A 57,671-nucleotide genomic window follows, 5' to 3' on the forward strand; every position below is an offset into this window, starting at 1 on the left:
CGAGGCGCTGAACCGCGCCGGTCTCCAGGCAGTCTGTGGTCCTATTCTGACGGTTTCGACGGCGACAGGCACTGCAGAGACCGCTGCAGCGCGGTCAGCCCGCATCCCGCTCGCGGCGGCTGAAGCCATGGAAGGCTTCGGCGCAGCGCAGGCGGCAGCGGACGTCAAGCTGCCTGTGCTTGAGCTTCGCGCAATATCTAACCGTGTCGGCCTCCGAGACAGAGAAGCCTGGGACATTCCAGGTGCCCTGAAACGTCTGGAGGCGGCCAGTTCCATACTTACGGAGGTTGTATGAGAAATGCTGAAGATTGCTTACTCCCCCTGTCCTAACGACACCTTTGTGTTTCATGCCTGGGCGCATGGACTGATTCCCGGCGCACCGGAGCTCGACATATCCTATGCCGATATTGATGTAACCAATTACTGGGCTGCGGGAGAAGATCCCCGGTCCCATGATATTCTCAAAATATCGTATGCCGCTCTGCCCTGGGTGCTGGAGGAATATGCCCTGCTTCCATGCGGAGGCGCCTTGGGACGCGGCTGTGGTCCGCTCGTGCTAACCTCGGGACGGGAAAGCGCCGCGGCAGAGCCGTCCCAGCTGAGCGGCCGCCGCGTGGCCGTACCGAGCGAACGCTCCACCGCTTATCTGCTGTTCCGCCTGTGGGCAGCCCAGCAGATTCCCGGCGGTCTGGGCGAGATCGTCGTGATGCCTTTTCACGAGATCATGCCTGCCGTTCGCGACGGCCATGTCGACGCCGGACTCGTCATCCATGAAGCCCGCTTCACCTATCCGTCCTATGGCCTGCAGCTGATGACCGATCTCGGAAGCTGGTGGGAGCAGGATACCGGTCTTCCTATCCCGCTGGGCGCCATCATTGCCCGCCGGTCGCTGGATTTGACCCGGATTACGTCCTGGATTCGCGCTTCGGTGGAGCAGGCATGGAACGACCCGTTGGCTTCCCAGGAATATGTCATGCAGCATGCTCAGGAGATGGACCCGGACGTAGCCAAGTCGCATATCCAGCTTTATGTCAATGCATATACTAAGGACCTCGGTCAAGACGGCCATGCCGCCGTAGCTGCCCTGCTCCAGCGCGCCGCCGCAGAAGGACTCGTACCTCCAGTTGCACCGGAGCTGCTGCAATTCCCCGATGGGAACTAACCCACGGCTCCACGCAGCGCGCACAAACAGCAGGCCACCTGGAAGCTCTTCTTCCAGGTGGCCTGTTGTTCGTATTACTCTGATTCTTGTGAATCCTCCGCCAGATTGATGCCCAGCTGCTTATAAATCTCTACAATGCTCTCCATGCTCATCCGTACCAGCCCGCTGGAAGACGGAGCGACAAATTCTCTGACCTCCGGAATGACCGTCTCCGCCTGAAAGCCCCATTCCGCCCGGGATTTTCGGCTAAACTCCGTGTATACGCCCTTCCCGACAAAGCAAGCGATGCTCGGCTTATACTGCATGAGCTTGTCGTACAGCAGCTTTCGCCCGGCGGCATATTCCTCCCGAGTAATATCGTCGATTCCGCGGGTAGGCCGCGCGACAATATTCGTAAAGCCATACCCCAGCTTCAAGAGCTCCCGATCCTCGGAAAAATGGTATAGCCTTGGAGTAATACCCGATTGCTGCAAAATACGCCAAAAGTGATTACGCGGGTTACCATAATGATGTCCACTTTCACCAGAGCGCAGACTAGGGTTAAAGCCAATAAAAATGACCGAGAGCCCGTAATCCAGATGGTCACTGACTTCATTCATCATCGGTTCCTCCTTCTACTGAGCACTCCCTGCCAGGGTCTTTACGACGCGAACGCAGTGTATTAAGCAGGAGCCATAAAAAGCGGCAGTGCGGAGTTCCCTCCGGCACTGCCGCTTTCTTCATTATAATACATACACACTGACCTGCGGGGCCCTGCACTGCTCACTCTCGCCAGGCTCGTGCTTTAAGGCTTAGGCGGCGTTGTCCATCGTTTTTGCGCTGTCCAGAACCTCCTGCGGCACCTCAATCTTCTCGATTTCATTGTGCTTGCTGTAGTCACTGGTCATTTTCATTTCCAGTGTAATCTTCTGGTCGCCTTCCGCCATTTCCATGACCATATCTACCGTTGATTCCATCGGCAGGTACGTCTCTTTATGGATGCCAAACACGATCTTCATGCTCTTGATATCCATCTGCTCCAGCATCGCCTGCGTCTGCGCATCGCTACCACCAGTCTGGTTCATGTAAGTCTGAGCCAGCTCCTTCAGGCTGTCGCCAGAAACATCGGCTGTCAGCACATAGTGATCGCCATCTTCACTGATCTCCGTGTCCTCGGCAATCGTCTTGAACTGCTCCAGCTGCTGCTCTGGACTCTGTGAGGTCATGGCCATGCTGTCGATAATTTGCTTGGCTTCAGCATCCGGCATTTTGTACCATTCGCCCTCCACTCCGGAGTAAACACTATCCTCCAAAATGTACTGCTTCAGCTCCTGGCTGCCCTGCTCTCCCATATCCATCGTCATTTCCTGATACATTTGCATCGGGTCCATCGTTGTATCTACCATCATCTGAATGTTAATGTTCTGCTGCTCTTCACCCAGGCTGATGTTTTGCTCAATATCAGAAGTCATCGAGAAGCTTTTCAAATTCTCGCCGGCTTCGGCGCTTTTTTGAATCAGCTCATCTACGGTCGGTGTCTCTGTCATTTCCTCTGCTGGCGCTTCGGCAGGCTCGGTCACGGTTTCTCCGTTCTCTGCAGGCTGCTCAGTGTTCGCTGGCGGCGTTGCCGTACCTGCTTCCTCAGCCTCATTGTCACTGCTGCATGCAGCCAGTCCAAATGCCAAGATCACGCTTAATAATCCTGTTGTCCATTTTTTCAAAATGATTTCCTCCTGCCTGTCGACTCCATAATTTTTCGCTACCAACCCTATTACCCAATCCTCCCTGTTCTGTAACACATCGGCAGCCATCCGGTCTGCTATGCTATAGTAGAGGCATCAACCCGAAGGAGTGTCACCCTTGAAAAATCTTCTGATCACCGGCTACCGGGCTCACGAGCTCGGCGTATACAGCAACAAGCATAAGGGCATCCCCTATATTATCAAGGCGATCGAATCACGCTTGATCCCTTTTCTGGAAGACGGACTGGAGTGGGTGCTCACTCCCGGCCAATACGGGGTCGATCTCTGGGCCATCGAGGCGGCAATCCGTCTGAAGTCCAGGTATCCCCAGTTGAAGTGCTCCATTGTAACAGCCTACAGCCATCCGGAGGAGCAGTGGAATGAGGAGAAAAAGACCTATTTTCAGGGACTGATCAGGCAAGTCGATTTCTATACCTCAGTCAGCAAAAAGGGGTATGAGGGCAGCTGGCAATTCAAAGCAAGAGACGAGCTCCTGCTGCGGAAAAGCGACGGAATCCTCTTAGTATATGACGAGGAAAACGGCGAAGCAAGCCCGCGGTTCATCAAGGAGCAGGCTATGAGGCAGCATCTGGAATCAGGCTACGGCTACGTAAATATTGGACACGAGGAAATCCAGGCGGCAGTGGAGGATGACCAGCCCTGGGAGTAACGAAATCCACTCCTTAACCCGGCACTGCTGTGCTAGCCCTCGATCTCCCTAAACTCCCTGGACCGCGAAGACCGAAACGACAGCGCGAAGACCGCAAAGGTCAGAAGCAGCAGCACCGCACAGAGCAGGAACAGGCTGCGAAAGCCAAGAGCCTGATCTCTGAAGCCGAGCGCCGCTCCACCGGCTGCGGTGCCTAGCATCATGCCCAGATTGCGGGAGAGCGCGATGAGGCTGCTGACAAGCCCCAGCTCGGACTTCCTTGCGCGGCCCAGGATGAGAGAATTATTAGGGGGAGTAATCATGCCCATGGACCCGCCCAGCAGCACAATCAAGGCAAGCACGGCAAGCACTGGATAAGAAGCGGACAAGAAGCTCATCGCTCCTGCCGCCCCAGCCATCAGCAGCAGACCGGCCGACATCAAGGGATACGTCCCCAGCTTGTCTGACAAGCTTCCAAATAAAGGAGAAAAAATAACCAGTGACAGCGGATACCCCATCATAATCATCCCTGCGGCAGCCGGTCCCAGCTCCAGTTCACTCCGAAAAAATACCGGAAGAAGAAGCTGCGCGGAGAAGGCCGCCAAATACGTGACCAGCGTCACACCGATACCGGCGGCAATGCCCGGCTCCCGGAACAGCCGCAGCTGGATAAATGGCTCCCGGTTGCCAGGCCGCGGGGTTAAGCACCTTGCCGTAAACAGCAGGAAGCCAGCAAGAGACGCGATGATCGGAGCGAGAACCTGCCAGGATACCCAGCCGTAGCTTCCTCCCAGGCTCAGTGATGTGACCAAAACCGTCAGCGAGACGGCGAACAGGGCGGCTCCGGCAAGATCTGGTTTCCCGGCGCCGGAGGGAGCATCTTTGGGAATCAGCCGGTTTGCGAGCAGCCAGGCTGTCAGCGCCAGCGCCGTTAGCAGCCAGAAGCCGGTCCGCCAGCTGAACCATTCCAGCACCAGGCCGCCAAGGCCAGGTCCCGCCAGTGAGCCCGCTGCGACAAATGTACTGATCAATCCCAGTGCCCTGCCGCGCTGATCCTTAGGAAACACACTGATTATAAGCGCCATATTCGTCGCCTGATACATAGCGGCCCCGGCTCCTTGAACAACCCGCGAAGCAATAAGCAGCGGCAAGGAAGGCGACAGTGCACAGCCCAGCGCTCCGGCAAGGAAAATGAAGTAGCCCGCATTGTGCACCTTTGTTCTTCCGATCCGGTCGCCCAGCTTTCCCATAAGGGGCAGCAGCACAGAAATAACAAGCAGGTAGACGGTGACAACCCATTGTGCAGAAGGCAGGCTTACCTGAAGGGAGTCCGCAATATCTACCAGTGCAATGTTGAACATCCCTGCAGACAAATTAGATAGCAGCGCTCCCAAACAGATCGTATATTGGGTCAGACGAAGGGAATCGCTTGACATGCCTTTCACACGGCCATCAGCTCACTGCCGGCTGCGCCGGCCTTAGCACTTCAGCACTGTGGTGGCCAGACTGCTCCCAGCAACGAATCAGCTCAGGAGTAGTAGCCGCCTTCCCGAAGTAGCCTTCAATATTTTCCACCGTCATGTCATGGGCCTTCTGGGAATACGAAGCGCATGCATCGTGGACGAGCACGATGTTGTAATCCCGCATGAAGCCGTCCCTGGCCGTCGATTCAACACACACATTCGTGCTTACTCCTGTCATGACAAGGGTCTCCACCTTCAGCGTGTGCAGCACGGAGTCAAGCCGCGTATTTACAAATGCGCTGTATCGGTGCTTGTTGACGATCACATCCTCTTTTTCCGGACAGACCTCGTAAAACTGAGCGCCCCAGCTGCCCGTACGGCATACTGCTGATGAACGGCCCGAGGAACGGGTTACCCAGGCTTCGGAATCGGTAGCCTTCTCATGAAAGGTCTGAATGAATATAATCGGAACCGCGTTTGCTCTCGCCTGCGTTAACAGCTCCTGCAAATTCGGCATCATGCTCTTGACTCCACTGAGATCACAGCCGGAAAGGGGCAGAGCCCCATCCGGATGACAGTAATCATTCTGAACATCCACCACAATGACCGCCGTGCGTGTTTCCTTGACCAGCTCTTCCAATGTTCTCATCTTTAATCTCTCCTTTAGTCATTACTCGGGTTAAGAACCCTGGCTTTTTCGCTTCATCACGGCTGCGCGTTTCTCACAAACTGCATATCAACCAGCTCGTCATACGCATAATCGCCTGTAAAGATACCGGTTTGAATCATAACCTCCATATCGTTCTTCAACGCTTCTTCGGAAATCATGCCGTCCAGACTCCATAGATGATCTTCATACGCACGGTCCATGGACGCCTGCAGCGCCTCCTCGGAAAGCGTCGGAAATTCCGCCTTAAGGATGCTCGCCGCCAGCTCTTTATCATTCTGCACGGCCTGCAGCGCCTCGATGATTGCACCGGTAAATTTCTGCACCGTTTCCGGATCCTTCTCGATCGTAGACTTCTTTACACTGAGCACCGAGTAAGCAAAATCGCCAAGATCATGGAACTTGTAAAACGGCTCGTCCCAGACCTGCTTTGACATCCCGTCGCTAATCTGCGGCTCGGCGCCATTGGCAATATCAGCCGCTCCCTGCTGCACCATCGTGACCACGGTCGAGCCGTCCGCCGGCTCCAACAGCTGTACATCCTTGGCCGGGTCAAGACCCAGCTGAACCAGCAGGTAGCGGGTCAACAGGTTCGGTGTACCTCCATGACGGCCAGCGTTAATCTTCTTTCCTTCAAGAAAAGCCTTCAGGTCCTCCGGGGAATTGCTTGCTGGTCCGGTACCACTCTTCGCCATCAGGTACACGTTAGCCCGGTTCACGACATTGACGACAGAAACGATGGGGTCAGAGTTGTTCTTGTTCGCCAGCGCATTGGACTCGGCACCGCCGATCACGCCCCACGCATCTCCGCTGACGACAGCGGTAACATGCGCGCCGCCGGACGCCTGAATGACTTCAACGTCCAGACCTCTCTTCTCAAAATACCCTTCCCGCTGAGCTACATACAGCGGCAAATACCCCGTCAAATGAAGCGGCTCGGCAATGACGATCTTCTTCAGTTCTTCCGTACCGCCAGCGGCCGATACCGTTTCTTCCTCCGTCTTCCCGCCGCAGGCTCCGAGCAGTGAAGTGAGCAATAATCCGGCCAAAAGCAAAGGCAGTCTTTTCATCGTTCTGTGCATGTTCATTCCCCTTTTCATCTATAGTGGTCTTTCATGTAACCCTTTTGTCATGGAAGCGAGAAGACTCTATGGCTCAGACCTTGGCAAGGCCCTTGGACAGCCATTTCTCCAGCAGAACCACGCCCCAGTACATTAGCATCGAGAGGAACGACAGTACGACAACGCCAACCCAAACGAGGTTAATATCGAGAATGGTCCCCGCATACATAATCATGCGTCCGATTCCCTGACTCGAAGCGATGAATTCACCTACTATAGCTCCGGCAAGTGCGAGAGCGATGTTGATGCGAAGGCTGCTGATGATCCAAGGCATCGACCACGGTACCACAACCTTCGCGAACACCTGACGCCGTTTTGCGCCGAGCGAGTACATCAGCTTTTCCATATCCGGATCGACACTTTTCACGCCGCTGTAGGCCGACAGTGCCGCGACAACTACGGTCATAGAGAATGCCAGTGCCACTTTGGAGAAAAACCCGATGCCGAGCAGGATGACCAGGACAGGCGCAAGCGCCAGCTTCGGCATGGCATTGAGAATAATTAAGTACGGCTCACTGACGCCTGCGTACGATTTCGACCACCAAAACGAGAGTCCCAGCAATGCTCCCAAGGCCGTCCCAAACATAAAACCTAGAATGGTAGAGCCCGAGGTGTAAATGACATCGCGCATCAGCGTTCCTTCTGTCAGCTGAATCCAGGTGGTCTCGGCAATGGCGCTGGGGCTGCTCCAATAGTAGGCATCCAGCAGGCCAAGGCGCGTAAACACCTCCCATATCACAAAAATCATGGCAGCCACGGCGGCTCTGCCCCATACGATCCGCCGGCTTCTTTTTCGTTCCATAGCCTCTTCATCCAAAATATAAGGCACCACCTCCGGCCTCTTGGCTCCACTGACAGACAGCTCCGGGGAGGGGATGGCATGTACAACAAAGGCTTCTTTACGTGCAGTTTCCATTCAGATCACTCCTTCACTAGATTCATAAAATGTGAAATACAGTATTTGAGAGACTAGGACGATACGGGCTCTTCATGTCCTGCGGATAACAAGTCCATCAGATGATGCTTGAGCTCCATAAAGGCCGGAGAGGTCATATCCTCGGTCTTGCGCGGACGCTCCATGGTCACTGTAATCTTGGACTTGATCCGCCCGGGTCTGGAGGAAAACACATAAATGTCATCCGATAAATAAATGGCTTCGTCTATGTCATGGGTAACGAACAGCACCGTCTTGCCGAAATCCTCCCAAATCTGCAGCAGCCAGTTCTGCATCGTCAGCCGGGTCTGGGCATCCAGCGCCCCAAAGGGCTCGTCCAGCAAAATAATATCGCGGTCATACAGCAGCGTTCTCAGTAAAGCTGCTCTTTGCTTCATCCCTCCTGAAAGCTCCTTGGGATAATGCTTGTCAAAGCCCTTCAGTCCGTACTTCTCCATCAACGGCAAGGCGCGCTGAACCGCCTCCTGATGAGGAACGCCCCTTACCTCCATGCCGAGAATAATGTTATCCAGGATAGTCCGCCATGGGAGGAGCATATCCTTCTGCAGCATGTACCCGACATAACCGGTCTTGCCTACGATATTTTCTCCGTCCGCCAGCACCCGTCCGGTGGAGGGCGGCATCAGGCCTGCAATAATATTGAACAAGGTCGATTTACCGCAGCCGCTGGGGCCGATGATGCTGACAAACCTGCCGGCTTCAATCGAAAGATTCGTCTCCCGCATCGCAGCAATCTCCTCTCCGTTGCGGCGAAACCATTTGCTGACACCATCAATCTCAATTTTGTGCTGACTCATTTTGTTTCCTCCTTTTTCTGAAATTACAGGGGTTATTTTCAAAGCGGGTATAAAAAAATCGCCAGTCCAGGCCCGAACGTGCAGCATTACTGCACAGTTCGATACTAAACTGACGATCGGCCCGCTCTCTTAACAGAGTTCCGGCTTGTCGTTCAGATAACATTCCACGTCCTTCTCTAGGAAAACGATGGTACCAGAATATTCGGTCTCAGCATCATAATCCTTCAGAATCGTGATAATATTCAATTTCAGCTGTTGTTCAAACTCCTTCTTGATCTCCTGCTTCAGCACCTGAAACAGCAGATGGTCCAGCTGGCGTGTAGACTGGGGATCATGCTCATCCAGCAGCTTTAAGACGGGAACCCGGGTGTTTCTGGAGACGATGATGATCTTGCTGCCGACAAAATCGACCTTCTGCTGCCTGACGCCCACATTAAATATTCTCTTGTTAATGGCGTTGTAAATTCTCAAAATGTCCTGCTTGAGATCGCCGGCCGTAATCATCATGTCAAGCACCCCAATGTGAGTTATAGTAACACCTAATCAAAATTTCTAGGTTGATTCGATGTTTCCTCTGACTCCTTGTGTTTAATTATAGGGGTGAAAAGCCCAAAGTCAATAGAATATGTTAAATAAACTAACAAAAATAGTTTTATGTGTTATATAAACTTACATTATGACCTGGAATTTCAGGATAGTGCTTCATCCTCACCTTCAGCCCAGATGCTTCTGCAGAAACACCACCGCTTCCCGCTTCTGATGCTCGCTGACCTCATGGCCGGAGAATGGATAGTCGCGGATTTCCTTGGGCGACTGAACCCGGTTGTAGGCGGCATAGATGGTCTCCGGCATACAAACTGTATCCTTCCAGCCTACTGACACCATCACAGGCACCTTGAGCCGGGGAGCGAGATTGAGCATATCAAAATGCGCCAGACTCGACAGAACAGCCTCCAGCCGGTCGGGATAGCGCTTGATGTATTGTGCCACCTCCGTCAAGGAGCTGGTAGAATGCAGCACCCCGTAATCCATACGGCACAGATTGGGAATATCCGCCGCAACGGCTGCGACAAGCGGGCTGAGTGCTCCGCTGATGAATGCGAGTCCCCCGCCCTGACTTCCCCCGGCTGTGGCAATACGCTTGGCGTCGACGCCCGGCAGCCCGGCCGCTACCTTGACGGCTCTCACCGCATCTATAGTAACCGCCATATAATAGGAGCGCTCTGCCTCCATAATGCCTTGTGTAATCCAGCCGCGAGCGATTCCGCTGTCCAGCGGCAGCAGGCTGCCGGTCTCTCCCGACTGCCCCCGGACGTCTACAGCCAGCACATGCCAGCCGAGCAGCAGATAGTGAGCATAGCGCTCCGGAAAGCCGCGGTCCATCGTGTAGCCGGGAAAGGTCACCACACACGGTGCATTCGTCTCGGCTTGTACCGGTGCAATATGCCATGCATGTACAGGCGTCTCATCAAAGCCTTTGTAGGTGACTTTGTTCACCTTCATTCCCGGGTAAGGTGTATCCTCCCCGGCTATTGTAACCTCCAGCGGGCGTTCCTCATGCCCGGCCAGCTGCTCATCCCAGAACTGATTAAGCCGGCTTTCGTCCATGGTCGGGATGGGACTGCAGTTTTCCAATTCAATTTTTCGAAGGCTGATCGTATTCATGATGATTTCATAAGCTCCTTTATGCTGTCGATTGGATGTGGAACAAGAAGCCGCAGCTTTCAAAGCCGCTGAGCCTTGCACATCCCCTAGCATGCTTACTTCTGCATTGGCGAATGAATCCCTTTTATCCTCTCATTTTTCTTTACGCAAAAAAGCGCCCCTGCATCCAGGGAACAGCCGGATTGTGTTACATCCAGTCTGTTACCTTGAGCAGGGGCGCCTTATTTAAGCTTACTTTACTGAAGAATGAGGATTAATGATTCATGTGACCCATATGAGCCATTTCCTTCGTGAGCATCAGGTCTTGAGCGGTTCCATGCAGCTTCCACCCAAGCAGCTCAGCGATAAAGCGAACCGGTACATGGGTACGGCCATTCTCGATAAACACCTTCGCGCCTACCTTTTGAGATTTGCCGTTCAGCTCCATAACATCCTGACCGATCCAGAATGCCAGCTTATCGTCACCGGCCATGATCCAGGTTGTCTTGGTCGCATTGTCAAACTTGATCTCCGCTCCCAGGCTTTCAGCAAGGTAGCGAACCGGGATATAGGTTCTGTTGTACTTGATCATTGGAGCCACGTCCATCTTGACCGCTTTTCCGTCTACCATCAGCATTTTGCTGCCAAGACCCAGCGTGATCTTGGATACCATAGGTGCTGCCGGCTTCTCAGGAGTCATGCCTTGCATGAACTTGTCCGGGAATTGCTTCACAATGGCGCCGCTGATGCCTTCACCCGTCATAAACATATGTGTGTAGGCTTCACGGTTCATCATGTATGCTTCTGAATAGTCTTTAGCTACATAGCTGTCGAATGCGTCCACCAGGTGGTTGATATGCATTTTGAGACCTTCCGCGGTCTGCTGCTCATTCATGAACGGATTGGCATCTGCAAAAAATTTAGCCTGCTCCATCCGGTACTTCTCCAGATCATTTACTGCTTTTTGCTTGGCTGCCGCATCGTTAGCGCCTGTAGCCTTCACATAGTCGACGAAGTAGCCGATATGAGAGTTCCAGATCGTCTTGAACGCTGCTCCAGCTTCATTGCCATAGACAGAAGCAATGGCTTTCGTCAGATCCTCGGTGTTCATGTTCAGCCATGCTGCTGCGTTATTGAAATCAGGTGCACCGTCAATGCCCTTTTGCAATGTAACAGCTGCTGCAAAGGCATGCTCGCCAAGCAGCTGCTCCAGAGCGGAGCGCAGATCCGATGCCGGACTCATGGCATCCCCCGGGAATTGCTTCGGAAATTGCTTGATGATCGCTCCGGCAATGCCGTCACCTGTCATAAACATATGCATGTAAGCTTCACGCTGATAGCTGTAAGCCTCGTCATATTTGCCTGCGGTATAGCTGTTGAAAGCATCCAGCAGGTGATTAATGTGCATTTTGAGGCCTTCTGCCGTCTGCTGCTCATTCATGTACGGATTCGCATCGGCAAAAAACTTGGCTTGCTCCATGCGGTACTTCTCCAGATTCTGGACAGCCTTCTGCATGCCGGCACTGTCCTTCGCTGCTGAAGCCTGTACATAGTCAACAAAGTAACCAATGTGCGAGTTCCAGACCTTCTTGAATGCTACGCCCGCTTCAGCGCCGTATACAGAGCTGATCGCCTGCGTCAAATCCTCCGTGTTGCCATTCAGCGCTTCTGCCGCTGCATTAAAGTCTGCCTTCCCGTCGTATCCCTTCTGCATGGCCGTCAGCGCCAGCACCGCATGCTCTCCCAAGAGACGTCCCAGTGCAGAGCGAAGATCCTCGGCGGCTCCCTTCACAGTAGGTGCTGCTGCAGCACCGGCTGCTGCGGGTACAACCAGCATGAATGCCAGCATCAAGGTCAGCATTCGGGTTAAAGTGGATTTCATCAAATTTTGCACACTCCTTTTAAGAAATGGTATGTTATGAGCAACCCTTCACGTCTTGTGAATGGCTTCTTGTCCCATGTAACGAGAGGTTTTGAGATTTGGATCACTTTTTTTCAAAAAAAAATAAAATAAAATGTAATCCTTTGGAACATTCCCTGCGAAAGCTATAATGTAGGGAGGTTTTGAGGGAAAGGAGCCTCCGGATGAATGACAATCACGATGACCGCCTGCTCATGCAGCGGATCATGGAGAAGGACAGTGCTGCCCTGGAGCAGCTGTACAGCCAGTATGAGAGAGTCATTTACGCTTTTGCCTACCGTATTGTGCAGGATGAGATGGCGGCGGAAGAAGTGATGCAGGAGCTGTTTCTGCGAATCTGGAATCATGCTGAACGGTACCAGAGCGAGCAGGGAAAGCTGACGACCTGGATGTTTGCCATCACGCGCAATATCGCAATTGATATGCTGCGCCGCAAATCAGCGCGCAACGCCGCCTCCCCGGTGGACGATGAGGTGATTCATCTCATTCCCGATGAGAGCAGCAACACAGAGCAGGTCGTAGAAAGCCGGTGGCTGGGTCTAAAGGTGTCAGAAGCCCTGGCAGAATTAAGCGAAGAACAGAAGATCGTCGTGGACTCCATCTATTATCAGGGTATGACACAGCATGAGGTTTCTGTTCAATATCAAATACCGCTTGGCACCGTCAAGAGCCGGGTCCGCCTGGCCATGAAACAGCTTCAAAGGCGATTGGGAGCGCTGAATCTGTGGGCGGAGACGGAAAGAAGGGAAGAGACTGTATGATGGACAAGCATACAACGATGGTAGAGCTCGTTGAACTGTATGTACTTGGGGGATTGTCCGCATCCGAGCAGAAGGAATTCGAGGCGCATTTGTCTGAATGCCCTGAATGTGTGAAGCAGGTGGAGGAAATGAAGAAGGTTCTGGATTACCTGCCGCTGGCGGCAATGCCTGTTCAGCCTCCGGCCGGCATGAAGGAGCGCATCCTGGGACATGTGCTGCAGGGCGAAGCCGGCACAGCAGATGCATCAGCCGTACCGAATGCGGCTGGACAAGAATCTGTCCCTGCTGCCGGGAACGGGCTGAATCAGCCTGCGGAGTCTCAGGCCACGAAGAGGTCTTCTGCGGCTGAACGGGCTTCAGCCACAGAAAGCGGCACGGCTTCGGCACCGCCAAGAGCTATTTTCATGCGAAGCAGCCGCGGCTGGCGAGCTGCCAGCGCCGGACTTGCCGCTGCCGTTATTGCATTAGGGGTGTACAGTGCCCAGCTTCGGGGTGAAGTGGAGCAGCTGGAGCTGCAGTCTGCCGAGGCCGAAGCTGCGAAGCAGGAGCTGTTGGCTGCACAGAATGAGGCAGACCGGCTGCAGGCCATGCTGAATGATGCGCTCAAGCCCTCACAGGGCTTAAAGCTGGGTGAAGCGGTGAAGCTGGACCCGGTCTCTGAGGACATTATTGCTCAGGGCCTGGCTACAATCGTCATTGACAGTCAGGGCACCCATCTGGTCGTGCAGGCTGAGAATCTGCCGGAGCTGCAATCCAATGAAGCCTTCCAGGTATGGCTCATTAAAGGCGAAGACAAGCGCAACGCCGGCACCTTCCTCGCCAGAGACGGCATTGGCGCGCTGTATTACACCTTTGAGCCGGAGGATTATGACACCGTCGCAATTACGGTGGAGCCGGACGCTTATGGGGAACAGCCGCGAGGCCGGCTTATCCTGGCGGCGCCCATCGCCGGGGCTGATATTTAGATAACAGCTGTTAACATAAGGCCACTTCATGCATGATGCAAAAGGACCGCTTTTGAAGATCATTGATCCTCAGAAACGGTCCTTTTTGTTATGGAAAGTCTCATTTCATGATTTTTTTGTATAAAACTCAAGGATATTCCTTCCCCACTGTCGAATATTTCTAGTGAATTTCGTAAGCAGCCACACAATCTTGGTTTAAGAGGGTGATGTCTTTTGTCGGAATTTAAGGGTGTCCTGCTGCAGCTGTTATTTGCTTTAATGCCTTTTGTTATGTACAACGTCTACTATCGGAATCTGGAGATCAACTACTCCCGTGCCTTCATCGCAATCACCTGCTGTATTTCTCTGTTCCTCGCGATGACCTTCCCATCCAGTGCCGTACAAGGCATTATGTTCGATATCCGATATGTCATTATGTTTTTTGGCCTGGTCTTTGGCGGCATAACAACCGGGCTTATTCTCCTGGCTGAATTTGTGGCTTACCGCCTGTATCTTGGGGGGATCGGGGCCTTCAACGCCATGATTATTATGTGTGTGACCTTTCCCATCTCCGTTCTGCTGAGCGCTGCCTATCATCAAGCAAGGCGGAAGCAGCTGGTCACGCTGCTGGCGGCTGTCCTCTTCTCGTTTCTTCCACTTATCTATCTTTACTTTAGTCACACCGACTATTTGCTGACGCACCTGTCCTTTAACATGATCGTCATGCCCGTGCAGAACTTTATTGGCATTTGGCTGCTCGTGACGCTGTTCAACAAATCGGTCAGCGATAAAGAGCTGCAGCTGCGTTATTTGCAAAATGAAAAAGTAGAAGCGGCCAACCACGTGGCCGCCTCACTCGCCCATGAGGTCCGCAATCCGCTGACGACCGTGCTGGGCTTTCTGAAATTAATTCGCTCCAATGCCTTCTCTCCGGACAAAACAGAACGCTTTATCGATATTAGCATTGAAGAAATTCACCGGACAGAGCAGATCCTGTCAGATTACTTATCCATGAGCAAGCCGCTCAGCTCTCACCGGCAAGAGCTTGACCTCATCACTCATTTAAGATCCGTTGTCGAGGTCATGACCCCGTACGCCACCATGCACAAGGTGAGCATTCAGACCGACTGTCCTGCAGAAGCCGTGATGGTCTACGGCAACTCTACCGAGATGAAGCAGCTGCTCATGAATTTCATCAAAAATGCGATTGAGGCCTGCATGGACGTCCCGCACGCCCAGGTCCTTATCTCCTTCAAGTCTCTGGGAGACCGGGTCCAGTTCGAGATTCGCGACAACGGAGTCGGCATGGATGGAGATCAGCTCAGCCGTCTTGGCTCCATCTACTATTCTACCAAAAGAACCGGAACCGGCCTTGGGCTGACCTTCTCTTATCAGGCCATCCGTTCCATGCAGGGCACAGTATCCGTGAACAGCGAGCCGCAGAACGGCACGGTGTTTACGATCTCGCTGCCTGTGGCTTGAGACTGCAGGCAGGGGTCAAGCCGTTAGGAGGTCACCTTTTTTCTAGAACGCAGGAATCGCGATCTCGGCATAGTTCTCTTCGAAGAAGGCCCGTACGTCTGGTCCTGTCATGACTTGTGCCAGCTTCTGGATCGCCTCGGAATCCTTATTGTCCTCCCGGGCCACAAGCGTAATCGCAAACTCCGAGTCTTTTCCTTCCGTGATGAGCGCATCCTTCTTCGGCGTCAGTCCCAGCGGCTTGGCGTAAGCCGGGGTCATCGTCACCAGATCCACATCATCCAGCGTGCGCGCCAGCATAAGCAGATCGACCTCCTCGAACTCGTAGCCCTTCGGATTGTCCACGACATCCCCTACCGTCGCCTGAATGCCTACCCCTTCCTTCAGCTTGATCATCCCGTGCTGCTCCAGCATGACCAGGGAGCGCCCAATGTTCGAGGGATCATTCGGCACCGCAATCACAGCTCCCTCCGGCAGCTCCTCAATGGAGTCATACCGCTTGGAGTACGCACCGTAAACAGCGTTGTAAATCGGCTGCACCGACACCAGCTCGGCATCGTTATTCTTGTTGTAGTCCTCCATGTACGGAGCATGCTGGAAGAAGTTCGCATCGACCTCTTTGTTCGCCAGCGCGTGGTTTGGCTGAATATTATCCGACAGAATGACGACCTCCAGCAGGATGCCCTCCTCCTGAAGCGCCGGCTTTACCATTTCCAGAACATCGGTCATCGGCGGAATCAGGGAAGCCACCTTCAGCGTAATTTCCTCCACAGCCTTGCCTTCCGGCTCTGACTCATTGCCGGCCTGGCCGCATCCGGCTACTGTAATCAGGGCCAGGGCAAGCAGCAGGGCTGCCCAGGGCCGGCCCGTATTCATTTTCCATAGCTTCATCGTTGTTGTCTCCTTTATATGTGTTGAGATATGCCGCGCAGGCGCAGCGGGCTGATTGAAACTCATTTCTTATCCAGCAGGCGGGAGCACACATTCCCGGCGAACTGGATGGACTGTACCAGAATGATCATGATGATGATCGTAAACACCATAATCTCGTATTCAAAGCGCTGGTAGCCATAACGGATCGCGAAGTCCCCGACGCCTCCTCCCCCAACGATGCCCATCACCGTCGAATACGAAATGAAGCTGATCATGGAAGTCGTCAGGCCGAGCACCAGTCCCGAGCGCGCCTCCACATATACAAATTTCACAATAATCTGCAGAGTAGATGCTCCCATTGAAGAGGCGGCCTCAATGACATCCCGGGGGACCTCCAGCAGCGACTGCTCGACCAGCCGTGAATAATACGCAAATGCGATGACCGACATCGGCACAGCGGCGGCAAGTGTTCCGATGGCAGTACCGACAATCAGTCGGGTGAGCGGAATCATCGCGACTACCAGCAGCAGGAACGGGAACGAGCGTATGACATTCACCAGGCTGTTGACGATGGCGAACAGCAGCGGATTCTCCAGCAGCTGTCCCCTTCGGGTCAGATACAGGAGCGTGCCTGCAGGAAGCCCGAGCAGCAAGGCAGCGGCAATGGAAATGCCGACCATCACGAACGTTTCTCCGATCGCCTTCCAGATCTGCTCCTGATACCCGGATACATACTGGAAGTAGTCCGCCAGATATTGATAGAGATTGTTCCACCATTCCATCATGGATAGCTCTCCTTTACCGGCGCCGTACGGAGAATGCGTCCATGCTCCATCACCGAAACATGGCTGCACATCCGGTCAATGACACTCCGCTCATGTGTAACCATGACGATGGTAACTCCCGAGGCATGAACCTCCTTCAACAGCTCCAGAATACTTGAAGCTGTTCGTTCATCCAGTGCCGAGGTGGGCTCGTCACACAGCAGCACCTTAGGACGCGAGATCAGGGCACGGGCAATGGCTACCCGCTGTTTCTGGCCTCCGCTCAGGCTCGCGGGGTACTGGTGCTTCTTCTCCAGCAGGCCTACATAGCGAAGCAGCTCCTCTGTGCGCTGCTGCCGCTCCGGCCTGCGCACGCCTGAAAGCTCTAAAGGCATCCCTACATTCCCTTCCACCGTCCGGTTGCCGACCAGATTAAAGTGCTGAAAGATCATGCCGATCGATCTTCTCGCCTGCCGGAGCGCTGATGCCGAGAGAACCGTCAATTCTTGACCTCCCACGAATACCTTCCCGGCATCCGGGCGCTCCAGCAGATTAATCATTCGAAGCAGCGTGGACTTGCCTGCTCCGCTGGCTCCCATAATGCCGTGAATTTCGCCCGCTGCAATTTCCAGCGTCACGCGGTCCACAGCCTGAAGGCGGCTGTCCCCCTGGGTAAAGCTTCTGCTGACCTCCTGCAAGGATATCACAGGACATCACCTCCTTTGCCATGCTGTGAAGACGCAAGAAGAAACGGCCCGCCGCCTGTCAAGGCCGCGAAAGCCGTTTCTTTGAAATGAAAAGTCAGTGCTCCTATCATACCACAGTTTCACGACTTTCGTATCATTGCAGAGGATTACAGAAAATGGTGAAATAACACGTCGTTTCTCCTCACGGGCTTCAGGATAAATACTGGCTTTGGCCGTACATGCCTCTCAAGCGTTCTGCAGCCTCCTCCAGGATCTCCTCTGTGAAGCCCTCCAGCGAGCGAATGGCGTTTACTCTCTCTCCGACCGGGGCCTCCTTATCATAGAACAGCCCCCAGCTCACAATGTGCTGCAGAGCTGCTTCTGGCTCCAGCTGTCCGAAATAAATATGAGCTTTATATAAATAGCAGTCCGCATGCTCGGGAATGAGCGACAGCACCCGGTCAAAAGCAGCCAGTGCAGCCTCCTCATCCCGATTCTTGTACAGCATCTGTCCCAGTCGGTAATAAGCTCCGGGGTGCTCGGGGTAAAATTGCAGGTACTGCTGCATATCCTGTGCAGCCGCCGGATAATCCTTCATTGCGTAATAAACCGAGCTGCGGAGACTGTACAGCTCCGCAGCAGCTCCATCCAGCTCAAGCCCCCGCGTGCAATCCGCGGCTGCCTGCTCCAGCTGCCCCGTTTCCAGGAAGCAGCCGGCGCGGAATTCGTACAGCTTCACCTGGCGGGGCTCTGCCCGAATCGCCCGGCTGTAGGCCTGAACAGCCAAATCCCACATGCCCATTTCCTTATAAATATGTCCGCTGGCGGACTGATAGGCGGGGTGCTGCTCATACTCCGGATCGAGCTCTGCCGTCTGCTGGAGGGATAGCAGCGCATCCTCATTATGCCCCTGCAAATATTGAATGTAGCTCAGCTTGTTATGAATTTCCGGGCTGTTCTCCAGCTTCACGGCTTGCTGCATGGCCTCCTCCGCGGAAGGCAGGCTGCCCATTTCAATGTAGATGTCTGCACGCTGGATGTAGTTGGCCGGATCATCCGGCTCTACCTCCAGCAGGCGGCTGTTCATGTCCAGCGCATGCTCGTGCCGGCCCAGGCGATACAGGCTGTCTGCTACCCAATAGCAGACAATGGGTGTTCTCGGCTGACGCTTCATCAGCCCCGTGAGCAGCTCCAGCGCAGCCTCTTCTCCTGCCTCTCCTTCCTCTTCCCGCAGCAGACGCAGAAGCTCGGCATAGGCCCTTAAATCATCCGGCTCCTGGTGCACGGCCAGCCGCAAATTCTCCCTCGCTTCATCGGCTCTGCCAGCGGCAGAAAGAAGCATGGCCCGCTTCAGATACAGCTCCACTTCTCCGGGATATCTGGCCAATCCTTCAGCAATCGCCTTAAGGCCCACGTCAATGTCTCCCAGCTGCAGATTAATATCGGCAAGCAGCAGGCGGAAAGAAAAGCTCTCCTTCATCTGCCGCTGAAACGTCAGGAACGCACCCCTACTATAACTCGTAGACTCATCAAACAGCGCGTAGCCCTCATCGGCCTGGGCTTCATAGCGGTCCGCCAGCTCTACCCCCTGCAGCAGCACCTGCTTTGCTTCTTCCGGCTTCCCTTCATGGCACAGGCACCGGGCCAGCATGAAGTAGTACATCGGTATACTTCGCTCTGGCCGCTGAATGCTTTGCTGAAACCAGCGGGTGGCAGCGGCAGGATCTCCGCTTTCCACATACGTCATGCCCAGCTCATAGTAGGTGGAGATGATACTCTCCGGCCCCTCTCTGCTAATGCTCTGCTTCAGATCCCGGATGGCTTCTTCATAATTTCCCAAATCCCGATTCAGCACACCGCGGGTATACCAGTTCAAATAGTTGTTGCTGTTCAGCATAATAGCTTCATCCAGGTCCGTAATGGCTTCCTCGCCCCGTCCCAGCTCCCTTAGCAGGTGCGCGCGCCGCTCATAAGCAGCGGAGGCTCCCTTCTGGTCAATAATCTGGCCCAGCAGCGTCAGCCCCTCCTGTGAGCGGCCGGCACCGTGCAGCAGATTGACGTAGGCAATCTGGTCCTGCAGCGTACTTATCTCATCTTTACCTTTATCCATGTAGGCCAGCGCCCGCTCCCGATCCCGATTCTTCAGGGCTCTTTGGGCAAGGCGCAGCCACAGCCTGTTCCTCCACCGCATATTGGAATTCACCCTTTAACCCTATGTATTTCACTGCTCCTGCACCCGGCCGTCCATTCTGCAAAAGAAAAGGAATTGCCCGGATGCAGGAGGACAATTCCTTCTATTCTTACCCAATACCTTCGTAGTCAAAGCCCATTTCTCTCAGCTCCGCTCCCCTCAGGCAATTGCGGGTATCCAGAATATAGGGCTGCTTCACAGAATAAAATATCATTTTCCAATTTAATTGTAAATATTGCTCCCAATGCGTCATCAGCACCAGCGCATGCGTCCGCTCTGCCGCCTCCTCTGCGCTCTCGCAGTAATCGACAGGGAGATCAGGATAAAGCCGGCGGAAATGGTCCATCCCCTTCGGATCATGCACCCTCACCTGGGCCCCCAGCTCCAGAAGCTGCCGGATCATGAAGAGCGCCTGCGTTTCACGTACATCATCGGTATTGGGCTTAAAAGTCAGCCCCAGAAGCCCGATGCAGCTTCCATTCAGGCTTTTCAGCTTGCGCTGGAGCTTGCGCACACAAAAATGCTTCATTTCTTCATTCGAATCCATTGCCGCTCTCACAATGCTCAGCTCAGCGCCGTATTTGCGGCTGGTGGTCCACAGCTCTTGGGTATCCTTGGGGAAGCAGCTGCCGCTCCAGCCGCTCGATACCTCTAGAAATTTCTCCCCGATTCGGGAATCCAGGCCCATGCCCCTGGCGATATGTGCAGTGTTCGCACCCAGCGCTTCAGACAATCGGGCTATCTCGTTGATGTAGCTGATTTTGACAGCGAGAAATGCATTGGATGCATATTTGATCAGCTCGGCACTTTTGGTATCCGTTTCAAAATATACCGTCTCCTGCTGCGCCCCTGCTCCTTCAAGATATGGCTTCAGTACATCCGGTATACGGATCAGCCGTTTCACATAAGGCTTATACAGCTCTCTGAGCCTTGCCAGGCCCTCGGGATGCTGTGTGCCCACGATAATGCGATCGGGAAAAAGAACATCCTCCAGCGCATAGCCCTCGCGCAGAAATTCCGGATTGCTCGCGACCGTAAAATGACGCCCTGCTTCTCCGCCGGATACCGATTCCACAATAGAGGCAACGAGAGCTGCGGTACCTACAGGCACCGTAGACTTGTTCACAATCACAGTAAAGCGCTCCAGGCTCAGGTTCTCTCCGATGGAGCGGGCGGCATCCTTTACGTAGCGGAGATCAGCCGTTCCGTCCGGCAGCGCAGGCGTCCCTACACAGATAAAGATGACGTCCGCCTCGCGCACACTTTCCAGCGACACACTGGCTGTCAGCAGCCGTCCCGCATGAAGGGAAATGACGTCATTCAGTCCCGGCTCAAATATAGGGCTGGCTCCTGCATTAATGCTGTTTACCTTTTGCTTATCAATATCAATTACGGTCGCCTGATGCCCTGCCATGGCCAGCGCCGCAGCGGTTACAGTTCCGACATAGCCGGTTCCCAAGCATACTGTTTTCATGTCACGCCCCTCCACCATATTTATTGAACCGCGAACGATAAATCTCTATGGTACGCAACAGTCCTTCCTCCAGCGTAACGACAGGCTCCCAGCCGAGCAGCGCCTTTGCTTTATCAATGACCGGGCGCCGGATCCTGGGATCATTCTCCGGCAGCGGATGGAAGGTAATGCGGCTATGGGACTGAGCCAGCCGCTTGGTGAGCTCTGCTACCTCCAGCACGCGGTACTCCTGCGGATTGCCCAGGTTGATGATCTCCCCGGTGGCTGCATCACTCTCCATCATCCGGATCAGGCCGCCGAGCAGGTCATCCACATAACAGAAGGAACGGGTCTGGCTGCCGTCCCCGTAAACCGTAATATCCTGATTCTGAATAGCTTGATTGACGAAATTGGAAATGACCCGGCCGTCATCATTGCGCAGCTCTGCGGAATACGTATTGAAGATTCGCGCCACCTTGACCTTCACCTGAAACTTGTCAAAGTATTCATAGCAGTACACTTCACCCAGCCGCTTGCCTTCGTCATAGCAGGCCCGGGGTCCCCAGGTATTCACGTTTCCCCAGTAATTCTCCGGCTGGGGATGAACCTGGGGGTCTCCGTAAGCTTCACTCGTGCTGGCATAGACCATGGACGCCTTGTTTCTGCGGGCGAGTCTCAGCATCTGGTGCGTCCCTGCCGTGTTCGCTGCTATCGTTTCCAGTGGAGCGGCCTGATAAAACCTCGGCGAAGCCGGAGAAGCCAGATGATATATCTCCTGTACGTCCTCCAGCGGCTTCAGTGTGAGGATTTCCTCACACTCCACGCCATACTCAAACCCTGTAAAGCGAGGATGCTGCTGCAAGACAGCGAATCGGCTTCGCTGCCCGGAGCTGAAGTTATCTACTCCAATGACATCATGTCCGGCAGACAGCAGCCTTTGACTCAGACAGGAGCCGAGAAATCCGGCAGCTCCAGTAATCAGCACTTTACTCAACTGCTTCCCTCCTTCCTCCACACGCTCTGCTCCTATACTGTATGGCTGCAAGTCTTGACAGGACCTCCGCTTTAGCGGGTTTGTCTGAAAAAGGTTTCTATTGATGCATCTGCCCGTGTCCAGTCTAAGCCCCTGTGCATATATCTTGAACAGAACGTCACGTCACAGAAGGGAAGTTGGCATGGTATGAGCATAGAAGTCAGTGTCATTATGATTGCACACCAGAAATTCCATCAGACTCTCCTGTCCCTGTATGCGCTGGAGAGCCAGACCTTTCCACCGGCTAGCCTGGAGGTCATTCTGGTCGATGACGCCTCCACCGATCAGACCTACCGGCTGCAGAGGCTGCGCCTTCCGTTTCACTTCAAATATGTACGCTGCGAGCAGAACGTCGGGCGGTCCAAAGCCAAAAATATTGGTGCCGCTGCCGCTGCCGGGCAGGTGCTGATCTTTATGGACGCCGAAATGCTGCTGGACCCGGATTATGTGAAGCAGCATTACCAGCTTCATCAGAGCGGAAGTCCTGGAGAGGCGGTCATCACAGGCTGCATGCAGCACTATAATGTGTTCACAGTGCTGGACAGCCGCTTCAATCCGGAGCAGCTGACACAGTTCAAGCAGCTGTACCTGAAGGCCCATACTAAGCGCAGCACAGCGAAAGCTCTCCGAAAGCGTGCGGCTCGATCCCGGGCTAAGGCTCGTCCTTTATCCCGGCAAGCCAGGTATGTCAGGCTCCTCCGGCGCTTGAAACAGACTCGCAGAGGCAAAGATTCCATAATCAGGCTGTTCTCCAAAGCGTCCATTGTGGCTGGAAGGTATCAGAAGTATGCATTTCACACCCCATTCTATCCCAAGGTTATAAAGCGTTTCGGATCGCGGTACGAAGGGTTTCATTTGCCGTATATTTTCGTCGTGACGCACAATATTTCTTTGCAAAGATCAACCTTTGATCGAGTGGGTCCGTTTAACGAGGGCTTTCAAGGATGGGGCTGTGAGGACTGGGAGTTCGGCTACCGTCTCTATCGCAGCGGTGTGCAGATTTTGGATCATCCTCTGGTGAAGGTGTATCATCAGGAGCACCCGCGAAGCCTCGGCAGCCAGACCAAGGACGGCCTGATCAATTACCGCTTTTTCTTCTCTCTCCATCCGGAGTTTGATGTGGGTGTCCAGTCGCTGTGCTGGATCGGAAAAGACATCTTTGAAGTCAATGACATGGTTCACGAATACAAGCTCATGGCTGTGAAAGAACAGTATCCGGTGCTGTCACAGGCTTGTCTTGGCCTGTTTGACCAGATTTTTCACCTGCTTATTCACGACTTGCCGATGACCGGCTTGCTGGATGCCGCAGAAATGGGAAGAGAGCCCGGATGGAGAGCCAGATTTTACGAAGAATGGAGCCTGTTCAAAGCCTCCGGAGGCTGTCCAAAGCTGGCAGCATCGCTGGAATGGCTTCTTAGCCTGTAAGCAGAAGGGAGAGTGCTATGTGTTTATATCTGTTGTAATGGCGGTTTATAACGGAGAGGCGTATCTGGAGGAAGCCGTGCATAGTGTGCTGGGGCAGACGTACCCGCACTTTGAGCTTATTGTGGTGAACGACGGCTCAAGCGACCGGACTGCGGACATCTTGAGCTCCATTCAGGACCCGCGGCTGAGGGTCATTTCGGTTGAAGTCAATCAGGGTGCTGCACGCTGTCTCAATCTGGGCATTGCGAATGCTGCCGGGGACTGGATTGCCATTCATGATGCCGATGATCTCAGCGATCGCAACCGGCTTGCAGAGCAGGCAGCCTATTTGCAGGCCCATCCCGGCTGCATCGGCGTGGGCTCTCTTATTATGGGTCGCATGGGAGATGAAGCTGTGATTACGCCGGAGATTGAATCGTACAATATCATTCGAGATCCGCAGGATATCTATGCGACCCGGCATTTCACCTGTTATTTATGCCACGGGTCTGTGACCTTCTCGAAGCAGGCGTTCTATGCGGCTGGCCAGTACAATCCGAACTACCGCATATCGTATGATTATGATCTGTGGCTGCGGATGTTTGAAATCTCACCGATAGAGAAGGTTCCGAAGGTGCTCTATCACTATCGTCTCCGCGATGATTCGCTCGGCAAGACAAACATGACGGAGACGATCAAGGAATTGATGACCATCTCCTCTCATTCTATCTCGCGTCAGCAATCCACATCCCGAAAACAGGCACCCCTCCTGACCATTATCGGCTCCAGAAAAGGATGTCTGTTCTACAAGCGACATGTTGCCGGTGCCTTCCCGAGAATCCGGTTTGTCATTGTCCATACCCCCCGGGATTACAGAAAGCTGCAGGTGCTGCGCCGCAGAGGACAGCTGCGAACCGCCGTACTGCTGAACAATCCGCTAAACCAGGAATGGTATCCCCGTCTTCAATCACGAAGCCGCCGTAGCTGTGCTATGTTCAAAATCTGGAACGATACCTACTAGCGTGAGATGCCGAAGGCTTCAGCCTCCGGCTTTCCAGCGGGACGCATTCTCCGCATAGATGATCTCCATCACCCGCCCCGCCGGAACCTGGAGGCTCCAGGCGGGATAGTCTTTTTTGAAGCGCGACATGTCTGTAATGTACCACTTATGATCCCCTTTACGGGGCTGATCCACGTAGCTGTAAGAGAGCTTCTTGCCTGTAATTTGAGTGATGAGCTCTATAGACTCCAGGATGGATACGTTGGACTCTCGGCCCCCGCCGAGATTGTATACCCGCCCGCCTCTGCGGGGGTTTTGAAAGCATTCATGGAACGCCGCGACCACGTCGCTGGCATGAATAATATCTCGAACCTGCTTGCCCTCATATCCAAAAATGGTGTACGGCACGTCCGTCACCGCGCATTTCATCAAATAATTCAAAAAGCCGTGCAGCTGGACACCCGACTGTCTGGAGCCGCTAAGCACACCTCCACGGAAGCATACGGTTCTCATATTGAAATATTGTCCGTACTCCTGTACGAGAAGATCTGCTGCCAGCTTGGAGGCACCGAATAAAGAATGCATGCAGTGATCCACAGACATGCTCTCATCAATGCCCTTGTAACAGGCATGGGCAGGCTCAAGCTCCCAGCGGCTGGCCAGCTCTACAAGAGGAAGGCTGTTCGGCCGATCTCCATATACTTTGTTGGTGGATGTAAAGATAAAAACCGCGTCTTCACAATGTGTCCGCGTCATTTCTAGCAGATTCAGGGTGCCTGTCGCATTAATATGGAAATCCGTCAACGGCTCCCGTGCCGCCCAGTCATGTGAGGGCTGAGCAGCAGTGTGGATAATGAGCTGAATGTCCTTCCCGTGCCTGGTGAAAATCTCATCCAGCTCTGCGGTATTGCGAATATCGGTGTCGTAGTGAATGTAGGAGGACCCGTGCTTCTCCTTCAGCTGCTCCACATTGTCCCTCGTTGTGCCCTCCGAGCCAAACAGCGTCTGGCGCATATTGTTGTCCAGCCCGACCACGACATATCCTTTCTCCGCGTAAAACGCTGCCGCCTCACTGCCGATTAAGCCCGCCGAACCGGTGACCATGACTACCGGCATGCTCTCACCTCCATATAGATCGTGCCTCCCTTGGCGACCGGTTTCTACGTCTGCTTACCGGATCAGCTTCAGCACATCCTCGGGATTGACACGAAAGTCAAGCGATGCCTCCTCCGGCTCGCTGACCATTCGATGATAGTCAAGGCCCATGTGAGCACTGATCATTTCGTAATAAGAGGGCGTATAATTGGAAGCAAATAACTCAATAATTCGTGTGCCTGGCCGGCAGAACACCGTATTCGTCAAGCCGGCTCCGTGCGGCGCTACGATGAAGGCGGCTTCCACAAACAGCTGTACCTGCTCGGCATGACGCAGATGCTCCAGCTGAACGACCTTAAAGCCGAGAGTGGATAAAGCCTCTGTCAGCTCCGGCTCGTTGACGACTTTGCGGTAGACAGCATGCCTGCGGCTGATATAAAGATACCTCCCTTTTCCTGCAGTTCCGAGGTGGTCCAGCTCGGAAGGGATAAATACGCTGCGTAAATAATGACAAGCCCATTTCGGGATGGATACCGGGATCACGTAGGGCTGCACATTGAATTGATACCTTGTGATGGGTGAGGTTACAACAAGCCGCTTCACCTGCAGGTGAAGCCGGGCATCGAGTATTTGATGAGGAGAAATGTTCACCGCCGCCAGCGTTTCTTTATGGAAAGCGTGAAGAGTGGTCCGGTTCATAATATAGGTATCCACTGGAATGCCGCTCTGCTCCAGCAAGTAAAGCCGGGGCAGCACATCAAGCATCCAGTGAAAATAGTTGCCGGGAGAGGCGGAGCACAGATAAGCCGCCGTTCTCCCGAGAAACCTTGCGGGCTTCTCTCTCCATTGCTGCAGCATCTGTATTCTTCGAACCGGCTTCAGATGCTCTCCCTGAAAGGTAAAGGAAATATCCTGCAGCAGCTGGAAGCGCTTTGTCAGCACAAGCATACCGTCTTTGCAAATCCGTCCATAGGGCAGCACGGCTGCAAAGGATGATGAATCGTCCTCCGCGAAGCTCAGCTCACGATAGATCGGCCTTGACCGTCTGGTGCGGTAGGCAGCATGAAGATAGGCCCGGGTCGTTGAGACAAACCATCTGGGATTGCGTCTGCGAACAGTGATGTGAGTCACCCCCAGCTCAGACATTGTTGCTTTCAGGTGCACGCAGGCACGTTCCCTTATGTGTATGGGTACCGGGAGTGAAATAAAACTACTTTGTTGACCCTTCTTACAAAAACCTATGTTTTACGGCAGCTTCATCACCTCTTCGTAACGGTTCAGCGCCCCCTCCAGCTCCTCCATCCGCACAAAGCGGGCAGCACGGTATACTTCTTTTCCTTCATAAAACACCAGAACGACCGGGGAAGTCAGCGCCATAAAGGCGGACGCGACCTCCGGAGCATGCTCCATATAGGCGTAGATGCCGGTAATATGCTCCCGCGGCTCCAGCATTGCAGCTACCTTGCTCTGCACGGCCTCGCAAACCCCGCAATGCTGCGTCTTGAGCACGAGCACCACCAGCGGCTGGCTGGCAAGTGTGGTGTGAATGTCTTCCAGTGTAAATAGCTCCTTCATCAGGCAAGTCTCCTTTATACATAAGGGCAGCCTTACACCTCCACCCCTTGACGGATGGGCTGACAGGCTGCCCCTTGTTTAGTTGGCTGTTTTCTTGAGCTGGCTGTGGACCAGCTCACTATAAAATCCTTTTTGCTCCAGCAGCTCCTCATGACAGCCCTGTTCCAGCAAACGACCGTCCTGAAGCACCAGAATCCGGTCTGCTTGGCGGATCGTATTCAGCCGGTGTGCAATGACAAAGCTGGTCCGGCCCTTCATCAGGCGCTGCAGCCCTTCCTGAATCTTGATCTCGGTCACGGTATCAATACTGCTCGTCGCTTCATCCAGCACCAGGATGGACGGGTTCGCCAGGATCGCGCGGGCGATCGCCAGCAGCTGCTTCTGTCCCTGACTGATGCCGCTGCCACCATGCTTCAGCACCTTGTCATAGCCGTCATTCATCCGCATGATAAAGGAATGCGCATTGGCCAGCTTGGCCGCCTCCTCCACCTCTTCGTCGGTGGCCTGAAGCCGCCCGTAGCGGATATTTTCCCGAATCGTCCCTTCGAACAGGAAGGAATCCTGGAGCACGAATGCCATATGAGATCGCAGGCTCTCGCGCTGAATGGTCGACAGATCCCGTCCATCCAGTAAAATCTGTCCCTGATTCGGATCATAAAATCGGGACAAGAGCTGGATCAGCGTCGTCTTTCCCGCGCCTGTCGGCCCGACCAGTGCAATCATCTCCCCAGGCTTCGCCTCAAACGTAATTCCATCCAGCGTATCGCCGTCTTCTTCATAGGAGAAGGACACGTTCTGGAAGGAGACGCTGCCTTCTACCCGCTCCAGCTTCACCGCCTGGCCCTCATCCCTGGACTCCACCTCTTCATCCAGCACCTCGAACACGCGCTCTGCGCCTGCCATTGCGGACAAGAGGGTATTCCACTGGTTCGCCAAATCATTCAGCGGCCGGGTAAACTGTCTGGCATAGCTTTCGAATATGACAATCACGCCGATCGTAATATAGCCCTTGATAGCCATAATTCCGCCGATGCCGGCTACGATGGCGAAGCTTAAATTGTTCAAGCCGTTCATCAGCTTCGGAATAAAGCCGGAAATCGTCTGTGCCCAGAAGCCGGACATGCGAATCTTCGTATTGCGCTCCCGGAACTCCCGCAGCACCCGCTTCTCTTGCGAGAACGCCTTGATGACGCGTTGGCCGGACAAGGTTTCTTCAATGTAGCCGTTCAGCTCGCCCAGGTTGCGCTGCCGCTCCTTGAACAGCGGCCCGGTGCGCCGGGTAATCCAGCGAAGCCCGGCTGCCATGAGCGGCACGACCGTAAAGGTGAGCAGTGTCAGCAACGGACTGAGCCACAGCATCACCGTAACCGTACCCGCCAGCGTCAGTACACTGGAGAAGATCTGGATCGCGGAGCTATTTAGGGTAGAGCTCACATTCTCGATATCATTGGTCAGGCGGCTCATAATTTCTCCCTGCTGCCGCTTGCCATAGAACGGAATGGGCAGCCGGTGCAGATGGGTGAACAGATCGGTTCGCATGCGGTATACCGTCTCCTGGGCGATGCCGATCATCCAGATGTTATGCAGCCAGGTCGTGATCGCCTGCAGGATAAACACGACGCCCAGCCCGATCAGAAAATAGATCCAGGTCCAGTCATCCGCGCTGCTGGCGCTGCCCGCCGATTCCAGAAATTGATCGACCGCGGTACCGAGCAGAAATGGGCCTAGTAGCCCTAAGCCGGAGCTGAGCAGCACCATGAGCAATACAACGGCAAGCTTGCCCTTCCGCTTCGCCAGATAAGACCAGATCCGCTTCAGCGTCCCCTGCCAGTTACGGGTGCGGACCTTGTTCTTCCCCGTGAATATGCCTTTGCCCTCCCCCAGCTCAAACCGGGGTCTCGGCTGACGGAATGGTTCAATGAAGGCTCTGAACATGCGCGGTTTCCTCCTCATGCTGGGATTCATAGATTCGGCGGTACAGTGCAGAATCGTTCATCAGCTCTTCATGCTCGCCGCAGGCGATCAGGCGCCCTTCATCCAGCAGCAGAATCTGGTCTGCCGACACGGTAGAGCTGATTTTTTGCGTAATTAAAAAGGTCGTGCACGAAATCTCCTTCAGCGCTTGCAGCAGCGCCGACTCTGTCTTGACATCCAGCGCACTGGTACTGTCATCCAGGATGAGAATCGCCGGCTTGCGGACCAGTGCCCGGGCAATCGACAAGCGCTGCTTCTGACCGCCGGAGAGGTTCACGCCCCGCTGTCCCAGCATCGTGTCATATCTCTTCGGCAGGCGAAGAATCGTCTCATGAATCTGGGCCTGCTTCGCCGCCTCCATAATGTCCTCCAGGCTGGCATCCTGACGTCCCCAGGCGATATTATCTCTCACGGTACCGGAAAATAACAGCACCTCCTGCGGCACATAGCCAATGCTGGCGCGAAGGCTGTCCGGCGCGTAGCTATGGGCTGCCTGTCCGTCAATTAGCACCGTGCCCTTATGCTCCTGATAGAGCTGCGGAATGAGCTGGACGAGCGAGGATTTGCCGGCTCCGGTAGCTCCCATAATCGCAATCCGCTCCCCCGGTGCCGCGCGGAAAGAGATCTCCTCCAGCACCGTAATATCGCTGCCCGGGTAGCTGAAGCCTACGTGATTGAATTCAACGTCGCCCGCAATAACCGGAATATCAGGCTGCTTGGACAATCCAGCGCGGACCCCATCTTGCTTCCCAGAACCCTCCAAGGAAGCATCCTCTGTCTCCAGTACTTCCTGAATCCGGAGCGCGGAGGCTCTTGCCCGGGATAGTACCATTACCAGCCCTGACAGCATCGACATCGCCCCGATACAGCGGAGAGAGTAATTGAGCACGGCGACGACCTCCCCGATGGACGCATTGCCAGTCGTAATGTCACGCCGCCCGAACCAGAGCACCGCGATAATTGCGGTATTCATCACGATCAGAATGAACGGCATTGTCCGTTCAGTCATGCGCAGTGTGGATACGGTGCGCTGCATCAGCTGCTCTGAAGAGGAGGCGAACCGGCGGATTTCATGTCCCATGCGCACGAAGACGCGGATGAGCCGAATGCCGGTCAGATTCTCCTGAATGACGCCGTTCACGGCATCCAGACGCTGCTGAACCCGCCTGAAGGAAACCGCAGCTTTCTTCATCACCCAGGCGATAAAGATCGATAGCATCGGCACCGTCAGCGCCAGCCACAATCCGAGCTGAACATCAATGACCAGCGCCATAATAATGCTTCCCGAGACGACGAGCGGAACGCGGGTCATAAACCGCAGTCCCATGAACACCGTATCCTGAATCTGTGTCACATCGCCGGTCAGCCGGGTGATCAGGGAGGAGGTGGCGAACTTGTTAAACACTGCGTACGAGAAAGACTGCACCTTGTCGTACAGCCTGTCACGCATGTCATACCCCAGCCCCTGACTTGCATGTGCGGCGAAAAAAGAGCTCGCGATACCGGCAGCAAACGCGATTACCGCGGTTGACGCCAGCACCGCCAGCCAAGTCCAGACAACGGTCAAATTCTTCTCCTGAATGCCTTCATCAATGATCTTGGAGATGATCAGCGGCTGCGACAGCTCGACGGCAAGCTCGATGATCATCATGAGCAGTGCCGCCAGGGCAGCCACCCGATACTTGTTCAAAAACGTAAAAACGATACCCATGTCCATTCCTCCGCCGCGAGAGTCCTTCTGTTGCTATGTATTGGGAAGGCTCCGATGATATCAACTGACTGCTTCTCCACTTCCGCACAAAACCGGGCTCCCTGCCGATGAGCAGGAGCCCCGCTTGTAGATGATATGTCTATTATAACGTATTTCAGCCTGCGGATGTTTGCCGCTCCAAACTTCTTCAGCTGCTCCGGAATGCTCCATATGTCCTACGCCGCTTCGGCATCCTTAATGCTGCTTCTGCTTCTCCCGCTTCTCCTCCTGCTCATACCGGTCCCGGTGCTCCTCCTTCATCCTGATATAATCAGGATCACTCTTTGCTTCAAACCATTTCTTTTTGAAAATCGCCGCCGCTTCTGCCTTGATCTTGTCGTTCTGGTAAGGCAGAATGGCCCCGTCCTCCTTGGAATATTTCCGTCCGCCTTTATGGTTCGTGTATCTGCGGGCCCTTGTATAGCCCATCTGCAGAAATTTTCTGGCCATATCCATACCGACGAAATCGCCTTCATCTTTATAATTCAGAAACATTTCGTATATCTTTTCCGAGGATTGACTTGCGATTTCCGGGGTCTTGAACCGCCAGTGGGGCAAAATCTCACCCTTGTACGGCTCGACGAGCAGGACCCCCTGCTCTCCCCGTCCGACCGTGTACAGCTCCGGCTGCTGACGAAGGTCCAGCTGCTTGTAATCCAGGGAGTAATCAAATTCCTTCATCTTCCTCACTCCTTCGGGATTGTTGTACCTTATCTTTACCCGAAAAAGCCGCCCGAATAACGAGGAGCACCGGCATGTGCCGCGGCTTCTCGTTATCCGGGCGGAGAGCCGGCAGATCTCAGCATATATAAAAAAGACGGCCAGAATCTCTCTGCACCGCCTTGCCGTTAGTCTGCTGCTGCCCCTACCCTGCCGCTTCCGCCGCAATGCCATCTCCCTTGCCATGTACGTCCGGGAGGGTCCGCATGACCCGGTTCCGGCCGGCCTGCTTCGCCTCATAAAGTGCAATATCGCTCAGCTTGTACAGCTTGTCGATAGACATCCTATCCTTCATATGCACCGTGACCACTCCGATACTGAGCGCAAACGGAATTCCAGAACCATGCCGGGAATCCTCGGCTGCCTGCCGGATCGCCTCGGCTACCACATCAGAGGCTCGCTCGTCGGCAAAGGGCAGCAGCACCGCGAACTCATCACCGCCATAGCGTCCCAGCAGATCTCCCGGCTCCAGTGCTGCCTGAACCAGACCGGCATACTCCTGCAGCACCCGATCGCCCATATCATGGCCATAGGTGTCGTTAATGTCCTTGAACTCATCTACATCCATAAGCATAAAGGAAACCGGTGCCCCTTTCCTGCGGCACTGCTCCAGCGCCAGACGCGCTTCGGTAATGAAGGTTCTGCGGTTGCGCACACCGGTCAGATCATCATAGCTGGCCAGCCGCAGCAGCTCGGCATCGGCTCGCTCCTTGGACAACAGCACAAAGCTGGTGTTACCCATAAATAAGAGCAGAAACAGAAGCAGGAAGGCGAGCGGCTGGAACACATTCGGCTCATACAGTGACGTCGGCCCATCTGTTGTCCAAGCCACAATGCCCCTTACGAAGGTTCCTCCTGCGATCAGGATGCTCGTGAAGGCGGTGATCTTCATTAAGAGAGAAGCACGAGCGCGGCGCAGCATCTTGACTGCTGGCAGTATAAAGTACAGGGACAGCCCGAAGGAGGCAGCAACGATCCGGTATTTCTCCATGCCCGTCCCCAGTGCAACCGAATAAAACAGTATCAGGCACCCGGCGGTCAGCATGATATACATGGCCCGGGTACGTCGGTCAAAGGCATCCACCAGCCGCAGCAGCGCTGCTGCCTCGCATGCAGCTGCCATGAACAACAGCGTGTTAGCCGCATATACCGTCAGGAGGTCAGGGGCTTCATTGCGAAACATGGCGAGCATCCATCCGCCTGCCTGCAGCATCTTTGCCGCATAAAAAGCATTAACCGCCCGGTCCCTGTCATGCCCCCGGCGGTATGCCCAAATTAACAATATGGTAAACACATGCCCTGTGACGAGGCAGATGAATACAGTGTTCATATCCAGATTCAGATTCATATGCATCAATCCAGTCATTACGAGATTCAGTCTTTCGATTAAATTCGATAGCTGCAGCGCCAATTCCTCTTTTAAATTACATTTTTTTCAATGAAAATCGACAAAAAAAGACTGCAGGACACAGATCTGAAATCTTGCAGATGCAGTCTTGTTAAGATTGGCAAGGTCACAGCCCTTTAGGATGCTGTTCAGGCGCTGGCCTGCCTATAGGGTGACGGCTGCTGCTCGGCTGCCGCAGCGTGATTCGACTGCCTGGAGCGCAGATACAGACTTAGCCAGATGAGCACGAAGCCCAGCGTTTGTGCAAGCGTGATTGTTTCCTGGAAGACCATCCAGTTGATCAGTACACCGACCATAGGAAAGCTCAGCTCGGCAAGGGTCGCAGCGGACGCTTTCGTTGTCGTCAGGCCCTTGTAATAGATCATCAGGCTCAGCAGTCCCGGCAGCAGCGCTTGACCCGCCAGATTCAGCATGACAGCTGTACCTTCCGCCGTTCCGGCTGCCGGAAGATTCCAGGCTGCGCCCTCGCTCCAGGAGATCATGGAAAGCAGTGGAAGCGCCAGCACGAACCTGAGCGAGGTTACGGTTTCGTATTTGATCTTGCCGACCATCATCCGCCCCATGACCGTGGAGCCGCCCCACAGAGCAGCGGCTCCCAGAGACATCAGGCTCCCGGCCTGAAGATATTGTCCCCAGTTCCCTCCCGGAAACGACAGGCCGAAGGTCAGCATATAGGTTCCAGCAAGCGCAATGCCCAGCAGCCAGCCAAAATGGCGCGGCAGCCGCTCCTTCAGCAGCAGGCTGGCGAGAATGATAGCAAACAGCGGCTGAAGCTTTTGCAGCAGCAGCACAGCATTCAGATTGCCGCTCGACAACCCCGCCGTAAACAGAATGGTGGCGAGCGCCGAGCCGCCCCAAGAAATGAACAATAGCGCCCCCGCATGCTTCCAGCTCAAAGAGAGCAGCTCTGCCCGGTTACGCCAGAGAATGGGCACCGCGATCAGCGAGATGAGCAGATGCTCCAGCATCACAATCTGCGCCGAGGTCATGTAGTTCAATAACGTCACCCGAAACAGGGGGTTAATCCCCCAGAGCGCGGCTCCCAGAGCGACGAGCCAGAAGCCGCCTCCTGCGTGAAGCCGAGAGTAATTCCTTCCATCTGCATGGAGATTGGAGCTTGTGCCTGCACGTGCCATCATTGACTTCTCCTATCCTCGAATACGGAGTCTTACCGCAAGAAAGCCCCCGGCTGTCCATTCCATCCTGGAATCGAGAGCTCGGGGGCTGACCAAACAAGCCTGCTCACGCCGTTCAAAAAACCGCGCAGCACACCTGTGATTGATCTTCTCCCATCCGGACTTTACCGTCGGCCCTGGAATTCCACCAGGTCAGTCGCTGTATAAACCATACAGCGAGTCGCGGGCTTATGCATGAATGCCTTAAGAGATTCATGCCATCACCGCCGGTCAGGAATTTCACCCTACCCCGAAGATCCATATTCAAATTTATATTTGTAATGTCATCTATATCATCTGATTATACACCAGTTTATAATAAGTTACTATACTTTTGTATGTTTAAAATGCACTTTCGCTGTTTTCCCGCCATTCGTTAAGGAAGCAGCCCCGGCTTTCTCAGACCGGGGCTGCTATTTCATGACCAGATTCAGTTCTTGGACTCCAGTGTCTCCAAATACTCTGAAATCTGATTCGGCGTCTTGGCATACTTGCTGTGCAGATGTGCCAGCTTCACGCCATTTTGATACACGAGCAGGCTTGGAATGCCGCGCACTTCATTATGGCTCGCCACATCCTCCAGCTGCTCCACATCCAGGGCATAAAACTCCTTGTCGGGATGCTTGCTTACGATGTCAGGCATAAATTTGTCCAGCGTCTTGCAATCCGGACACCAGGTGGCGTCATATTTAATGACCGTCAGCCCTTCGCGGTTAATCAGATCCTCATATTGCTGCTTGCTTTGAATTCGATCCATGCTCTGCATCCTCCTTCAGCTCATCGTCTAACCTCTCCGGCCGGTCTCGGCACATGAGATGTATTATATCATACCCGGCAGCGGTGCGCCGGATTAAAGGGTGATGATCTGGTAGTCGGCAGCAACCAGCTCGGCGATGCTTGGATGTCCGTCGCGCTCTCCCATGGAGGCCAGACCGGACTGCTTCACATCCTCATTTACGCCAAATGCGTTCGAGCAGTATTCGCAGACGCCTGCGATCAGACCCTGGTTCTTCACGGCATTGTAGACCGGATTGTAGTCACTTGCCGGATCCTCAAATTTCTTCACCCACACAGTACCTGCTCCGTCAAAAATAACCTTGACCTCATGGCCCGCCTCATTCAGCTCCATAGCATACAGCAGAGCGTGAAGCGCACGGCCCAGCTCATTCTCTGACGAGTGAACAATAATCGCAAACTTTTTCATTCTGCAGCCTCTCCTTTTGGGGGTAAGATTATATATTTAATTTGTTCTTCAACACTTCTTTGCTTTGAAGACCAACCATTTTATCCACAAGCTCTCCATCTTTAAAAAGAAGCAGTGTCGGAATACTCATAATTTCGTATTTGGACGCAAGCTCCGGCTCCTGATCGACATTCACCTTCGCAATGGTAGCCTGATCCAGCTCCGTGGACAGCTCCTCGATGATCGGAATCTGGATTTTGCACGGTCCGCACCAAGGTGCCCAGAAGTCAACCAGTGTGACCCCCTGATCAATTTGCTCTTGAAACGTGGATTGCGTTAAAGTAACGGCTCCCATGTTGTTCACTCCTTTTCTGTAAGTTGAACTCATTGTAGACCATCTCCTCTCCCTAGTTCTGTAATGTAACTTACAAAAGAAAAGAAACCTATAAAAAGTTATAGGTTTCTCCGGATGTCGCATGCTTATTTGCTTTTGCAGCCTAGCTCCAGACAGCTTCTTGACGCCGCTTGATATACCGCAATGCTCTTGCGGCCCGTCTCCAGCATGCCGTCCCTAACCAGCTCATTCAGCACAACCGTGACAGCCTCGCGCGTGGCGCCGATCATATTCGCGATCTCCTGGTGCGTCAGGGCGAGATCGATTTTGACCGGGTCTTCCTTGCCGATGCCGAACTTCTCGGACAGCTTCAGAAGCAGGTGCAGCACCCGTTCCCGCAAATCGCCAAATGCCAGCTTCTCCAGCATCTCATCCCGCTCCCGAAGGAGGGTGCTGAATTCAGCCAGCAGCTTCATAGCCAGCTCCGGCCTTTTGGATAAGAAGGCCTCAAACTGCTCGCGTGGAATAGAACAGATCATCGTCTCTTCCAATGTTTCTATATAAATGCCGCCGGTTCCGAACGAAAAGGTGTCGATCTCGCCAAACATATTGCCCTTGCCCAGAATGCCTGCCGTGAACTGCTTGCCTTCGAGGCTGATCTTGTAAAGCCGAAGCTTGCCCTGCTTAATGAAAAACAGTCCGTCGCGGTTCGTATCCGGCGTCTGGATCAATGTGCCCTTAGGCAGCGCATCAAAATGAGTCATCGGCGCGATCTGGTCCAGCTCCTGCAAATCCTGCTCAGCCAGCGCCTCAAAAATGCTGACCTTTGATAAATACCATAACTTGTTATCCATCTCCCGCCTCCTCTTGTTTCGTGGATTTCAAGCTGCCAAGCCTCTTAAGATCCAATATATTATAAAACACGGGATGACAAAAGCGGAAATTCCAGCTTCATGCTCTTTCGGAAATACAGACGTCCAATCCAGCGGACACTTCATCACGCCTTGACAGTATACCAACCGGTATGGTTACATGTAAACATTATACCGATCGGTTTATAACTAGAGGAGGCTTACTATGATTATGCTCTCAAGAGCTGCACAAGCTATATGGCTGAAGCTGCTAAAATCCCCTTTATGGCTGGCGGCAGGCTTTGTCATCATGTGGAGCTCCGGGTTTATCGGAGCGAGATTGGGTACGGATGAAGCTGGTTCCATGACGATCTTGATGTGGCGGTTTATTATAGCGGCTGTTGTGCTGGGTGCATGGTGGGGCTGGCGGCATCGAACGAGGCTAACGCTCCGAACGGTCATTACGCAAGGCCTGCTCGGCCTGTTTGCCCAAGGAGCGTATTTGTATTGTGTATTTCTATCCATTGAAATGGGCGTATCTGCCGGTACGTCCAATCTCATTACTATCCTTCAGCCCATTGCAGCGGCTGCGCTGGTCGGCCCTGTTTTGAAGGAGCCCACCTCCTTGAAGCAATGGGGCGGACTGGCGCTTGGACTGCTTGGGGTGCTGCTCGTGGTATTCGAGGATCTTGGCGTGCGTTCCGAGGCTCCGCTGTGGGCCTATGTGTTATCCTTCCTGGCTATGATCAGTCTCGTGGGCGCGACGCTGTACGAGAAAGCACGACCTTCCACTGTCAGACTGGCAGATACCCTGTTCATCCAGACCGTCATCAGCGCCGTGCTGTTCTCGTGGATGGGTGCTGCCTCCGGACAGGCGTCTCCGCCAGTGTCGGCTGATTTCTGGCTGGCGGCTGCCTGGCTCGCCGGCTTCTCGACCGTGGGAGGCTACGGCTTTTACTGGCTGAATCTAAAAGCTGGAAGTGTGACCCGGGTGAGCAGCCTGCTCTACCTGACCCCTCCCGTAACTATGCTGTGGTCGTTTCTGATGTTTGGAGACAAGATCGGTATCCTTACCGTAGCAGGAATGTTAATCTGTGTATGGAGTGTCACCGCCATTGGCAGTCCGCGAAAGCGACAAAACAGACACATCACCCATGTGAATGAAATGGAGAGTGAGCGACATGAATAACAATACCTCTTTGACTCCCGCCGCCCAAAAAATCCTCGATACCGCATCCCGACTGTTCTACTGGCGAGGCATTCATGCCGTGGGTGTCGAGAGCATCGCGAGCGAGGCTGGCGTAACCAAGAAAACCCTGTACGACCGATTTGGCTCCAAGGACCAGCTGATCGTTGCTTATTTGAAGGAGCGTGACCGCAAGTGGAAGGAGCATCTGATACCCTATCTGGACGCCGTAGAGCAAGGGCAGCCCATTGATAAGATCCTGGCCGTGTTCGATGCGCTGGAGAGCTGGCTCCATTCACAGAACCAGCGGGGATGTGCCTTTATCAATGCCTTGGCCGAGCTGGATGAGCTGCATCCGGGACGTGCAGTTATAATAGAAGAAAAAAAATGGCTGAAGGAGCTGTTTGGTGACCTGCTGGAGAAGACAGATCACGCTGAACCCGCGGCAGCCGCAGAGCAGCTGCTCATGCTGCACGAGGGCTTGATGGTTACCTATTCCATGAAGCTGTTCTCAAGCGGTGTGGAGTCCGTGAAGGAAACCGCGGCCGGGATTGTCCGGGGGAGGAGTAATTCCTAAACGGACAGGTCAAGAGCTTATAAGCTCACCCACTTGATCGCGGTTGCGCTGACAGTGAGCATCTGAGGATCCATCTTTTATTCCTTCACAGTCTCCAGATGCTTCATAAATGCGCTGGCGGCCAGAGACCGCGCTCCCCCCTTGCGGACAGCGATGCCGATCTCGCGGTCCGGCAGCGGCAGAGCGGTGTTCAGCATGAGCAGCTTGCCCTGCTGAATGCGTTTCTCGGCGAAGCTTCTTGGCAGAAAGGCCGCTCCGTAGCCCCGCTCTGCGAACTCAGCCAGCATATCCAGGCTGTTCAATTCGAAATCCCCTTGAATTTCTACGCCCTGCGATAGAAACCATCCCTCAATAAAAGAACGGGTGGAGCTGCCAGAGGACAACAGCAGCAGCGGCAGCTCCGCAAGCCTTGCGGCAGACAGCGGCTCCCCTCCCCCCGCCCATCTCCGAAAGCTCTCGCCCACGACGACACAATAAGGCAATGTCTCATAGCTCCAGCTGGTGATCTCCTCATCCTTTACCGGCAGATGGACAAAGCCCAAATCCAGCGTTCCGTCCTTCAATTTTTGCACAACTGCTCCTGTACTTTCCTGCACCAGCTGAATGCGGATGCCGGGGTAATGATTGTGGAAGCTGTCCAGCAGCGGAATGAGCAGCTCTTTAATCATCGCTCCATTGGCTCCGATGCGCAGCTGGCCTTCTTTATATTCCCGCAGCTTTAAGAGCTCCTTCTCGGCGGACTCCAGCTCTGCGAAACTTTTTTGCACCCGGATGTACAGCACTTCTCCCTCCGGCGTCAGCCGTACCCCTTTGGACAATCGCTCAAACAGCTTCACTCCGAGCGATGTCTCCAGCTGCTTGATGGCATAACTCACCGAGGGCTGCGTCAGATGCAGCTGCTCGGCCGCTTTGGTTAAATTAAGCGACTCTGCCGCCGCCAAGAACACCCGATACCCTTCCATGCTGGTCTTCAGCATTCTGTCATCAACCCTCTCTATGACAAAGCTCAATAATAACAATTTCATTTATTTCAAGTATACCGTTATACTAAGAAAAGAGAAACTTCAAGAACATGGAGGCATGGTTATGGCAGGCAGTACATTTGGAGAGCGATTCAAGATGACCACCTTCGGCGAATCCCATGGTGATTCTGTCGGAGTTATTGTAGAAGGCGTTACGCCGGGCGTGGAGCTCGACGAGTCTTACATTCAGGTACAGATGGACCGGAGAAGACCGGGTCAGTCCTCAGTGACCACCCCCCGTAAGGAATATGACAAGATCCGGATCGTATCCGGGATCTTCGAAGGCAAGACTACAGGTACACCGCTGTGCATTTTGTTGAACAATACGGATATGCGGCCGTCCAGCTATGATGATATCAAGAATATGTACAGACCCGGACATGCCGACTGGACCTATGAGAAAAAATACGGGATTCGCGACTACCGCGGCAGCGGCAGAGCCTCAGGCCGTGAAACAGCAGGGCGTGTAGCCGCAGGTGCCGTAGCCCGCAAGCTGCTGGAGCTGAAAGGCGTTGGTGTGCTGGCGTATACCACCCAGGTAGGGGACATTAAATGCGAAACCTTTGATCCAGCTGCGATCGAGAGCAATCCGGTTCGCGCGTGTGACCCGGCCGCAGCCGAGCTCATGGTCCGCAAGATCGAGAAGCTCGCTGAGGAAGGCGATAGCTGCGGCGGTATCGTGGAATGCCGCATCACTGGTGTTCCGGCAGGCCTTGGCGAGCCGGTCTTTGACAAGCTGGATGCTGAGCTGGCCAAGGCGATGCTGTCGGTCGGCGCCATCAAGGGCATCGAATTCGGCACAGGCTTTCAGGCCGCTTCCATGCGTGGCAGCGAGCATAATGACCAGATGGATAACTCCGGCTTTCAAACCAATCATGCCGGCGGTATCATCGGCGGCATCAGCACAGGACAGGAAATCGTGTTTCGCGTTGCGGTGAAGCCGACCTCTTCGATCTCTCTGTCCCAGCAGACGGTAGACACTCAAGGCAATGACCGCGAGATCAGAACGATCGGCCGTCATGACCCGTGCATCTGTCCCCGTGTCGTGCCTGTGATCGAGGCAATGGCCTGCATGGTCATTGAGGATCATCTGAAGCGCCAGGCGGCTCTGCTGTACTAAGCTGTAACTAGAGAGACGGCTCTGCGAGATCATGGTGATCTCGCAGAGCCGTTTTGTATTGTAGGCAGGTCGGTCCTGCCTAGCTTCGAAAGGTTACAGCATTTCACACTCCGGCTGATGCCTTTTGCGCCTCCCGTCCACAAATCCCCCATGCTGCGCTCCCAGGCTCTGCATAATTTTTTTCCGGGCCCGGCTCATTCGGTTTCGGACGTTAACGATTGGAATTTGCAATACTTTGGCGATATCCTGGGTGCTGAAGCCTTCATAATAGTATAAATACATAGGCTGGCTCATCGTTGACGGCAAAGACAGGATGGCAGACAGCACGTCATCCTCTTGCGCATTTAAATTGATGTTCTTCAGCAATTCCACACTACATCCTGCCCGCTTTCCGTTTCTTGATTCCCTGGCGGGGGTTGAACAAAGACCGGAGCAAGAATCTGAGTTTTTTTGAAATGTTTCTGTATTCCCGTGTGATTTCAGTGTATTTGCTGATCTGTTTCGTATCCCTCTGCTGCTCTTGTCCATACTTCCACGCCTCCCTTGCCTTTTTCTCTAATTCCTGCTGCTGTTCTTCAATCAAATACTCTGACCCAAACCAATTATGCATTGTAGTCCCTCCTAAAATGGGATGATCATCAGAATAGGTTCCCTAACCGCTCATTCATTTAGTTCATAATTTTTAGAACTAATCTGTTAAGTTCAATAATACATGAACTTTTTATTTTTGCAATCCTTTTTTAGCCCAAGTATGTTAAACTTGTGTTTGACCTGAACTTGAGAAGGAGCGAATTGAAGGTATGACCGTGATCCACATCGACTACTCTCCCGTGCATGAGCTTGCGACGAGCTTGTTTGCCTATCAAGACCGAAAGAACCAGCTTCACGACCTGGGAAACAAGTGGAGAAAGCAGATGGAGAAGCATCTGTCGGACTCCTTCGATGCCCGGCTGGATCAGCTTCAATTCTGCGATCATATTTCTTTTTTGCATTTATTAATCCTGGACAGCCCTGCCAAGCATGAGATTGACGCTTACTTGAACTGGATGGCGGAGCTGGGCGAGGGTGAATTGTATGAAAGGCTCTCCCCTTATCTGGAGGAGGGTCCCGGCATGAGCATCGGCTTGAAGGCGTTCCGTGACGGGAGTGTGGATGTACTTCGGGAATGGCAGCAGGCCTGCCACATTTCGGACCACATCCTTGGCAGCCTTCAGCGTTCCGCCGCCCGCGTGGAGGAGCTGAGCCGGACATTATCTTATCCTGACCTGATTGATGCTGCCACGAGCGGGGTGGTGCTTGACCTGGAGGAAGAACTGGAATTTATTCTGCTGATTCCTGCCTACCACATTAAGCCGCTCAACCGGATCGATATTATGAACGACAAGCAGCTTGTCGTCAGCTATGCCGTTGATGATGAGCAGATGAATGAGGATACACCGACCAGCCAGATGCTGCGGATGATCAAGAGCCTTGCCGATGAGAAGCGCCTGATTCTGCTGCATATCCTGGCCGCCGGTCCTGTCACGTTTACCGAGCTTCAGCAGAAGACCAAGCTGTCCAAGAGCAATCTCCACTATCATCTCTCTCTGCTCAAAACAGCCGGACTTCTCCGGATGCATCTAAAAAAGCAAGGGGAGCGCTACAAATACAGCGCGCGCCCGGAATCCTTCGATTCACTTCGGGATATGCTGGAATCCTACGTATTCGGGTTAAACCGAGATAAGTAGATCTGAGCTGCTTACTAGCTCACACACAAAAACCTCTCTCCACAGCCAGGCTGCGAAGAGAGGTTTTTTATGTGCTTTTGTGCTGTAGGGAGCAGATTACGAGTAGCCGCGTTCCGGCCGTTCCGACTGTTCTGGTGTCAGCATCTGCTTCAGGTCATGACCGGAAGGATTCTGGAATACACGAAGCCCGAATTCCGGTGCCACTGCAATAATGTGATCAAATACGTCAGCCTGCACATTCTCGAATACCCCCCAGTCAATATCGTTCGTGAACGCATAAATCTCCAGAGGCAGACCGTTCTCTCCGGCCTGAAGCTGTCTGACCATGCAGGTCATACCCTTGTGAATCTTGGGATGGCGCCTTAGATAGCATTCGATATACACCCGGAATGTGCCCAGATTGGTCAGAGCTCTGCCGTTGACCTTGTTCAGCTCGTCAATCTGGTGCTCCAGGTTGTACTGCTGGATCTCAAGCTCTTTTTGCGCGATATAGTCCTGAAGGCAGTGAATGCTTCTGAACTTCTCGATCATCTCCGGACTGCTGATGGACACGCTGCTCATATCCACATAGATGGACCGCTTGATCCGCCGTCCGCCGGAGGTCTGCATCCCTCTCCAGTTCTTGAAGGAATCCGAGATCAGCGCGTAGGTCGGAATGGTCGTGATCGTCTTGTCAAAATTCTGTACCTTCACCGTGTTCAGGGAAATGTCCAGCACATCGCCGTCCGCGCCATATTTCGGCATCTCAATCCAGTCACCCACACGGACCATATCGTTTGAGGTTAGCTGCACGCCTGCTACCAGACCCAGAATGGAATCCTTGAATACGAGCATGATGACCGCGGACAGCGCGCCAATCCCGCTAAGCAGGATGACCGGACTCTCCCCGATCATGTTGGAGATAAGCAGAATAGCCCCGATAATATAGATGAAAATCTTCACAACCTGCACATATCCCCGGATCGGCCGGGCTTTGGAAACCTCATATGTGTTATAGATGTCATTGATGGCATTCAAGAACGCATTCAGCACCATCAGCACAACGACAATGATGTAGAGCATGACTCCTTTTTCAATCAGATGCTGATACGCCGGGAACAAATAAGACGAGTAATATATGATAATGGCAGGCACCACATGTGACAGCTTGTGAAATACCTTTCGCTCCAGCAAATAATTGTCCCATTGATAACGGTTGTTGTGAATGTAGTAGGTTAACACATTCAGCACAACGCGCTTGGTTACATAGTTCGCAATGATGCTCAGCAAGGCAATGACCGCAATCATGATGCCATTAGCCAAATAGGTAACCATCGCGCCTTCAACGCCCATATTGATCAGCCAGTCTTGAATAAAATCCATATCTTCCTCCTTGTCATCCATCACACCATGCGTTAAGCACGGCAAAGTAATAGCCTCCATTTTAACATACATGGCAAGCCATTCGGGGAGGATCAGGAAATTTAGGGTTAGATATTTTTACCAGAGGCTGCCCGGGCCAGCTCCCGATGGCCGCCATAGCTCAGCAGCGCAAAGACTGCGTTGACCGCCACAAAGGCGTAATACGCCGGATTCATGACCCTCGCCACGCCCCAGGAGAGCAGCGCGAGAAACAGCATAAACCCGCAAGTCACCTTCGGTACCTTGAATACAAACGGCCACGCCAGCAGCTGAAAAAACAACAGACATCCGCCGATGTAATGAACGACTTCTCCCTGAAATCCGATCGGCTCCATCGTAAAAAACTGATAGCCCATCAGAAGAAGCCATACGGCCAGCAGCACCGCCGCTGCCATCCTCATGCGTCCTCTCCCTCTCTTTAAATAAAGTATGTACTTTCATTATTCCCTAGTATCCGCTTCGCATCAAGCATGTGATCACTTCCTGGCAGACATCTACATCTTGTATCCGGTTTGTCGTCTGTGCCATTTTGGGCTACAATATTTATGAGTGCAGCAGAGGGGGAATGCCGTTTGGAGTTCACAGTCGATCGTTCCGTTTTATTATTTTCAGCCTTGTTAGTGATCGGAGTCTTTACCACGAAATTCTCTTCCCGGTTAGGAGTCCCTTCCCTTGTATTCTTTATTGCGGTCGGGATGATCCTCAGCCGGTTTATTTATTATGATAGTGCCTTTCTGACTCAACTGTTCGGGGTGCTTGCTCTGATTGTGATCCTGTTTGAGGGCGGCTTGCAGACCAAATGGTCCAGCACTAGAAAAGTTATTATCCCATCCGTCACGCTAGCCACCGTTGGCGTGTTTATTACGACTGCAATTATCGGGGTGCTGGCCAAATATATTCTGGGCGTCAGCTGGCTGGAAGGCCTGCTGTTCGGAGCCATCGTCGGCTCCACGGACGCCGCAGCCGTATTTGCTGTCCTGGGCAACAAGAATATTAAGCCCCGGTTGACCTCTACGCTGGAAGCCGAGTCGGGGACAAATGACCCGATGGCGATCTTTTTGACCGTTGCCCTGATCGAGCTCATCATGCAGCCGGATACCAGTGTATGGTCGATGGTGCTGGGGCTGTTCTGGCAAATGGGACTGGGCCTCGCCGCCGGACTGCTGTTCGGTAAAGCCTCGGTCTGGATTATTAACAAAATCAATCTGGATTCGTCCGGGCTCTACCCCGTGCTCTCGATGGCCCTGGCGATTCTTACGTATAGTGTCACAGCTTTGCTGCAGGGCAGCGGGCTGCTCGCCGTTTACGTCATGGCCGTGCTGGTCGGCAATTCGGATCTGACGTATCGGCACTCCATCTTCCGCTTTAATGAAGGCTTTGCGTGGATGATGCAGATTCTGATGTTTATTTTGCTGGGATTGCTCGTGTTCCCGAATCAGCTGATTCATATTGTATGGCAAGGACTTGCCTTGTCTCTCCTGCTGATGTTCGTTGCGCGTCCTATTGGCGTGTTTATCAGCCTGAGGTTTCTGAACTTCAACCTGAAGGAGATTACGTTTATTTCCTGGGCGGGGCTGCGCGGGGCCGTACCGATCGTACTGGCCACTTATCCGATGATGGCCGGACTGGAAGGAAGCCAGCTGCTATTTAATGTTGTGTTCTTCGTCGTGCTGACGTCCGCACTCATTCAAGGGGCGACTATTACACCATTAGCTAACAAGCTAGGCCTTTCCGGCGGCAAAAAAGTATCCGTGCCCCACAGTCTGGAGCTCGTATCCATGGGCCAGACCAATTCGGAAATTATCGAAATTGTTGTGGAGCCCGGCTCCCGGGTCGCCGGCAAGGAGCTTCGGGAATCCCAGATCCCCCACGTCGCGCTGATCAACGCAATCGTGAGGGAGGGCAAGATTATTACGCCAAGAGGGCAGACCCTGCTCCTCGAAGACGACATTCTGTACATCCTCCTGCCGAAGACACGGCGAGAGGAGATCAAGGCCTTCTTCCGCACCGTGCCGGTGCCGGAGGCTGCGGCTGAGAAGAAGCGGAAGTAAGCCGGGTGTGGGCAAAGCCCCGGTATGCGGGGCCGTTTATGCGGGCAGCGCGCGATGCGCGTGCGGGAAGCGGGGCGCGTGTCGGGGCAAGGCAGAGCGTGAGCGTGCGGTGCAGGGCGTGTGCCGAGGCAAGAGCTATGCCGGAAGGACGTGCATGAGCCCTGCGCAGGAAGCGGGCCCTGCGCTCCCCGCACCTGGCATAAACATTGAAAAACTTACGGTATGAAGCACATGCCGCTGTATTACGAGCCTCTTGAAAGAGCAGGCTCGTGATATGGCGGCTATTTTTGTTAACACAAAATGAATTTAAACAAAGAGAACAGAAAGCTCTTCCTACTAAAGCCGACTACTAAAGCCGATGAACTTTGCTTTTAGTAGATAATCCACATCCAATTCAATCCCTAACGGAACCAATGGAAAGCTACAAACCCCACACGAACCATGCAACTACAAATAACACTCAATACAAAACTCCCCTGAATCATGGTCCATATGTGTGAACAGCATAGCGGTTTTGGTTGAACAAAATGTGCAGTTTTTCATCCTAACATCCTCCTATATTAACCTGAACATAAAAAACCGCAGACTTCTACCCCAAAAGGTCAGTGTCTGCGGTACTTCCGCTCACAAGGTTTATTTTATTCCTTCCAATATACCTCAGCTGAGTTGGCGAGCAAGAATTATTACTTCATAACTTGAGAAGACCACTAGATACTCTGCTAATGAAGTTTAAGCTATAAATTTGATCCTTTCTTCGGTCATTGAGAAGATAGATCCTTGGGGAATGTAATTCTTACACCTAGAAACAATTTTTTGGAAAATCAGATGTTGTTGAGTACGTCAAGATTTAACCTGACTTTATCCTTATACTTGGTTAATAATTCTTCTTTGTACTTCTGGAAGTCTTCAATGGTTTCAAAAGTTCTATCGTCCCCACGCAAAGAATTCATTAACTTCCCTTCCAATAATGCATCTTTATAACCTTGTTTAACGAAATCAGCCTTCCAAAATTCCTCTTCAGATAATCCTGTGATTCTGATTCTGTTCTTCATCATATCGTAAACATCTTGTACTTCTGGAGATGACAAATCCATTTGATTTTCAAATACATCTCGTTGAAAATCGATCTCTTTTTGTACTTCCTCATCGCTCACAGTAATTCCTTGCTGTATAGCTTCATATGCAGTTAATTTGTCTTTTAGCATATTATCAATTAGATACTGATCACTGGGCACTTCAGTGTTTTTCAGTTTCGCAACCAATTGTGCATTTGCTTTGTAAAAAACAAAGTCTTCTACGTCTACTTTCAGTGTATCAAAAGATGCCAAATTTTGATTTTGTATAGCACTGATCTTATCGATCTTATCAATCGTTACTTTCATCTCATCAAATGATTGACTGATTAATTTTGAATTACTGTTATTAGATGAAGCAGAAACCATTGATAACATCATAGCTAAAGCACAAACTCCTGCGGCGGGAACCAGTAAATATTTTTTCTTCATGTATATACCTCCCTGTTAGTGATTTATAGTATATGAATTTTGAACTGATCCTCCACCCATACACATACTCGGATCAGCCAACCAAATTTAATATCGAATGTAACTTTGGAAATAAAAAGTGTTTTATATTATAATCTTATTTCACATTAAAGTAAAATTATAACAAGGAAGTGATCGAAGTGGATCATAAGCCTGAGGACGAAAATCAAAAGTATGATTTAAACGAATTGAATGATGACGTATCTTTCAATAGTGTGACCGATCATTATCGTAATGTAATGGGGGCTCCTACTAAAAGAGTAAATATGAATAGTTTACCAAAACCAATTAGATGGTTTATGTATTTAATATATATATTTGCAGGATTGGCTGCTCTATCTATCTTAGCAATTATTATTTACCAGATAATCACTAAAATAAAAGAGAAAGTCTAACTAACTTTTTCCAAATGTGCACGAATTCCATTTCAATATTTAGTGGGATTCTCAATACACTTTATCACTATTCATGACAATATACGTAGAGCAAAGCGATCTTTGCTATCTCATCATGCGAGTTATGTCCACTAAATTCTTTTCGATATATCCGTGACGCTATTCATCCTTTCCAGACTATCCAACCTCCTACTCTCCCCCTTCGAGTTAAATATTACTGCAAACCTAATGACTTGCCGTGCATTTCCTGCACGAAATTGCATCATTTGCAACTCAGAAAAATTGATCCCACCTCGGCCTGTCCGAGAACCGCACCCGAGTCCTTCTTCGTACCCTGGTCGGCAAAAAACTGCTCACCGTAGCCAGCGGCAAACTGCGCTATCGCACTTATCAACTTCGTAAATAAGGCTGATCGTCTACAAGTGATCACACTTTAAGGATGAAAATGACTAGAGTGAGGACAACTACCATGGGTTTCACTGCTGTGCCTGATCCCGCGGCTAATACTTGCTACTGCTTCTGACCGCGCTCCTGCTCTAACGGATGCCCGCGAGCCCGAGTGATATTTAGTGTGTTGACGGTGGCGGGGACAGTTACGTTTGCACACTTTGAGGTCTCGTAGTTGAGATAGGTGCGGCTAACGGTTGCCACAGTGCTTATTGGAGGTATTGAGTAACATTTCTCTTTCTAAAGGTTGCTACAGTGGCTATTTGCACTGAACTGCGCGTTTTCCTTGCAATTTGCGTTGTTTAGCCACTCTGGCAACCGTTAGATTTGCAATGTGCACAATAGCTGCTAGTTAACGCTTGTGGCAACCGTTAGAGCCCTAGCTTCACCAAAGCCAGGCCCAGCACCAAAGCCAGGCCCGCCGCCATAGCCACACCCACACCCGCTCCTACCCGGCCGGTCTAGATCATGCTGCACAGCACTCTGGGCAGGTGCGTGAGAGAAGCCTGCTTCTCCACCGCGCCAAGCTGGTAGGCGGCCTTGGGCATGCCGTAGACGACGCAAGAAGCCTCGTCCTGTCCGAGCGTGCGGGCTCCTTTGCGGCGCATGGACATGAGCCCTTTTGCCCCGTCGTATCCCATCCCGGTCAGAATAATCCCGATGCCATGGACCCCTGCCTCCTTGGCGACAGAATCAAACAGTACATCTACCGACGGACAGTGACCATTCACTTTGTCACCATGAAAGCACTCAATTCTGTACCGGTCGCCTATCTTTTTCACCTTCATATGCTGATCGCCGGGAGCAATATACACATGACCGCGCTGCACATATAGTCCACTGCTCGCCTCACATACCGTAAAACCGGAGAACTGGTTCAACCGTTCTGCAAACATGCGAGAGAACACCGGCGGAATATGCTGTACAATCAGCATGCCCGGCAGATCGTCGGGCAGGCTTTTTAACAGATCGTGGATGGCTTCCGTACCTCCCGTGGATGCACCAACCGCAATCAACCGATCCTCCGCGGCTGCTGCGGGTGACGGCCATGCACGGGATAGAGCAGGAGAAGCTCTGTGCTGTACCAGATTTGCCTTTGCCGCCGTCTTCACCTTCGTAATCAGCTCTTGAATAAAGAGTTGCATCTGCTGCAAGGTCTGCACATTCGGCTTGGCCAGAAAATCGACCGCTCCCGCCTTCAAGGCATCAAACACGGCATGACTGATCGTGCTGATCACAACGACCGGCAAGGCATATTGCGGCAGAAGACGCTGGATGAAATCAATGCCGTTCATTTTGGGCATTTCAATATCACAGGTCATGACGTCGGGCCGAAGCTCCAATATTTTGTCCCTGGCATCAAAAGGATCTTCTGCGGTGGCTACCACCTCAATGCCGGGATCCATCATCAGCCCCCGCGAAAGCACCTCGCGAAACAACAGGGAGTCATCGACAACGAGCACCCGGATTTTTCTCATCTTACCCCTCCTTTCGGTACACCGCCGGCATCATATACTTGAATTTCGTATGCTCCCGATCAAGCGTTTCTGAATGCCCAATAAACAGATATCCCCCCGGCTCCATCCACTCATAAAACTTTTCCACAAGCTGGCGCTTGGTCACGGCATCGAAATAGATCATCACATTCCGGCAAAATATGACGTGGAACTTCTTTTTAAATGGAAACACTGGCTCCATCAGATTAAATCGGCGAAAAATAACCTCCTGCTGCAGCTTTTTGGCTACCTTAAACTTCCCGGGGCCTGCAGCTTGAAAATAAGCCTTGCGCCACGGAGCCGGCAGCGCTTGCAGCTTCTCCTCCTCGTACAGACCTGCCCTGCAGGTATCCAGCACCTTGCTCGAAAGATCCGTGGCGAGCACCCGGGTGTCCCACTCCGACTTCTCCAAGCCAAAATACTCGTCCATGATCATGGCAAGCGTGTACGGCTCCTCGCCCGTAGAGCAGCCTGCACTCCATACCCGCAGATCCTGATCCCTGGCTTGATGCACCAGACTCGGCAGAACCTGATCCCGGAACAACAAAAAATGCTCTGGCTCGCGCATAAAAAACGTGTGGTTCGTGGAAATTTTGTCTGCCAGCAGACGCGAGGCCTGCCCCGTTGGATCGGCTTGCACATATTCGATATATTCCGTAAAGCTGTTCATCCTCAGTTGCTGCAGCACACTTCCCAAGCGCCCCATGACCAGCGTTCTCTTCTCGGCCTTCAGATGAATGCCGTAATGCTGCTTAATATAATGCACGAGCTGCTGAAACTCCTGATCTGTAATTTGAATCATCGCAATCCTTCACCTCTCCTGACTAAAAAAGAGGGGGCGCCCCCCCTCTAATCGCAGCTCATTCAAGAACTAATATTTTCCAAACTCCTCGTCACTAAGGGAGATTTTCAGCGGCTTTTCCTTATATTCCTTGAAAGCCACCACAGGCTCCGCAGCCGGTCTGTCCGCAGAATAGCTCAGCTTCTCGATCATGCGAATCAGATCAGGGGACATAGGCTGAGACCGGTAGCTGACTGACCCATGGATTTTACGAAGCTTGAACTTACTCAGCTGCTCATTCAAAAGCTCTGCCTGGCTCGACAGCTCCTCACTCGCTGCTGCGCTTTCTTCCGAGGTCGCCGAATTTCCTTGTACCACCTGGGAGACCTGAATCAAGCCTTGATTGATCTGGTTAATCCCAGCTGCCTGTTCATTGGACGACACCGCAATCTGGTCAATCAGCTCCGCAACCTGTGAAATATCGTCGACAATCTGCTGCAGGGCCGAGGCCGTTTCGTTGGCAATCTTGGTGCCTGCTTCTACTTTTTTCATGGAGCCTTCAATCATCTCTGTCGTCTCTTTCGCTGCATTCGCCGATCGTGCTGCCAAATTCCGTACTTCTTCTGCTACCACCGCAAACCCCTTGCCGTGCTGACCGGCACGGGCAGCTTCCACAGCCGCATTCAGTGCCAAAATATTCGTCTGAAACGCAATTTCATCAATCACCTTGATGATCTTGGAGATGCTGGCCGAGGCCTGATTGATATCCTCCATCGCCTCCAGCATATCCTTCATTTGGCTGCTGCCTCTGGCTGCATTGGCTTTGGTCTCTACTGCCAAAAGATTGGCACGGTCAGAACCCCCCGCATTTTGCTGTGTTTGCGCTGATACCTCTTGTAGAGATGCCGTTAATTCCTCCACCGAGCTTGCCTGCTCGGTAGCACCGTCGGATAGCGTAATACTGGCCTCTGATACTTGTCTTGCACCGGAAGCAACCTGCTCGGAAGCGGTCTGAATATTGTTCATGACGTTGTTTAAATTATCGGTCATGCGCTGGAAGGCTGCGGCAAGCACGCCCACTTCATCCTTGGAATTCACTTCAATAGCAACATTCAAATCTCCATCAGCAATACTTTCTGCCACATGAACCATGTTACGGATCGGTCCGCTGATCCACCGGGAAATCAATAAACCCAGCACGATTGCCGAAAGGACGGAAACTGCCACAATGACAATCATCGTTACAATGGTCGTATTGGTCTGGTCGGTCAGCTGCTCTGACAATGCATAGCCGTCGGTAATTTTGTTATCATACAGCTGGGCTATGTACCCGGACGCGACGCCAGCTAGCGCATTCGCCTCGGTCTGAATCAGCTCGTAGGCCTGCTGGGTTTGTCCATCGCGATCCAGAGCCATCGCATTTTCAAACACCGTTTCATACTGCTGAAGCGTTTGCTGCAGCTCATTGAAGATTTGGCGGGTGGACTCATTTACCAGAGACTCCTCAAACCTCATTAATGCAGCGTTGATTAGCGGGAGCTTACTCCGTGCATCTTCCACGTACTGCTGCTTGTCTGCTGAATTTTCAGTCAGCATCACATCCCGTATGGAAGCTCTCATCTGATGAAAAGATATTCCTGCTGAGCCAATATCACCTACAGCGACTCCGTAATCTGCATATAGCTGATTGTAATCCTTGTCGATATTGTTCATATTCAGGACGCCAACTGTGCCCACCACTCCTGCCAAAAGCGCGACAAATACGAACGAAAGAATGAGCTTTCTACCAATTTTCAAATCCATGAACCATTTCATTACAGTTCCTCCCTGGGGGTGTTTAGGTTATCGAGCTGTTCCAGCTCATGATCATTAAGCAGCCGGTTACAGTCGAGCAGCAGCTTCGCGCCGCCATCGGACCTTCCGACTCCCATCACATATCTCGCGCCGCCGATGCCAAGACCCGGAGGAGGAACAATGTCTTCACTTGCAATCCACAATACCTCAGACACACTATCCACGATCAGACCGACACACAGCTCATCAATGTCCACAACGATAATGCAAGTCCGGTCATTGTATGCCCGGTATGGCTTTTTAAATCGAAGGCGGATATCCATTATGGGAATAATTCTGCCTCTTAAATTAATAATGCCCTTGATGTACACCGGCATTTCCGGGACCTCCGTGATGGTGTGCAGCCCCACAATTTCTTTTACATATTGAATCGGAATGCCGTAGTACTCCTGATCCACCAAAAACGTTAGAAACTTCCCTGTCAGCGTATCCTCAACCTGTCCCCCATCGTCCTGTAATGCCAAATTGGACGCCTGCCCCATGTGATCCTCTCCCTAATGTGATATCAGATGCGGAATATCCAGAATCAAGCTGGTGCTCCCATCGCTTAAGAGCGTGCATCCCGCAATTCCTTTTAAATTCGTAAGCTTCTTAATGTAGACCGGCAGAGCCTTGATCACCACCTGCTGCTGACCAAGCAGCTCATCTGCAAAAAGACATACCTGCTGCCCGTCCACTTCTACCATCGTTAAAATGCCGTCCTCCACCGTTTGGACATCGGAATGGAGCTTGAAATGCTCATACAGCCGAATGATGGCATAGCATTGCCCCCGGACCATGATCATTTCACAGCCATCCGGATCCCTGATGATATCCTTGCCTTGTGGCCGGAACGATTCCTTAATGGAAGAAATCGGAAGGGTGAAGCGAGAGGAGCCTACCTTCACATTCATGCCGTCAATGATGGCCAGTGTCAGCGGAATTTTAATGGTAATGGCAGAGCCGTGTCCCGGCTCACTGTCGATGAATACGGTTCCACCGATGCTGTCAATATTTTGGAGCACGACGTCCATGCCAACTCCCCGGCCGCTAAATTCGGAGATACTGTCTTTGGTCGAAAAACCCGGCATGAAAATCAGCTGATAGACCTCCCGATCAGACATGTCGGCCTCTTCCTTGTAAAGCATATTTTTCTCGCGCGCGCGAGCTAGCAGCTTTCCCCGGTCCATCCCCCGGCCGTCGTCCCGAACGATAATCATAACCTCACTGCCCGTGTTCCGGGCTTCTAACGTGAGCGTTCCGGTCCGCGCTTTTCCCGCGGCTTCTCGTTCAGGGCCCGTCTCCAATCCATGATCCGCGGCATTGCGGACGAGATGCATCAGAGGATCCGTTATTTTGTCAATGATGCTCTTATCGACCTCGGTTTCTTCGCCGATCAGCTGAAGCCGGATATCCTTGTCCAGCTTCTTGGACATGTCCCGCAGCACCCGGTTCATTTTGTGGAAGCAGCTTTCCAGAGGCACCATGCGAATGGACATCGTTTTATCCTGAATTTCCTTGGTAATCTTGGTAAGATGCCGGGCGGCATGCTTGAACTGCTCCAGCGGGTGCCCTTGAAGCTCCGGATGCTGGGTGACCATGGATTCCGCAATAACAAGCTCGCCGATCAGATTCATCAGCTCATCCAGCTTGCTGACATTTACGCTCAGATAGCTGGCTGACTGCATGGGGGAACGCTCAACCGCTGCCAGAGGCACCTTATCCTCCGCTCCATTTTTTGAGCTTGGATGTGCCGGGCGAGGAGCTGTGGTTGGTTCATTGTCACGCTTACCGTTGTGGCGGCTGTGGTTGCTGCTGTCAGCGTCACTGTCAAACAATTGAACGGCCGTCACGCCGCAAGCCTCTCTGATGCATTGATGCACCTCACTGTAATTATGCTTATCCTGAAAAAGAAGCTGGAAGCCATGATTCCGGATAAATGCAGTCTCTTCTGCTCCCCCTAGTGAATCCTTGGGATGATAGCTGTAATTCGCCTCGATGTCTTCCAGGCTCTGAATAAGCTGAACAGCTCTTACACCTTCCATTCCCGGGTCATTGCCGAAAAATACAACCGCTTTAAACCCGGCCGCAGGAGCGTCCAGATTCGCTAAACCGATTTCATGATCATCCTCCGAGGACGTAGAAGGACATGGGTCTTGGTTCGTTTTCAGCTGGTCCAGATAAGCCGTAATTCTGTGGGTCAGAGTCGCGCTGTCTTCATCTGCGATATGTCCATTTTGCAGCTTGAGCAGCTCGATCTTGATGAAATCACTGCCTTGAAGCACGAGCTCGGACAGCTGGGAATAGTCAGCCAGCACCTCTTCCCGTTCCCTTAAATACGCAAAAAGATCCTCCATCGCATGCGACAAAGCGGCAATGTGATTGAATTGCATCATGGTGGAGGAGCCCTTAATCGTATGCATGATCCGGAAGATCTCGTGGACGGCTGCTGCCGGGTAAGCATTGACATGCTCGCATTCCAAAATGATATTCTCTAGCTGCTCCAGCAAAGTGGAATTTTCAAACAAATACATCTCCAGAAGTGAATCGATCGGGCTTGAATCAGTCATAGGCTCTCCCTCATGCAGTGATCAACGCTTGATTTGGTAACAAAAAAACCTCTGCCCATGTAAAAGGACAGAGGAACAAGCAGACATGTGTCTGCTGCTGCAACCCGGCGATCGTAGCAATTCTCATTGCTTTAGACCCGTGGCTTTGCGTCCTAGTCTTTCGACAAGTTTGCCAAATATATCTTTTTTTCGACATTATATGCTTAATATAATGTAGGACTTTAGACTTGTCAATCCATTTTTTCAAGTTCTATGTACCCATACCATCTCTTCCCGGCGTGAGTCTTAATTCGCAGAAGCGATGTAATATGGGGTCCGGCGAATTGTAACTCTGGCGGCTACCGCAGAGGTTGGTCGGTAACCTCAATGGTTGCTGATGGGTGGGTAAATTCCAGGTCGCGTTATGATAATCGTGCTTCGGTAACTTTAACGGTTGCTGAAGGATTTGTGCGCCTCTCCAGCCGCCGGCTAGTAGCTCTAGCGGTTGCCAGCGGGGCTATTTGAACCCTAGTTAATTAAAAGCTCGCATTTTCGCACATTTAGCCACTGTGGCAACCGTTAGATTGGGGAATGCGACTGTTTAGCACCATTAAGCGCTGTGGCAACCGTTAGAATGCAGCTTGCTGCTGACAAGCACGACCGACTGCAAATTAAAAAGAAGGCATCGCCTCATCAGTGAGGTAGATACCTTCTTCTAGTTAACTAGTTCAATGCTACAATACAAGGTAAACTTCAACAGCGTTTTCGCCAGGCCTTAACTACATAAATAGCGCACTTACTCGATACTCGCAACAATCTTCTTTCATCCATAAAAAAGTCCTTTTTTACATGCCAGCGCTCGCCGGCCCTACAGATTCTCCTTCAACCAGCCCGACGTAAATTCGTTCATGCTGCGCGGAGCTGTCGCCTTCCACCAGCTTGATAAGCTGCTCTGCCGCTACAGCCCCCCAACGCCGTTCGGAGTAATCGATGGTAGCCATGCGCGGCTGTACATAATCCGTAATGTCAATATGATCGAAGCCGACCACATGAATATGCTCGCCGACCCGATAGGGTGTTCCTCTCAAAGCCTGGTACATACCGATCGCCATCTCGTCGTTGAGACAGAAGACGCCTACGGGCCCGTCGTACTCCGATATGATCCGCAAGGCTGCCGCCTCGCCGCTTGCCTTATCAAAATTACCCGGGATCTCCTTATAAGTGATAAGCGGGCCTCCCCTCTCCACCGTCTGCCGGGCCGCGCCAAGACGCTGTTCAGAGTCGAACGAACCTTCCGGGCCCGTCACCGCGTACAGCTTCTGATGACCATTGCGGATTAAATACTCCATGGCAAACGTCGCGCCGGCTTTGTTGTCCAGCAGCACCTGCACGATATTATCATGCTTGAGCTCCCGGTCGAGCACCACGAGCTTATGCCCCCGATTCGCATGCAGAAGCAGCTCCTCATCTGAGAATAGGCGATCGAGGATAATCGCACCGTCCAGTATACCTTCAGGCAGCATCCGATGGGATTGTGTTCCGCTGCAAATGACGAGATCGTAGCCCCGCTTGTTCATTTCTTCCTTCATTCCTTGAAGCAGCTTGCCGTAAAAAGCGCCTTCAAAAGTCGTCAGGAACGCACCAATAATTCGCGTCTCCCGCTTCTTCAGGGTGCGAGCGGCCGCGTTCGGCACATAATTCAGCTCTTTCGCCACGGCAAGAATCCGTTTACTCGTCTCCTCGGTGACTTTGGGATTGCCATTGAGCGCATAGGATACAGTCGAAATCGATACTCCCGCACGCCTGGCTATGTCCTTGATGCTTACCATAGCTTTCGCTCCTATCACTTGCTACCTATTACTTACATAATGATTACAATTATAGCAGGAGACGGGGGAACGAGGGATATATTCCTCATGAAAGTCCATATTGTTTAGACTCTATACCGAATCCCCTGAATCCCCCGCCTATCTATGCCATCTCAATCACGATTTGGTTCACGCCATCAACGAGCAGCGCCTCCAAATGATCTTTCGGAATCCGTACTCCGCCGTGGCGGTAACGGTTCGGCTGCTGTACCGTCAGAACCTGCTCACCGTTCACAGTAACGCAGCGAACCGATTCACCGCTTACGTTGTAACGGAATACGATTTTTTTGCCATTCCATCGGAAACAAAATTGCATGCCATCCATCCCGGCCGGAAGCACGGGATCTACCACCAGATCGCCGCTCTCCTGACGAATACCGAGTGCGTTCGAGATCAGCTGGTTCATGTAAATCCCCGGACCACTGGAATAGATGCGCCAGCCGCCTTTGACCTTAACCTCCCCGGAGCGCAGCTTGCCGAAACCATCCGCAGCTTCGTAGCGATCATCGAATTTACCGTCGGAGCTGCTGAAGTAAGCATTGCTTTGCCTTAGATCCGCATTCGGCACTACGTGTTGGATGCCGATCGGATTAATTGCAGCCAGCGCCTTCCAGGTCTCTTCGGCTTTTCCTAGCTTGGCTGTCGCTTCAATGAAGCGAATATGCGCGTGTACGTATTGAAGCCCGATCTCACGTCCGAAGTTAGCCGCTTGCTCGGCGCGCTTGAATCTCGTGCTGACACCACCCGCATAATCAGCCGGACGATTCATCAGGCGCACGCCATCTGGACACAGCAGCTCTTGCTCGATCAAGCGGTAATGAGAATCTGCTTGATCCTTATCGAACAGCTCCCCGATCATGCTGCGAGTCATCGGCAGGAGCCGGTAACGGATCCCTGTCTTGTCATCGCTGGGATGCAGCA

General features: G+C 52.7%; 55 protein-coding genes and 2 riboswitches (2 of these 57 only partly in view). Of the genes, 14 read left to right on the forward strand and 41 right to left on the reverse strand.

The window, feature by feature from the left end; translation table 11 throughout:
* On the forward strand, positions 1-295 hold the final stretch of the coding sequence (locus JJQ72_RS08660; RefSeq protein WP_208203392.1) for a futalosine hydrolase. The gene continues 368 nt to the left of window position 1, outside the view; the window shows 295 of its 663 coding nt (coding positions 369-663); its start codon lies off the left edge, out of view; it ends in the stop codon at positions 293-295.
* A gap of 6 nt (positions 296-301) precedes the next feature.
* Complete coding sequence (locus JJQ72_RS08665) at positions 302-1,162, forward strand: 1,4-dihydroxy-6-naphtoate synthase (RefSeq protein ID WP_138227652.1); 861 nt, start codon at positions 302-304, stop codon at positions 1,160-1,162.
* A 74-nt stretch (positions 1,163-1,236) separates the two neighbouring features.
* Here the strand turns inward: JJQ72_RS08665 and JJQ72_RS08670 are convergent, their stop codons facing one another.
* Both JJQ72_RS08670 and JJQ72_RS08675 read right to left on the reverse strand, forming a co-directional pair.
* Positions 1,237-1,761, reverse strand: a complete 525-nt coding sequence (locus JJQ72_RS08670) for a mismatch-specific DNA-glycosylase (RefSeq protein ID WP_208203448.1) — start codon at positions 1,759-1,761, stop codon at positions 1,237-1,239.
* Between the two features lie 192 nt (positions 1,762-1,953).
* Positions 1,954-2,862, reverse strand: coding sequence for a DUF6612 family protein (locus tag JJQ72_RS08675; RefSeq protein ID WP_208203393.1), 909 nt, complete (start codon positions 2,860-2,862; stop codon positions 1,954-1,956).
* A gap of 139 nt (positions 2,863-3,001) precedes the next feature.
* On the opposite strand from JJQ72_RS08675, the gene JJQ72_RS08680 reads away from it, so the two are divergent.
* A complete protein-coding gene (locus JJQ72_RS08680; protein WP_208203394.1) occupies positions 3,002-3,553 on the forward strand; it encodes an SLOG family protein in 552 nt (183 codons plus the stop codon).
* Between the two features lie 32 nt (positions 3,554-3,585).
* Here the strand turns inward: JJQ72_RS08680 and JJQ72_RS08685 are convergent, their stop codons facing one another.
* The 8 genes from JJQ72_RS08685 to JJQ72_RS08720 form a co-directional block, all read right to left on the reverse strand.
* Entirely contained in the window at positions 3,586-4,968 is a 1,383-nt protein-coding gene (locus tag JJQ72_RS08685) for an MFS transporter (RefSeq protein WP_208203449.1), read from the reverse strand.
* Between the two features lie 16 nt (positions 4,969-4,984).
* The gene (locus tag JJQ72_RS08690) at positions 4,985-5,644 is read right to left on the reverse strand and encodes a cysteine hydrolase family protein (protein WP_138224910.1); all 660 of its coding nucleotides are present in this window, start codon (positions 5,642-5,644) and stop codon (positions 4,985-4,987) included.
* A gap of 56 nt (positions 5,645-5,700) precedes the next feature.
* Positions 5,701-6,744 carry an ABC transporter substrate-binding protein gene (locus JJQ72_RS08695; RefSeq protein ID WP_208203395.1) on the reverse strand — a complete coding sequence of 348 codons (1,044 nt, stop codon included), beginning with the start codon at positions 6,742-6,744 and terminating at the stop codon, positions 5,701-5,703.
* A gap of 73 nt (positions 6,745-6,817) precedes the next feature.
* Positions 6,818-7,699 carry an ABC transporter permease gene (locus JJQ72_RS08700; RefSeq protein WP_208203396.1) on the reverse strand — a complete coding sequence of 294 codons (882 nt, stop codon included), beginning with the start codon at positions 7,697-7,699 and terminating at the stop codon, positions 6,818-6,820.
* A 53-nt stretch (positions 7,700-7,752) separates the two neighbouring features.
* On the reverse strand, positions 7,753-8,535 hold the full coding sequence (locus JJQ72_RS08705; protein ID WP_208203397.1) for an ABC transporter ATP-binding protein: 783 nt from the start codon (positions 8,533-8,535) through the stop codon (positions 7,753-7,755).
* A 129-nt stretch (positions 8,536-8,664) separates the two neighbouring features.
* Positions 8,665-9,042, reverse strand: a complete 378-nt coding sequence (locus tag JJQ72_RS08710) for a Na-translocating system protein MpsC family protein (protein ID WP_233281160.1) — start codon at positions 9,040-9,042, stop codon at positions 8,665-8,667.
* Between the two features lie 207 nt (positions 9,043-9,249).
* The gene (locus tag JJQ72_RS08715) at positions 9,250-10,200 is read right to left on the reverse strand and encodes an acetylxylan esterase (RefSeq protein ID WP_208203398.1); all 951 of its coding nucleotides are present in this window, start codon (positions 10,198-10,200) and stop codon (positions 9,250-9,252) included.
* 253 nt (positions 10,201-10,453) lie between these two features.
* Positions 10,454-12,061, reverse strand: a complete 1,608-nt coding sequence (locus tag JJQ72_RS08720; protein ID WP_208203399.1) for a copper amine oxidase N-terminal domain-containing protein — start codon at positions 12,059-12,061, stop codon at positions 10,454-10,456.
* Positions 12,062-12,264: 203 nt separating this feature from the next.
* On the opposite strand from JJQ72_RS08720, the gene JJQ72_RS08725 reads away from it, so the two are divergent.
* From JJQ72_RS08725 to JJQ72_RS08735, 3 genes are all read left to right on the forward strand, one after another.
* The gene (locus JJQ72_RS08725; RefSeq protein ID WP_208203400.1) at positions 12,265-12,861 is read left to right on the forward strand and encodes an RNA polymerase sigma factor; all 597 of its coding nucleotides are present in this window, start codon (positions 12,265-12,267) and stop codon (positions 12,859-12,861) included.
* Positions 12,858-13,826 (forward strand): anti-sigma factor domain-containing protein, encoded by a 969-nt coding sequence (locus tag JJQ72_RS08730; protein WP_208203401.1) that lies wholly within the window; start codon positions 12,858-12,860, stop codon positions 13,824-13,826. The genes JJQ72_RS08725 and JJQ72_RS08730 overlap by 4 nt, the downstream gene beginning before the upstream one ends.
* Positions 13,827-14,039: 213 nt before the next feature.
* Positions 14,040-15,287 carry a sensor histidine kinase gene (locus tag JJQ72_RS08735; protein ID WP_208203402.1) on the forward strand — a complete coding sequence of 416 codons (1,248 nt, stop codon included), beginning with the start codon at positions 14,040-14,042 and terminating at the stop codon, positions 15,285-15,287.
* 42 nt (positions 15,288-15,329) lie between these two features.
* Here JJQ72_RS08735 and JJQ72_RS08740 read toward each other — a convergent pair whose 3' ends face one another.
* The 6 genes from JJQ72_RS08740 to JJQ72_RS08765 form a co-directional block, all read right to left on the reverse strand.
* A complete protein-coding gene (locus JJQ72_RS08740; RefSeq protein WP_208203450.1) occupies positions 15,330-16,160 on the reverse strand; it encodes a MetQ/NlpA family ABC transporter substrate-binding protein in 831 nt (276 codons plus the stop codon).
* A gap of 77 nt (positions 16,161-16,237) precedes the next feature.
* A complete protein-coding gene (locus JJQ72_RS08745) occupies positions 16,238-16,939 on the reverse strand; it encodes a methionine ABC transporter permease (RefSeq protein ID WP_138227648.1) in 702 nt (233 codons plus the stop codon).
* The gene (locus JJQ72_RS08750; RefSeq protein ID WP_208203403.1) at positions 16,939-17,628 is read right to left on the reverse strand and encodes a methionine ABC transporter ATP-binding protein; all 690 of its coding nucleotides are present in this window, start codon (positions 17,626-17,628) and stop codon (positions 16,939-16,941) included. Before JJQ72_RS08750 ends, JJQ72_RS08745 begins: the two co-directional genes overlap by 1 nt.
* Positions 17,629-17,818: 190 nt before the next feature.
* A complete protein-coding gene (locus tag JJQ72_RS08755) occupies positions 17,819-19,798 on the reverse strand; it encodes a tetratricopeptide repeat protein (RefSeq protein ID WP_208203404.1) in 1,980 nt (659 codons plus the stop codon).
* Between the two features lie 109 nt (positions 19,799-19,907).
* Positions 19,908-21,272, reverse strand: a complete 1,365-nt coding sequence (locus JJQ72_RS08760; RefSeq protein WP_208203405.1) for a UDP-glucose dehydrogenase family protein — start codon at positions 21,270-21,272, stop codon at positions 19,908-19,910.
* A 1-nt stretch (position 21,273) separates the two neighbouring features.
* Positions 21,274-22,236, reverse strand: coding sequence for an NAD-dependent epimerase/dehydratase family protein (locus JJQ72_RS08765; protein ID WP_347880733.1), 963 nt, complete (start codon positions 22,234-22,236; stop codon positions 21,274-21,276).
* 195 nt (positions 22,237-22,431) lie between these two features.
* Between JJQ72_RS08765 and JJQ72_RS08770 the strand changes: the two genes are divergently transcribed.
* Positions 22,432-23,709 (forward strand): glycosyltransferase family 2 protein, encoded by a 1,278-nt coding sequence (locus JJQ72_RS08770; RefSeq protein ID WP_208203407.1) that lies wholly within the window; start codon positions 22,432-22,434, stop codon positions 23,707-23,709.
* 19 nt (positions 23,710-23,728) lie between these two features.
* Complete coding sequence (locus JJQ72_RS08775) at positions 23,729-24,709, forward strand: glycosyltransferase family 2 protein (RefSeq protein ID WP_208203408.1); 981 nt, start codon at positions 23,729-23,731, stop codon at positions 24,707-24,709.
* 18 nt (positions 24,710-24,727) lie between these two features.
* Here JJQ72_RS08775 and JJQ72_RS08780 read toward each other — a convergent pair whose 3' ends face one another.
* The 12 genes from JJQ72_RS08780 to JJQ72_RS08835 form a co-directional block, all read right to left on the reverse strand.
* Complete coding sequence (locus JJQ72_RS08780; protein ID WP_208203409.1) at positions 24,728-25,804, reverse strand: NAD-dependent epimerase/dehydratase family protein; 1,077 nt, start codon at positions 25,802-25,804, stop codon at positions 24,728-24,730.
* A 54-nt stretch (positions 25,805-25,858) separates the two neighbouring features.
* Positions 25,859-26,947, reverse strand: coding sequence for a glycosyltransferase family 61 protein (locus JJQ72_RS08785; RefSeq protein WP_208203410.1), 1,089 nt, complete (start codon positions 26,945-26,947; stop codon positions 25,859-25,861).
* Between the two features lie 81 nt (positions 26,948-27,028).
* Positions 27,029-27,358 carry a YbbN family protein gene (locus tag JJQ72_RS08790; RefSeq protein WP_138224895.1) on the reverse strand — a complete coding sequence of 110 codons (330 nt, stop codon included), beginning with the start codon at positions 27,356-27,358 and terminating at the stop codon, positions 27,029-27,031.
* Positions 27,359-27,436: 78 nt separating this feature from the next.
* Positions 27,437-29,293, reverse strand: coding sequence for an ABC transporter ATP-binding protein (locus tag JJQ72_RS08795; RefSeq protein ID WP_208203411.1), 1,857 nt, complete (start codon positions 29,291-29,293; stop codon positions 27,437-27,439).
* Positions 29,274-31,043, reverse strand: a complete 1,770-nt coding sequence (locus tag JJQ72_RS08800) for an ABC transporter ATP-binding protein (protein ID WP_138224893.1) — start codon at positions 31,041-31,043, stop codon at positions 29,274-29,276. The genes JJQ72_RS08795 and JJQ72_RS08800 overlap by 20 nt, the downstream gene beginning before the upstream one ends.
* Positions 31,044-31,277: 234 nt before the next feature.
* Entirely contained in the window at positions 31,278-31,763 is a 486-nt protein-coding gene (locus JJQ72_RS08805) for a DUF4385 domain-containing protein (RefSeq protein WP_208203412.1), read from the reverse strand.
* 184 nt (positions 31,764-31,947) lie between these two features.
* Positions 31,948-33,150, reverse strand: coding sequence for a GGDEF domain-containing protein (locus JJQ72_RS08810; RefSeq protein WP_208203413.1), 1,203 nt, complete (start codon positions 33,148-33,150; stop codon positions 31,948-31,950).
* Between the two features lie 188 nt (positions 33,151-33,338).
* On the reverse strand, positions 33,339-34,346 hold the full coding sequence (locus tag JJQ72_RS08815) for a DMT family transporter (protein WP_481856830.1): 1,008 nt from the start codon (positions 34,344-34,346) through the stop codon (positions 33,339-33,341).
* A gap of 141 nt (positions 34,347-34,487) precedes the next feature.
* Positions 34,488-34,647: riboswitch (FMN riboswitch) on the reverse strand.
* A 168-nt stretch (positions 34,648-34,815) separates the two neighbouring features.
* Positions 34,816-35,142: a thioredoxin family protein gene (locus tag JJQ72_RS08820; RefSeq protein WP_138224889.1), complete on the reverse strand. Its 327-nt coding sequence runs from the start codon at positions 35,140-35,142 to the stop codon at positions 34,816-34,818.
* 93 nt (positions 35,143-35,235) lie between these two features.
* Entirely contained in the window at positions 35,236-35,589 is a 354-nt protein-coding gene (locus JJQ72_RS08825; RefSeq protein WP_138224888.1) for a DsrE family protein, read from the reverse strand.
* A gap of 28 nt (positions 35,590-35,617) precedes the next feature.
* On the reverse strand, positions 35,618-35,923 hold the full coding sequence (gene trxA, locus JJQ72_RS08830) for a thioredoxin (RefSeq protein ID WP_138227646.1): 306 nt from the start codon (positions 35,921-35,923) through the stop codon (positions 35,618-35,620).
* Between the two features lie 125 nt (positions 35,924-36,048).
* Positions 36,049-36,756 carry a Crp/Fnr family transcriptional regulator gene (locus JJQ72_RS08835; protein WP_138224887.1) on the reverse strand — a complete coding sequence of 236 codons (708 nt, stop codon included), beginning with the start codon at positions 36,754-36,756 and terminating at the stop codon, positions 36,049-36,051.
* Positions 36,757-36,979: 223 nt separating this feature from the next.
* Here JJQ72_RS08835 and JJQ72_RS08840 point away from each other — a divergent pair, with 223 nt between their 5' ends.
* Together JJQ72_RS08840 and JJQ72_RS08845 are read left to right on the forward strand one after the other, a co-directional pair.
* The gene (locus JJQ72_RS08840) at positions 36,980-37,942 is read left to right on the forward strand and encodes a DMT family transporter (protein WP_243895966.1); all 963 of its coding nucleotides are present in this window, start codon (positions 36,980-36,982) and stop codon (positions 37,940-37,942) included.
* Positions 37,935-38,516: a TetR/AcrR family transcriptional regulator gene (locus tag JJQ72_RS08845; protein ID WP_208203415.1), complete on the forward strand. Its 582-nt coding sequence runs from the start codon at positions 37,935-37,937 to the stop codon at positions 38,514-38,516. The genes JJQ72_RS08840 and JJQ72_RS08845 overlap by 8 nt, the downstream gene beginning before the upstream one ends.
* A 77-nt stretch (positions 38,517-38,593) precedes the next feature.
* Here JJQ72_RS08845 and JJQ72_RS08850 read toward each other — a convergent pair whose 3' ends face one another.
* Entirely contained in the window at positions 38,594-39,493 is a 900-nt protein-coding gene (locus tag JJQ72_RS08850; protein ID WP_208203416.1) for a LysR family transcriptional regulator, read from the reverse strand.
* 109 nt (positions 39,494-39,602) lie between these two features.
* Here JJQ72_RS08850 and aroC point away from each other — a divergent pair, with 109 nt between their 5' ends.
* Entirely contained in the window at positions 39,603-40,658 is a 1,056-nt protein-coding gene (gene aroC / locus JJQ72_RS08855; RefSeq protein WP_138224884.1) for a chorismate synthase, read from the forward strand.
* A gap of 93 nt (positions 40,659-40,751) precedes the next feature.
* On the opposite strand, the gene JJQ72_RS20460 is transcribed toward aroC, so the two are convergent.
* Together JJQ72_RS20460 and JJQ72_RS20465 are read right to left on the reverse strand one after the other, a co-directional pair.
* Positions 40,752-41,030 (reverse strand): RNA polymerase sigma factor, encoded by a 279-nt coding sequence (locus JJQ72_RS20460; protein ID WP_347880731.1) that lies wholly within the window; start codon positions 41,028-41,030, stop codon positions 40,752-40,754.
* 1 nt (position 41,031) lies between these two features.
* Positions 41,032-41,268 (reverse strand): hypothetical protein, encoded by a 237-nt coding sequence (locus JJQ72_RS20465; RefSeq protein ID WP_243895967.1) that lies wholly within the window; start codon positions 41,266-41,268, stop codon positions 41,032-41,034.
* A 190-nt stretch (positions 41,269-41,458) separates the two neighbouring features.
* Between JJQ72_RS20465 and JJQ72_RS08865 the strand changes: the two genes are divergently transcribed.
* Complete coding sequence (locus JJQ72_RS08865; protein WP_208203418.1) at positions 41,459-42,385, forward strand: ArsR/SmtB family transcription factor; 927 nt, start codon at positions 41,459-41,461, stop codon at positions 42,383-42,385.
* A 96-nt stretch (positions 42,386-42,481) separates the two neighbouring features.
* Here JJQ72_RS08865 and JJQ72_RS08870 read toward each other — a convergent pair whose 3' ends face one another.
* On the reverse strand, positions 42,482-43,747 hold the full coding sequence (locus JJQ72_RS08870) for a mechanosensitive ion channel family protein (protein WP_138224881.1): 1,266 nt from the start codon (positions 43,745-43,747) through the stop codon (positions 42,482-42,484).
* A 107-nt stretch (positions 43,748-43,854) separates the two neighbouring features.
* Positions 43,855-44,187 carry a hypothetical protein gene (locus JJQ72_RS08875; protein WP_208203419.1) on the reverse strand — a complete coding sequence of 111 codons (333 nt, stop codon included), beginning with the start codon at positions 44,185-44,187 and terminating at the stop codon, positions 43,855-43,857.
* A gap of 171 nt (positions 44,188-44,358) precedes the next feature.
* Between JJQ72_RS08875 and JJQ72_RS08880 the strand changes: the two genes are divergently transcribed.
* Entirely contained in the window at positions 44,359-45,837 is a 1,479-nt protein-coding gene (locus JJQ72_RS08880; RefSeq protein WP_138224879.1) for a potassium/proton antiporter, read from the forward strand.
* Positions 45,838-46,658: 821 nt separating this feature from the next.
* Here JJQ72_RS08880 and JJQ72_RS08885 read toward each other — a convergent pair.
* Positions 46,659-47,342, reverse strand: coding sequence for a hypothetical protein (locus JJQ72_RS08885; RefSeq protein WP_208203420.1), 684 nt, complete (start codon positions 47,340-47,342; stop codon positions 46,659-46,661).
* A 179-nt stretch (positions 47,343-47,521) separates the two neighbouring features.
* On the opposite strand from JJQ72_RS08885, the gene JJQ72_RS08890 reads away from it, so the two are divergent.
* Positions 47,522-47,776: a hypothetical protein gene (locus tag JJQ72_RS08890; protein ID WP_208203421.1), complete on the forward strand. Its 255-nt coding sequence runs from the start codon at positions 47,522-47,524 to the stop codon at positions 47,774-47,776.
* A gap of 908 nt (positions 47,777-48,684) precedes the next feature.
* Here JJQ72_RS08890 and JJQ72_RS08895 read toward each other — a convergent pair.
* The 7 genes from JJQ72_RS08895 to JJQ72_RS08925 form a co-directional block, all read right to left on the reverse strand.
* Positions 48,685-49,701: a protein-glutamate methylesterase/protein-glutamine glutaminase gene (locus JJQ72_RS08895; protein ID WP_208203422.1), complete on the reverse strand. Its 1,017-nt coding sequence runs from the start codon at positions 49,699-49,701 to the stop codon at positions 48,685-48,687.
* A 1-nt stretch (position 49,702) separates the two neighbouring features.
* Complete coding sequence (locus JJQ72_RS08900; RefSeq protein WP_138224875.1) at positions 49,703-50,521, reverse strand: CheR family methyltransferase; 819 nt, start codon at positions 50,519-50,521, stop codon at positions 49,703-49,705.
* Between the two features lie 69 nt (positions 50,522-50,590).
* Positions 50,591-52,315 (reverse strand): methyl-accepting chemotaxis protein, encoded by a 1,725-nt coding sequence (locus JJQ72_RS08905; RefSeq protein ID WP_208203423.1) that lies wholly within the window; start codon positions 52,313-52,315, stop codon positions 50,591-50,593.
* Entirely contained in the window at positions 52,315-52,836 is a 522-nt protein-coding gene (locus JJQ72_RS08910; RefSeq protein WP_138224873.1) for a chemotaxis protein CheW, read from the reverse strand. The genes JJQ72_RS08905 and JJQ72_RS08910 overlap by 1 nt, the downstream gene beginning before the upstream one ends.
* Positions 52,837-52,848: 12 nt before the next feature.
* Positions 52,849-54,903 (reverse strand): chemotaxis protein CheA, encoded by a 2,055-nt coding sequence (locus JJQ72_RS08915; protein ID WP_208203424.1) that lies wholly within the window; start codon positions 54,901-54,903, stop codon positions 52,849-52,851.
* Between the two features lie 95 nt (positions 54,904-54,998).
* Positions 54,999-55,087: riboswitch (cyclic di-GMP riboswitch) on the reverse strand.
* Between the two features lie 640 nt (positions 55,088-55,727).
* A complete protein-coding gene (locus tag JJQ72_RS08920; protein WP_138224871.1) occupies positions 55,728-56,711 on the reverse strand; it encodes a LacI family DNA-binding transcriptional regulator in 984 nt (327 codons plus the stop codon).
* 142 nt (positions 56,712-56,853) lie between these two features.
* Positions 56,854-57,671, reverse strand: partial view of a GH36-type glycosyl hydrolase domain-containing protein gene (locus tag JJQ72_RS08925; RefSeq protein WP_208203425.1) — the final stretch only. Its footprint extends 2,578 nt past the window's final position; the window shows 818 of its 3,396 coding nt (coding positions 2,579-3,396); the start codon falls outside the window, past its right edge; the stop codon is at positions 56,854-56,856.

This window comes from Paenibacillus sp. F411 (assembly GCF_017582705.1).
Classification (GTDB): Bacteria; Bacillota; Bacilli; order Paenibacillales; family Paenibacillaceae; genus Paenibacillus_AQ; species Paenibacillus_AQ algicola.

What these genes read in the sequence shown, in the direction of transcription:
- JJQ72_RS08845 (WP_208203415.1), top strand. Translation starts at nt 37,935, where the DNA reads ATGAATAACAATACCTCTTTGACTCCCGCCGCCCAAAAAATCCTCGAT.
- JJQ72_RS08725 (WP_208203400.1), top strand. Translation starts at nt 12,265, where the DNA reads ATGAATGACAATCACGATGACCGCCTGCTCATGCAGCGGATCATGGAG.
- JJQ72_RS08840 (WP_243895966.1), top strand. Translation starts at nt 36,980, where the DNA reads ATGATTATGCTCTCAAGAGCTGCACAAGCTATATGGCTGAAGCTGCTA.
- JJQ72_RS08835 (WP_138224887.1), bottom strand. Translation starts at nt 36,756, where the DNA reads ATGGATAACAAGTTATGGTATTTATCAAAGGTCAGCATTTTTGAGGCG.
- JJQ72_RS08695 (WP_208203395.1), bottom strand. Translation starts at nt 6,744, where the DNA reads ATGCACAGAACGATGAAAAGACTGCCTTTGCTTTTGGCCGGATTATTG.
- JJQ72_RS08910 (WP_138224873.1), bottom strand. Translation starts at nt 52,836, where the DNA reads ATGGGGCAGGCGTCCAATTTGGCATTACAGGACGATGGGGGACAGGTT.
- JJQ72_RS08760 (WP_208203405.1), bottom strand. Translation starts at nt 21,272, where the DNA reads ATGAAAACAGTATGCTTGGGAACCGGCTATGTCGGAACTGTAACCGCT.
- JJQ72_RS08755 (WP_208203404.1), bottom strand. Translation starts at nt 19,798, where the DNA reads ATGCGGTGGAGGAACAGGCTGTGGCTGCGCCTTGCCCAAAGAGCCCTG.
- JJQ72_RS08865 (WP_208203418.1), top strand. Translation starts at nt 41,459, where the DNA reads ATGACCGTGATCCACATCGACTACTCTCCCGTGCATGAGCTTGCGACG.
- JJQ72_RS08685 (WP_208203449.1), bottom strand. Translation starts at nt 4,968, where the DNA reads ATGTCAAGCGATTCCCTTCGTCTGACCCAATATACGATCTGTTTGGGA.
- aroC (WP_138224884.1), top strand. Translation starts at nt 39,603, where the DNA reads ATGGCAGGCAGTACATTTGGAGAGCGATTCAAGATGACCACCTTCGGC.
- JJQ72_RS20465 (WP_243895967.1), bottom strand. Translation starts at nt 41,268, where the DNA reads ATGCATAATTGGTTTGGGTCAGAGTATTTGATTGAAGAACAGCAGCAG.
- JJQ72_RS08875 (WP_208203419.1), bottom strand. Translation starts at nt 44,187, where the DNA reads ATGAGGATGGCAGCGGCGGTGCTGCTGGCCGTATGGCTTCTTCTGATG.
- JJQ72_RS08815 (WP_481856830.1), bottom strand. Translation starts at nt 34,346, where the DNA reads ATGGCACGTGCAGGCACAAGCTCCAATCTCCATGCAGATGGAAGGAAT.
- JJQ72_RS08790 (WP_138224895.1), bottom strand. Translation starts at nt 27,358, where the DNA reads ATGAAGGAGCTATTTACACTGGAAGACATTCACACCACACTTGCCAGC.
- JJQ72_RS08745 (WP_138227648.1), bottom strand. Translation starts at nt 16,939, where the DNA reads ATGGAATGGTGGAACAATCTCTATCAATATCTGGCGGACTACTTCCAG.
- JJQ72_RS08690 (WP_138224910.1), bottom strand. Translation starts at nt 5,644, where the DNA reads ATGAGAACATTGGAAGAGCTGGTCAAGGAAACACGCACGGCGGTCATT.
- JJQ72_RS08915 (WP_208203424.1), bottom strand. Translation starts at nt 54,903, where the DNA reads ATGACTGATTCAAGCCCGATCGATTCACTTCTGGAGATGTATTTGTTT.
- JJQ72_RS08715 (WP_208203398.1), bottom strand. Translation starts at nt 10,200, where the DNA reads ATGAATACGATCAGCCTTCGAAAAATTGAATTGGAAAACTGCAGTCCC.
- JJQ72_RS08670 (WP_208203448.1), bottom strand. Translation starts at nt 1,761, where the DNA reads ATGAATGAAGTCAGTGACCATCTGGATTACGGGCTCTCGGTCATTTTT.
- JJQ72_RS08920 (WP_138224871.1), bottom strand. Translation starts at nt 56,711, where the DNA reads ATGGTAAGCATCAAGGACATAGCCAGGCGTGCGGGAGTATCGATTTCG.
- JJQ72_RS08700 (WP_208203396.1), bottom strand. Translation starts at nt 7,699, where the DNA reads ATGGAAACTGCACGTAAAGAAGCCTTTGTTGTACATGCCATCCCCTCC.
- JJQ72_RS08820 (WP_138224889.1), bottom strand. Translation starts at nt 35,142, where the DNA reads ATGGATCGAATTCAAAGCAAGCAGCAATATGAGGATCTGATTAACCGC.
- JJQ72_RS08720 (WP_208203399.1), bottom strand. Translation starts at nt 12,061, where the DNA reads ATGAAATCCACTTTAACCCGAATGCTGACCTTGATGCTGGCATTCATG.
- trxA (WP_138227646.1), bottom strand. Translation starts at nt 35,923, where the DNA reads ATGGGAGCCGTTACTTTAACGCAATCCACGTTTCAAGAGCAAATTGAT.
- JJQ72_RS08780 (WP_208203409.1), bottom strand. Translation starts at nt 25,804, where the DNA reads ATGCCGGTAGTCATGGTCACCGGTTCGGCGGGCTTAATCGGCAGTGAG.
- JJQ72_RS08850 (WP_208203416.1), bottom strand. Translation starts at nt 39,493, where the DNA reads ATGCTGAAGACCAGCATGGAAGGGTATCGGGTGTTCTTGGCGGCGGCA.
- JJQ72_RS08740 (WP_208203450.1), bottom strand. Translation starts at nt 16,160, where the DNA reads ATGAATACGGGCCGGCCCTGGGCAGCCCTGCTGCTTGCCCTGGCCCTG.
- JJQ72_RS08825 (WP_138224888.1), bottom strand. Translation starts at nt 35,589, where the DNA reads ATGAAAAAGTTTGCGATTATTGTTCACTCGTCAGAGAATGAGCTGGGC.
- JJQ72_RS08895 (WP_208203422.1), bottom strand. Translation starts at nt 49,701, where the DNA reads ATGAGAAAAATCCGGGTGCTCGTTGTCGATGACTCCCTGTTGTTTCGC.
- JJQ72_RS08810 (WP_208203413.1), bottom strand. Translation starts at nt 33,150, where the DNA reads ATGAATCTGAATCTGGATATGAACACTGTATTCATCTGCCTCGTCACA.
- JJQ72_RS08730 (WP_208203401.1), top strand. Translation starts at nt 12,858, where the DNA reads ATGATGGACAAGCATACAACGATGGTAGAGCTCGTTGAACTGTATGTA.
- JJQ72_RS08885 (WP_208203420.1), bottom strand. Translation starts at nt 47,342, where the DNA reads ATGAAGAAAAAATATTTACTGGTTCCCGCCGCAGGAGTTTGTGCTTTA.
- JJQ72_RS08870 (WP_138224881.1), bottom strand. Translation starts at nt 43,747, where the DNA reads ATGGATTTTATTCAAGACTGGCTGATCAATATGGGCGTTGAAGGCGCG.
- JJQ72_RS08770 (WP_208203407.1), top strand. Translation starts at nt 22,432, where the DNA reads ATGAGCATAGAAGTCAGTGTCATTATGATTGCACACCAGAAATTCCAT.
- JJQ72_RS08705 (WP_208203397.1), bottom strand. Translation starts at nt 8,535, where the DNA reads ATGAGTCAGCACAAAATTGAGATTGATGGTGTCAGCAAATGGTTTCGC.
- JJQ72_RS08800 (WP_138224893.1), bottom strand. Translation starts at nt 31,043, where the DNA reads ATGGGTATCGTTTTTACGTTTTTGAACAAGTATCGGGTGGCTGCCCTG.
- JJQ72_RS08900 (WP_138224875.1), bottom strand. Translation starts at nt 50,521, where the DNA reads ATGATTCAAATTACAGATCAGGAGTTTCAGCAGCTCGTGCATTATATT.
- JJQ72_RS08905 (WP_208203423.1), bottom strand. Translation starts at nt 52,315, where the DNA reads ATGAAATGGTTCATGGATTTGAAAATTGGTAGAAAGCTCATTCTTTCG.
- JJQ72_RS08805 (WP_208203412.1), bottom strand. Translation starts at nt 31,763, where the DNA reads ATGAAGGAATTTGATTACTCCCTGGATTACAAGCAGCTGGACCTTCGT.
- JJQ72_RS08710 (WP_233281160.1), bottom strand. Translation starts at nt 9,042, where the DNA reads ATGATGATTACGGCCGGCGATCTCAAGCAGGACATTTTGAGAATTTAC.
- JJQ72_RS08795 (WP_208203411.1), bottom strand. Translation starts at nt 29,293, where the DNA reads ATGTTCAGAGCCTTCATTGAACCATTCCGTCAGCCGAGACCCCGGTTT.